This window comes from Paraburkholderia sp. GAS33, from assembly GCF_050436645.1.
GTDB classification, from domain to species: domain Bacteria; phylum Pseudomonadota; class Gammaproteobacteria; order Burkholderiales; family Burkholderiaceae; genus Paraburkholderia; species Paraburkholderia phenazinium_B.
The window spans coordinates 57672-115342 of sequence record NZ_JBNDMP010000004.1 but is presented as its reverse complement, the minus strand read 5'-3'; the positions used below and the strand labels follow the sequence as shown (position 1 = coordinate 115342).

At 62.6% G+C, this 57671-nt stretch carries 49 protein-coding genes (2 of these 49 cut by a window edge); 22 read left to right on the top strand and 27 right to left on the bottom strand.

Annotation, left to right across the window (positions count from 1 at the left end; all coding sequences use genetic code 11):
- Positions 1-581, bottom strand: the 5' portion of a protein-coding gene (gene lexA, locus P3T24_RS14175) for a transcriptional repressor LexA (protein ID WP_074264865.1). It extends 73 nt beyond the left edge of the window; 581 of the gene's 654 nt are visible here — the first part of the coding sequence; it begins with the start codon at positions 579-581; its stop codon lies beyond the left edge, outside the window.
- A gap of 330 nt (positions 582-911) precedes the next feature.
- Here lexA and P3T24_RS14170 point away from each other — a divergent pair, with 330 nt between their 5' ends.
- From P3T24_RS14170 to P3T24_RS14145, 6 genes are all read left to right on the top strand, one after another.
- Positions 912-1952 (top strand): sulfate ABC transporter substrate-binding protein, encoded by a 1041-nt coding sequence (locus tag P3T24_RS14170; RefSeq protein ID WP_429435459.1) that lies wholly within the window; start codon positions 912-914, stop codon positions 1950-1952.
- Positions 1953-2070: 118 nt separating this feature from the next.
- Positions 2071-2979: a sulfate ABC transporter permease subunit CysT gene (gene cysT / locus P3T24_RS14165; protein ID WP_429435457.1), complete on the top strand. Its 909-nt coding sequence runs from the start codon at positions 2071-2073 to the stop codon at positions 2977-2979.
- The gene (gene cysW / locus P3T24_RS14160) at positions 2976-3944 is read left to right on the top strand and encodes a sulfate ABC transporter permease subunit CysW (RefSeq protein ID WP_429435455.1); all 969 of its coding nucleotides are present in this window, start codon (positions 2976-2978) and stop codon (positions 3942-3944) included. Before cysT ends, cysW begins: the two co-directional genes overlap by 4 nt.
- 26 nt (positions 3945-3970) lie before the next feature.
- The gene (locus P3T24_RS14155; RefSeq protein WP_074264861.1) at positions 3971-5029 is read left to right on the top strand and encodes a sulfate/molybdate ABC transporter ATP-binding protein; all 1059 of its coding nucleotides are present in this window, start codon (positions 3971-3973) and stop codon (positions 5027-5029) included.
- A gap of 60 nt (positions 5030-5089) precedes the next feature.
- A complete protein-coding gene (locus P3T24_RS14150; RefSeq protein WP_074264860.1) occupies positions 5090-6016 on the top strand; it encodes a CysB family HTH-type transcriptional regulator in 927 nt (308 codons plus the stop codon).
- Positions 6016-7152, top strand: a complete 1137-nt coding sequence (locus P3T24_RS14145) for an asparaginase (protein WP_429435452.1) — start codon at positions 6016-6018, stop codon at positions 7150-7152. Before P3T24_RS14150 ends, P3T24_RS14145 begins: the two co-directional genes overlap by 1 nt.
- Positions 7153-7589: 437 nt before the next feature.
- On the opposite strand, the gene P3T24_RS14140 is transcribed toward P3T24_RS14145, so the two are convergent.
- The 3 genes from P3T24_RS14140 to gcl form a co-directional block, all read right to left on the bottom strand.
- A complete protein-coding gene (locus P3T24_RS14140; RefSeq protein ID WP_429435449.1) occupies positions 7590-8498 on the bottom strand; it encodes a 2-hydroxy-3-oxopropionate reductase in 909 nt (302 codons plus the stop codon).
- A 56-nt stretch (positions 8499-8554) separates the two neighbouring features.
- Positions 8555-9364: a 2-oxo-tetronate isomerase gene (gene otnI / locus P3T24_RS14135; protein WP_074266095.1), complete on the bottom strand. Its 810-nt coding sequence runs from the start codon at positions 9362-9364 to the stop codon at positions 8555-8557.
- Positions 9365-9468: 104 nt separating this feature from the next.
- Complete coding sequence (gene gcl / locus P3T24_RS14130) at positions 9469-11244, bottom strand: glyoxylate carboligase (protein WP_429407313.1); 1776 nt, start codon at positions 11242-11244, stop codon at positions 9469-9471.
- 166 nt (positions 11245-11410) lie between these two features.
- On the opposite strand from gcl, the gene P3T24_RS14125 reads away from it, so the two are divergent.
- The 8 genes from P3T24_RS14125 (at position 11411) to P3T24_RS14090 (ending at position 17342) form a co-directional block, all read left to right on the top strand.
- Positions 11411-12322: a LysR family transcriptional regulator gene (locus P3T24_RS14125; RefSeq protein ID WP_074264857.1), complete on the top strand. Its 912-nt coding sequence runs from the start codon at positions 11411-11413 to the stop codon at positions 12320-12322.
- 200 nt (positions 12323-12522) lie between these two features.
- The gene (gene rpsF, locus P3T24_RS14120) at positions 12523-12900 is read left to right on the top strand and encodes a 30S ribosomal protein S6 (protein WP_074264856.1); all 378 of its coding nucleotides are present in this window, start codon (positions 12523-12525) and stop codon (positions 12898-12900) included.
- A 52-nt stretch (positions 12901-12952) separates the two neighbouring features.
- Entirely contained in the window at positions 12953-13252 is a 300-nt protein-coding gene (priB, locus tag P3T24_RS14115; RefSeq protein WP_074264855.1) for a primosomal replication protein N, read from the top strand.
- 2 nt (positions 13253-13254) lie between these two features.
- Complete coding sequence (gene rpsR, locus P3T24_RS14110; protein WP_074264854.1) at positions 13255-13530, top strand: 30S ribosomal protein S18; 276 nt, start codon at positions 13255-13257, stop codon at positions 13528-13530.
- A 27-nt stretch (positions 13531-13557) separates the two neighbouring features.
- Positions 13558-14010, top strand: a complete 453-nt coding sequence (gene rplI / locus P3T24_RS14105; RefSeq protein WP_429435446.1) for a 50S ribosomal protein L9 — start codon at positions 13558-13560, stop codon at positions 14008-14010.
- Between the two features lie 193 nt (positions 14011-14203).
- Positions 14204-15589: a replicative DNA helicase gene (locus P3T24_RS14100; RefSeq protein WP_074264852.1), complete on the top strand. Its 1386-nt coding sequence runs from the start codon at positions 14204-14206 to the stop codon at positions 15587-15589.
- A 116-nt stretch (positions 15590-15705) separates the two neighbouring features.
- The gene (locus tag P3T24_RS14095; protein ID WP_074264851.1) at positions 15706-16332 is read left to right on the top strand and encodes a DUF47 domain-containing protein; all 627 of its coding nucleotides are present in this window, start codon (positions 15706-15708) and stop codon (positions 16330-16332) included.
- Positions 16332-17342 carry an inorganic phosphate transporter gene (locus P3T24_RS14090; protein ID WP_074264850.1) on the top strand — a complete coding sequence of 337 codons (1011 nt, stop codon included), beginning with the start codon at positions 16332-16334 and terminating at the stop codon, positions 17340-17342. Before P3T24_RS14095 ends, P3T24_RS14090 begins: the two co-directional genes overlap by 1 nt.
- A 39-nt stretch (positions 17343-17381) precedes the next feature.
- Here P3T24_RS14090 and P3T24_RS14085 read toward each other — a convergent pair whose 3' ends face one another.
- The 13 genes from P3T24_RS14085 to P3T24_RS14025 all read right to left on the bottom strand — a co-directional run bounded on the left by P3T24_RS14085 (position 17382) and on the right by P3T24_RS14025 (position 30487).
- Positions 17382-18188, bottom strand: a complete 807-nt coding sequence (locus tag P3T24_RS14085; protein ID WP_429435443.1) for an SDR family NAD(P)-dependent oxidoreductase — start codon at positions 18186-18188, stop codon at positions 17382-17384.
- Between the two features lie 120 nt (positions 18189-18308).
- Positions 18309-19541, bottom strand: coding sequence for an NlpC/P60 family protein (locus P3T24_RS14080; RefSeq protein WP_429435441.1), 1233 nt, complete (start codon positions 19539-19541; stop codon positions 18309-18311).
- A gap of 250 nt (positions 19542-19791) precedes the next feature.
- Positions 19792-21648 carry a PhoH family protein gene (locus P3T24_RS14075; protein ID WP_429435439.1) on the bottom strand — a complete coding sequence of 619 codons (1857 nt, stop codon included), beginning with the start codon at positions 21646-21648 and terminating at the stop codon, positions 19792-19794.
- 103 nt (positions 21649-21751) lie between these two features.
- Complete coding sequence (locus P3T24_RS14070; protein ID WP_302050851.1) at positions 21752-21883, bottom strand: hypothetical protein; 132 nt, start codon at positions 21881-21883, stop codon at positions 21752-21754.
- Between the two features lie 102 nt (positions 21884-21985).
- Positions 21986-22447, bottom strand: a complete 462-nt coding sequence (locus tag P3T24_RS14065) for a peroxiredoxin (protein ID WP_074264846.1) — start codon at positions 22445-22447, stop codon at positions 21986-21988.
- Between the two features lie 53 nt (positions 22448-22500).
- Positions 22501-23397 (bottom strand): polysaccharide deacetylase family protein, encoded by an 897-nt coding sequence (locus P3T24_RS14060; RefSeq protein ID WP_429435436.1) that lies wholly within the window; start codon positions 23395-23397, stop codon positions 22501-22503.
- A gap of 14 nt (positions 23398-23411) precedes the next feature.
- Positions 23412-24458, bottom strand: a complete 1047-nt coding sequence (locus P3T24_RS14055) for a bifunctional UDP-4-keto-pentose/UDP-xylose synthase (RefSeq protein WP_074264844.1) — start codon at positions 24456-24458, stop codon at positions 23412-23414.
- Positions 24455-25390, bottom strand: coding sequence for a formyltransferase (locus P3T24_RS14050; protein WP_429435434.1), 936 nt, complete (start codon positions 25388-25390; stop codon positions 24455-24457). Before P3T24_RS14050 ends, P3T24_RS14055 begins: the two co-directional genes overlap by 4 nt.
- The gene (locus P3T24_RS14045) at positions 25387-26439 is read right to left on the bottom strand and encodes a glycosyltransferase (RefSeq protein WP_074264842.1); all 1053 of its coding nucleotides are present in this window, start codon (positions 26437-26439) and stop codon (positions 25387-25389) included. The genes P3T24_RS14050 and P3T24_RS14045 overlap by 4 nt, the downstream gene beginning before the upstream one ends.
- Positions 26440-26445: 6 nt before the next feature.
- Positions 26446-27597 carry a DegT/DnrJ/EryC1/StrS family aminotransferase gene (locus P3T24_RS14040; RefSeq protein ID WP_429435431.1) on the bottom strand — a complete coding sequence of 384 codons (1152 nt, stop codon included), beginning with the start codon at positions 27595-27597 and terminating at the stop codon, positions 26446-26448.
- Positions 27598-27816: 219 nt separating this feature from the next.
- Positions 27817-28188: a DMT family transporter gene (locus P3T24_RS14035; RefSeq protein ID WP_074264840.1), complete on the bottom strand. Its 372-nt coding sequence runs from the start codon at positions 28186-28188 to the stop codon at positions 27817-27819.
- A gap of 31 nt (positions 28189-28219) precedes the next feature.
- A complete protein-coding gene (locus P3T24_RS14030) occupies positions 28220-29965 on the bottom strand; it encodes a glycosyltransferase family 39 protein (RefSeq protein WP_429435429.1) in 1746 nt (581 codons plus the stop codon).
- Between the two features lie 147 nt (positions 29966-30112).
- Positions 30113-30487 (bottom strand): Mth938-like domain-containing protein, encoded by a 375-nt coding sequence (locus P3T24_RS14025; RefSeq protein WP_074266094.1) that lies wholly within the window; start codon positions 30485-30487, stop codon positions 30113-30115.
- 450 nt (positions 30488-30937) lie between these two features.
- Here P3T24_RS14025 and P3T24_RS14020 point away from each other — a divergent pair, with 450 nt between their 5' ends.
- The 6 genes from P3T24_RS14020 to moaE all read left to right on the top strand — a co-directional run bounded on the left by P3T24_RS14020 (position 30938) and on the right by moaE (position 37211).
- Positions 30938-32185 (top strand): pyridoxal phosphate-dependent aminotransferase, encoded by a 1248-nt coding sequence (locus P3T24_RS14020; protein WP_074264838.1) that lies wholly within the window; start codon positions 30938-30940, stop codon positions 32183-32185.
- Between the two features lie 82 nt (positions 32186-32267).
- Positions 32268-33599: a homoserine dehydrogenase gene (locus P3T24_RS14015; protein WP_429435427.1), complete on the top strand. Its 1332-nt coding sequence runs from the start codon at positions 32268-32270 to the stop codon at positions 33597-33599.
- Between the two features lie 14 nt (positions 33600-33613).
- Positions 33614-35065 carry a threonine synthase gene (gene thrC / locus P3T24_RS14010; RefSeq protein ID WP_429435424.1) on the top strand — a complete coding sequence of 484 codons (1452 nt, stop codon included), beginning with the start codon at positions 33614-33616 and terminating at the stop codon, positions 35063-35065.
- Positions 35066-35232: 167 nt separating this feature from the next.
- A complete protein-coding gene (locus P3T24_RS14005) occupies positions 35233-36438 on the top strand; it encodes a molybdopterin molybdotransferase MoeA (RefSeq protein WP_429435421.1) in 1206 nt (401 codons plus the stop codon).
- A gap of 28 nt (positions 36439-36466) precedes the next feature.
- On the top strand, positions 36467-36724 hold the full coding sequence (moaD, locus tag P3T24_RS14000; protein WP_074264834.1) for a molybdopterin converting factor subunit 1: 258 nt from the start codon (positions 36467-36469) through the stop codon (positions 36722-36724).
- Positions 36725-36734: 10 nt separating this feature from the next.
- Entirely contained in the window at positions 36735-37211 is a 477-nt protein-coding gene (gene moaE / locus P3T24_RS13995) for a molybdopterin synthase catalytic subunit MoaE (RefSeq protein ID WP_429435418.1), read from the top strand.
- Here the strand turns inward: moaE and P3T24_RS13990 are convergent.
- Positions 37192-37668, bottom strand: a complete 477-nt coding sequence (locus P3T24_RS13990) for a group III truncated hemoglobin (protein ID WP_429288473.1) — start codon at positions 37666-37668, stop codon at positions 37192-37194. The genes moaE and P3T24_RS13990 overlap by 20 nt on opposite strands.
- 246 nt (positions 37669-37914) lie before the next feature.
- Here P3T24_RS13990 and P3T24_RS13985 point away from each other — a divergent pair, with 246 nt between their 5' ends.
- Entirely contained in the window at positions 37915-38415 is a 501-nt protein-coding gene (locus tag P3T24_RS13985; RefSeq protein WP_074264832.1) for an Rrf2 family transcriptional regulator, read from the top strand.
- A 119-nt stretch (positions 38416-38534) separates the two neighbouring features.
- A complete protein-coding gene (gene clpB / locus P3T24_RS13980) occupies positions 38535-41132 on the top strand; it encodes an ATP-dependent chaperone ClpB (RefSeq protein WP_429288472.1) in 2598 nt (865 codons plus the stop codon).
- Positions 41133-41355: 223 nt separating this feature from the next.
- Here the strand turns inward: clpB and P3T24_RS13975 are convergent, their stop codons facing one another.
- The 9 genes from P3T24_RS13975 to P3T24_RS13935 form a co-directional block, all read right to left on the bottom strand.
- Positions 41356-41787, bottom strand: a complete 432-nt coding sequence (locus P3T24_RS13975) for a YidB family protein (RefSeq protein ID WP_429407288.1) — start codon at positions 41785-41787, stop codon at positions 41356-41358.
- Between the two features lie 155 nt (positions 41788-41942).
- The gene (locus P3T24_RS13970; RefSeq protein WP_429435415.1) at positions 41943-42566 is read right to left on the bottom strand and encodes a ComEA family DNA-binding protein; all 624 of its coding nucleotides are present in this window, start codon (positions 42564-42566) and stop codon (positions 41943-41945) included.
- Between the two features lie 174 nt (positions 42567-42740).
- Positions 42741-45152: a penicillin-binding protein 1C gene (gene pbpC / locus P3T24_RS13965; protein ID WP_429435412.1), complete on the bottom strand. Its 2412-nt coding sequence runs from the start codon at positions 45150-45152 to the stop codon at positions 42741-42743.
- Between the two features lie 137 nt (positions 45153-45289).
- Positions 45290-51511 (bottom strand): alpha-2-macroglobulin family protein, encoded by a 6222-nt coding sequence (locus P3T24_RS13960; protein ID WP_429435409.1) that lies wholly within the window; start codon positions 51509-51511, stop codon positions 45290-45292.
- Between the two features lie 178 nt (positions 51512-51689).
- The gene (locus P3T24_RS13955) at positions 51690-53051 is read right to left on the bottom strand and encodes an MATE family efflux transporter (RefSeq protein WP_429435407.1); all 1362 of its coding nucleotides are present in this window, start codon (positions 53049-53051) and stop codon (positions 51690-51692) included.
- A 2-nt stretch (positions 53052-53053) separates the two neighbouring features.
- Positions 53054-54826, bottom strand: a complete 1773-nt coding sequence (locus P3T24_RS13950; RefSeq protein ID WP_074264826.1) for an ArnT family glycosyltransferase — start codon at positions 54824-54826, stop codon at positions 53054-53056.
- Between the two features lie 367 nt (positions 54827-55193).
- Complete coding sequence (locus tag P3T24_RS13945; RefSeq protein WP_074264825.1) at positions 55194-55457, bottom strand: type B 50S ribosomal protein L31; 264 nt, start codon at positions 55455-55457, stop codon at positions 55194-55196.
- Between the two features lie 207 nt (positions 55458-55664).
- The gene (locus P3T24_RS13940) at positions 55665-56501 is read right to left on the bottom strand and encodes a zinc-dependent peptidase (RefSeq protein WP_074264824.1); all 837 of its coding nucleotides are present in this window, start codon (positions 56499-56501) and stop codon (positions 55665-55667) included.
- A 3-nt stretch (positions 56502-56504) separates the two neighbouring features.
- On the bottom strand, positions 56505-57671 hold the 3' portion of the coding sequence (locus P3T24_RS13935) for an MFS transporter (protein WP_429435404.1). 390 nt of this gene lie beyond the right edge of the window; only the last 1167 of its 1557 coding nucleotides appear in the window; its start codon lies beyond the right edge, outside the window — the gene reads right to left on this strand; its stop codon occupies positions 56505-56507.

Genomic DNA, 57671 nt, shown 5'->3' with positions numbered 1-57671 from the left:
AAGATATTTTCGTAATCGGGGTTCTCGGCGATCAGCTCGATGCCATTCGGCCGGCGCTTGAGACGCTTGACCGTCACGTCGTCGCCCAACCGCGCGACGATGATCTGGCCGTCTTTGGCTTCGCTTTTCTTCTGTACCGCGAGCAGGTCGCCGTCGAAAATGCCGGCGTCCCGCATGGACAACCCGCGCACCTTCAGCAGGTAGTCCGGCTTGCTGGAAAAGAGCGCCGGGTCGCAGGCGTAATGCTGCGAGACGTGTTCCTGCGCAAGGATCGGGCTACCCGCGGCCACCCGGCCGACCAGCGGCAGCGACAACTGCATGATGCTGGCGTGCGGCAGCGTGAACTGATGCGGCCCGTCGTCCTGACTGGCCAGCAGTAGCCGGATGCCGCGCGAAGCGCCCGCGGCGAGCTCGATGACCCCCTTGCGAGCAAGCGCCCGCAAGTGCTCTTCCGCCGAGTTAGCCGAGCTGAAGCCCAGCTCGGCGGCGATCTCCGCGCGGGTGGGCGGAAAACCGGTGCGTTCGATGGCCCGGCGGATCAGATCGAAAACTTCTTGCTGTCGTGCGGTGAGTTTGGTCATGGGGTCACTGTATGGATAGACAGGTGACTGTATTTTTATACAGTATCCGGCGCAATTCAAGCTTTACTTTAAGTTCTCGACCCTGGGTGTCAGTGGAACGCCGTCAGACGGCGTCCTAACACCGGATTTCGTGCCGCAACGCCGCGTCCGGCTGTCATTACCACTTTTGAGTATTAAAAAATGAAGAAACATTATTTTTAATGATGAAAGCCCTTCGATAGACTGGGCCTCGAGTCGACGCAGGCAAGACGCGCGCAAGACCTCAAACACCAAACACAACAGACAGGAAGGGGCACGTTGCCTCGCCTCACCACCACGCGGAGAAGCTGGATGATCGATCAGGGCACGGGGCTCGCACGCAGGACCAGGAAGCTCATCACGGTGCTGGCGCTTGGCGCCGCAGCGGCACTTGGGCTGGCCGGACAGACACAGGCGGCGGACACGACGCTGCTGAATGTGTCGTACGACCCCACGCGCGAGTTGTACCAGCAGATCAACGAGGCGTTCGGCAAACAGTGGAAAGCGCAGACGGGCGACACCATCACCTTCAAGCAGTCGCATGGCGGCTCAGGCGCGCAGGCGCGCTCGGTTCTTGACGGGCTGCAGGCGGACGTCGTGACGCTCGCGCTCGCTTATGACATCGATGCGCTTGCCAGCAAGGGCATCGTCGACAAGAACTGGCAGAAGCGTCTGCCGGACAACGCCGCGCCGTACACCTCGACGATCGTATTTCTGGTGCGCAAGGGCAACCCCAAACACATCAAGGATTGGGACGACCTGGTGAAGCCGGGCGTGTCGATCGTCACGCCGAACCCGAAAACCTCGGGCGGCGCACGCTGGAACTATCTGGCGGCGTGGGCGTATGCCGAGCATCAACCGGGCGGCAATGATCAGAAGGCTAAGGAATTCGTTACGAAGCTGTACAAGAACGCGGGCGTGCTCGATTCGGGCGCACGTGGAGCGACGACGAGCTTCGTGCAGCGCGGTATCGGCGATGTGCTGATTGCCTGGGAAAACGAAGCGTTTCTGTCGCTCAAGGAGTTTGGTCCGGACAAGTTCGAGATCGTGGTGCCGTCGGTGAGCATTCTGGCTGAGCCGCCTGTCTCGGTAGTCGACAAGGTGGTGGACAAGCACGGCACGCGCAAGCTGGCTGAGGCGTATCTGAACTTCCTTTACGGCGAGCAGGGGCAGGAGATTGCCGCGGAGAACTTCTACCGTCCGCGTTCGGACAAGGTGCCGGCCGCGCTGACCGCGAAGTTTCCGAAGCTGAAGCTGTACACCGTGGATGACACGTTCGGCGGCTGGACGAATGCGCAGAAAACGCACTTCGCAGACGGTGGCGTGTTCGATTCGATCTACTCGCCGCAGTGAGGCGTAACGAGGTAAGGCAGTCAGGCTGTCGTCCGGCGCGCCTCAAGGGGCGCGCCGTTTGGCCATTCAGCCTGGTCCAGCCGCGCGACCCGGTTTTCACCCTGAAAGAGCATCGAGCATGACAACGTTGACCTTCCGCAAGCCAAGCGCCTTACCGGGCTTCGGCCTGACGCTCGGCATCACAGTGGCGTATCTGAGCCTCGTGGTGCTGATTCCGCTTGCGGCGACCTTTCTCAAGACCGCCTCGCTGGACTGGACGCAGTTCGTGCACGCGGTCGCTTCGCCGCGCGTGCTGGCGTCGTACCGGTTGACCTTTTTTGCGGCGCTCGGCGGCGCGCTCGTCAATGCGGTATTTGGTTTTCTGGTGGCGTGGGTGCTGGTGCGCTATTCATTTCCGTTCAAGCGTCTGGTTGACGCCGTCGTCGATCTGCCGTTTGCGCTGCCGACCTCGGTGGCCGGGATTTCGCTCGCGGCGGTTTACTCCGGTAATGGCTGGATAGGCCAGTTTCTCGAACCGCTCGGGATCAAGGTCGCCTTTACGCCTTTGGGCGTGCTGGTCGCATTGACTTTCATCGGTCTGCCGTTCGTGGTGCGCACCGTGCAACCGGTGCTCGAAGAATTCGAGCGTGAGCAGGAAGAAGCCGCCGCGTGCCTCGGCGCGTCGCGCTGGCTGACGTTTCGCCGCGTCGTGCTGCCTGCGGTGATGCCGGCGTTGTTGACCGGCTTCGCGCTGGCCTTTGCGCGGGCGCTCGGCGAATACGGCTCGGTGATTTTCATTGCCGGTAATGTGCCGATGAAGTCGGAAATCACATCGCTGCTGATCATCACCAAGCTCGAACAATACGACTACGCTGGGGCAACGGCTCTTGCGGTCGTGATGCTGGTCGTGTCGTTCCTGATGCTGCTGCTGATCAATACGCTGCAGTGGTATCTGCAGCGTCGTACACGTCGTGGTTCAGCGGCGCCGGCGCTGCCTGTCCCGGGCGCTGCTATCGGTGCGGCAGGCGTGACAGGAGGTGTCCGATGAGTCACGATTCTGCTGCGTTGCAGCCGGCGTCGAGTACTGGCCTGAACGCTTTGCGCCGTAACGATCCGGTGAGCGAGCCGCGTCTCGTGCGCTGGCTTCTGACGGGCATCGCGTTGCTGTTTCTCACGCTATTTCTGGTGGTCCCGCTCGTCGCGGTCTTTTATCAGGCATTGAGCAAGGGCGTTGGCTTTTACTTCGCAGCGCTCGCCGACCCCGACGCGATCTCTGCAATCAAGCTGACATTGTTGACCGCCGCGATCGCGGTCCCGTTGAATCTGGTGTTCGGATTGGCGGCGTCGTGGTGTATCGCGAAGTTCGAATTCAAGGGCAAGGCGTTGCTGACGACGCTGATCGACCTGCCATTTTCCGTTTCACCGGTTGTCTCAGGGCTCGTCTACGTTTTGCTGTTCGGCGCGCAGGGCTGGTTCGGCCCGTGGCTGCAGGATCACGACGTGCAGATTATCTTCGCGGTGCCAGGCATTGTGCTCGCGACGATCTTCGTCACCTTTCCGTTTGTCGCGCGCGAGCTGATTCCGTTGATGCAGGCGCAAGGCAACGACGAAGAGGAAGCGGCCCACGTGCTGGGCGCATCCGGCTGGCAGACTTTTCGGCGCGTCACCTTGCCGAACGTCAAATGGGGTCTGCTGTACGGCGTGATTCTGTGTAACGCGCGGGCGATGGGCGAGTTCGGCGCCGTCTCGGTGGTGTCGGGCCATATTCGTGGGCAGACCGACACGATTCCTCTGCACGTCGAAATTCTTTACAACGAATACAACTTCTCGGCGGCGTTTGCCGTGGCCTCGTTACTGGCCCTACTGGCGCTCGTCACGCTGGGTCTCAAGCTGCTCGCCGAGCGGCATCTGTCGGCAGAACTGGCGGACTCGCGCGATGTTCCCGCGCACGCCGGTCCAACCGTTTCGCAGTCGTCCGCGGCACTTGCGCCGAAGCAACAGCCGATCCAGTAAGCAATAGAGTTGCATGGGAGTAGTCAATGGGCATCACCGTTCGTAATCTGCAAAAGCGCTTTGGCGATTTCACCGCGCTCGATAACGTCTCGCTCGACTTTCCGCCAGGCGAACTGGTTGCGCTGCTCGGGCCGTCGGGTTGTGGCAAGACCACGTTGCTGCGCGTGATTGCGGGCCTCGAATATGCGGACTCGGGTCAGGTTGTGCTACAAGGACAGGACGTCGCGACGGTGGGCGCCCGTGAGCGCCAGGTCGGCTTCGTGTTCCAGCATTACGCGCTGTTCCGTCACATGACGGTGTTCGAAAACGTCGCCTTTGGTCTGCGCGTGAAACCGCGCAAGGAACGGCCGTCGGAAGCGGTGATCCGCGAGAAAGTGCATGAACTGCTCAAGCTCGTGCAACTGGACTGGCTCGCGCAACGCTATCCGTCGGAACTGTCGGGCGGGCAGCGTCAACGCATCGCACTGGCGCGCGCATTGGCGGTCGAGCCGAAGGTGTTGTTGCTCGACGAACCTTTCGGCGCGCTTGATGCGAAAGTCCGCAAGGAACTGCGTAGCTGGCTGCGGCGTCTGCACGACGATCTGCATATCTCCACGATCTTCGTCACGCACGACCAGGAAGAGGCGCTCGAAGTGGCGGACCGCATCGTCGTGCTGAATCGCGGTCACGTCGAGCAGGTGGGCAGCCCGCAAGACGTGTACGATCATCCGCAGACTTCGTTTGTTTACGAGTTTCTCGGCGCGGCCAACCGTCTGCACGGCAAGGTCGACAGCAACGGTTTTGTGGTGGACGGCGCCGCGTTGCCGGTAGCCGCTGCCGCAGGCTTCGAAGGTCCGGCGTTCGCCTATGTGCGTCCGCATGACCTGCAGCTTTATCCGCAGGCGTTGGGTCATCGCGATGGGATTGTCGTGGATGTGCGTCGCGTCGTGACGCTGGGTGGTTCAGTGCGGGTCGAACTGGCCGGTCGTGAGGGCAGTGTGCTCGAAGCGGAACTGGATCGCGAAGCCTGGCGCGCGCTGCAACTGAATATCGGCGACGGCGTGACGGCGGTGCCGCGCGCGTTGCGCGTGTTTCCAGCGCATTGAACGTGCGCTTGCCTGGCTACTACTCTATAACTTAACTCTGGCTGAACCGGAGACACACAGATGAACTTTCAGCAACTGCGCTTTGTGCGCGAGGCCGTGCGGCAGAACATGAACCTGACGGAAGTCGCGAACGTGCTGTACACGTCGCAGTCGGGCGTGTCGAAACAGATCAAGGACCTCGAGGACGAACTCGGCGTCGATATTTTCATTCGCCGTGGCAAGCGCCTGACGGGCCTCACGGAGCCGGGCAAGGCCGTGCATCAGCTCATCGAACGGATGCTGCTCGACGCGGAAAACCTGCGCCGTGTGGCGCGACAGTATGCGGATCAGGATAGTGGCCACCTTGTCGTCGCTACGACCCACACGCAGGCGCGCTACGCGCTGCCCAAGGTGATTCGCCAGTTCACCGAAGTGTTCCCGAAGGTGCATCTGGCGCTGCGCCAGGGCAGCCCGCAACAGATTGCGCAGATGATCATCAACGGCGAAGCGGACATCGGGATTTCGACCGAAGCGCTTGACCGTTTCCCGGACATCGTGACGTTCCCGTGCTATTCGTGGCATCACGTGGTGGTCGTGCCGAAGGGGCATCCGTTGGTCGGGCGTGAAAATCTGACGCTCGACGAGATTGCCGAGTTTCCGATCGTCACGTACGACCAGGATTTCACGGGCCGCTCGCATATCGACCAGGCGTTCGCGAAGGCAGGTGCGCTGCCCGACGTCGTGCTGACCGCGATCGATGCGGACGTGATCAAGACCTACGTCGAACTCGGTATGGGCATTGGCGTGGTCGCGGCGATGGCATACGACCCGAAGCGCGATACCGAACTGGTCGCGCTCGATACGCAGCATCTGTTCGAGGCGAGCACGACCCGTGTCGGCTTGCGCAAGGGCGCGTTCCTGCGCGCTTATGCGTATCGTCTGCTGGAAATGTTCGCGCCGCAGCTGAAGGAAGCCGAGATCGCTGCGCAGTTGCGCGCAGTGGATTGATGCTGGCGTGCTGTCGCGGCGCATCGCTTACAATCGCCGCCATGAATACTTCGACTCCTTCCTCATCCGGCGCGCAGGGCGCCGGCTCTGCCGCCGCCGCTTCGCCGGCCAGCGGCTCCCAGGCCGCCGCTTCCGAAGCCGCGCACGCGCTGCCGCGCATTGCCGTACTGGCGACGGGCGGCACGATTGCCGGTTCTGCCGCCGATGCCGCCAACACCTCCGGCTATCAGGCCGGCGTGGTCGGCGTCGACCGCCTGCTCGAAGCGGTTCCGGCGCTCTCGGGCGTCGCGCAGATTCAGCCCGAGCAGGTCGCCAGCATAGACAGCAAAGACATGGCGCTTGCGCTGTGGGCGACCCTCGCGCAACGCGTGAATGCGCTGCTGGCAAGCGATGACATCGACGGCGTCGTGATTACGCATGGCACCGATACGTTAGAAGAAACCGCGTACCTGTTGCATCTGACCGTCAAAAGCACCAAACCGGTCGTGCTGACCGCGGCGATGCGGCCTTCTTCGGCGCTCTCCGCCGATGGTCCTCTGAACCTGCTCAACGCCGTCACTGTAGCGGCGAGCCCGGCCGCGCACGGGCAGGGCGTGCTGGTGGCATTCAACAACCGCATTCACAGCGCGCGCGATGTGGTCAAGACCAGCACCTACGCAGTGGACGCGTTCCAGTCTCCGGAAGTGGGCGCGCTTGGCTGGGTGCAGGACGGACGCGTGGAATTCCAGCGCAAGGTCGTGCGTCCGCACACCGTCGATACGGAATTCGTGATCGGCACGAAGTGGCCGAATGTGGAGATTGTCGTGAGTTATGCGGGCGCATCGCGGATCGGCGTCGATGCTCTGGTAGCTGCGGGCGTGCGCGGAATTGTGGTAGCCGGCACCGGCAACGGTTCGATTCACGCGTCGGTGCAACAGGCGCTTGCCGATGCGGTGAGCCAGGGCGTGGTGGTGGTGCGCTCGTCGCGGGTCGGCTCGGGCCATGTGATGCGCAACGGCGCGGCCTCCGACGATGCGCTTGGCTTCGTCACAGCGGGCTCGCTCAATCCGTACAAGGCGCGCGTGCTGCTGATGCTGGCGCTCGCGGCGGGTGGCACCGGACCGGTGGCGCTGCAGAAGATCTTCGACACGTACTGAGGCGGCGACCTGCGAAGCGTGCGCGATACGGGTTGAGTTTCGAGCGCGCTTTGAAACGTCCGTGCAAAAAAGAAAAGGCGGCGATAAGGGCTGATTGCCGGTATCGCCGCGTTGTTTTGCGTTGTATCAGTGTGCACTATCCGACAGCCGGACACCCGACGACGACGTCTGACCGACCAAGGCTTCCCCGCCGTCGACGGGTGCCGCTGCGGACCCCACTTGCCGCTCTCAGCCCAGAGCGGCACGATTTGTCCGGTGCGCTACGCGTGCCGCGCATCGCACCGGACGCCCCACTTGCCGGTTGATGTGAATGTCGTGGAACCCACGCACGTCAACCCATGTTGCTGCCGCTGAGCGCCTCCAAACTGGTGGTCACGCCACAGAGATGAAAAACCAGAGGCGTTTCAGCAGCGTATCCGCGTATCCCGGCAATCGCATCAAGCCGCTTTCGCTTCCTTGCCCGGTGCCTGAGCCACTTCGAAGTTCGCCATGATTTCGAGGGCGCGCACCATCGCCGAGTGATCCCATGCCTTGCCGCCGTTCGCTGCACACACGCTGAACAGTTGCTGTGCGCTGGCGGTATGAGGCAGGGCGATGCCCAGCTTGCGTGCGCCGTCGAGCGCGAGGTTCAGATCCTTCTGATGCAGTTCGATGCGGAAGCCCGGATCGAAGGTACGTTTCGTCATCCGTTCGCCGTGCACTTCGAGAATCCGCGACGACGCGAAGCCACCCATCAGTGCCTTGCGCACGCGCTCCGGATCGGCGCCCGAACGCGCAGCGAACAGCAGCGCTTCTGCAACCGCTTCGATGTTCAGCGCGACGATGATCTGGTTCGCGACCTTGCAGGTCTGACCCGCTCCGTTATCGCCGATCAGCGAGATGTTCTTGCCCATCAGTTCGAACAGCGGCTTGGCGAGTGCAAAGGCCTTTTCCGGACCACCGACCATGATCGTCAGCGACGCTTCACGTGCGCCGACTTCGCCGCCCGAAACCGGCGCGTCGAGATAATCCACGCCGAGCGCGTTGATCTTCTTCGCGAAGGCTTGCGTGTCGAGCGGGGAGATCGAGCTCATGTCGATCACGAGCTTGCCTTTCGTGAGGCCGTTGGCGACGCCGTCGTCGGCGAACAGCACATTGGCGACGTCCGGTGTGTCCGGCACCATGATGATGACGATGTCGGCAGCCTGTGCAACGGCCGTCGAATTAGCCACTACGGTGGTCGTCTTGCTCAGGTCTTCCGGCACCGGATACGCGCCGTTCACGAACAGCGAGTGGCCGCCCTTGAGAAGGTTGCGCGCCATGTGCGCGCCCATGATGCCGAGGCCGATAAATCCAATCTTTGCCATGTGTCTATGTCTCCAGTGGGTTGGGGGCGAAGTGTTGAGGAGGGCGATCTGTTCGATCAGGCAGCGACATGCGCCGCGCCGCGTGCCTGGCCGGCCACGCGCTGCACCCAGTCCAGACCTTCGGTGGTCGTCGTGCGCGGCTTGTATTCGCAGCCGATGTAGCCGTCATAGCCGAGCGAATCGAGCAGATCGAACAGGAACGGGTAGTTGATTTCACCCGTGCCCGGTTCGTTGCGGCCCGGATTGTCGGCGAGCTGGATATGCGCGATCGACGCCAGGTTCTTCTTGATGGTGGCGGCGAGTTCGCCCTCCATCCGTTGCATGTGATAGATGTCGTATTGCAGGAACAGGTTGTCCGAACCGACGGCGCGAATCACGTCGAGTCCTTCGGACGAGCGGTTCAATGCAAAGCCTGGGATATCGTACGAATTGCACGGTTCGACCAGCAGCTTGATGCCTTCTTTCTTCAACGCCGTGGCTGCGAAGCGGAGGTTGTCGACCATCGTCGCGTGAGCGCGGCCGGCATCGACGCCCGGGCCTGGAATGCCGACGAGGCAGTTCAGTTGCGGTACTTTGAGCGCCTTCGCGTATTCAATGGCGCGGCCCACGCCTTCCTGGAACTCGCCAATACGATCCGGCAGGCAGGCAATGCCGCGCTCGCCGGCTTCCCAGTTGCCGGCGGGCAGGTTGTGAAGAACGAGCTTCAGACGGTTCTGCTGCAGACGTTCGGCCAGTTCGGCCACTTTGTACGGATAGGGGAACAGGAACTCGACGGCGTTGAAGCCCGCGTCCGCTGCCGCTACGAAGCGGTCGAGGAACGGGACTTCGTTGAACAGCATGGTGAGATTGGCTGCAAATTTTGGCATGGTGCTGGGGTCTCGCTGGTCGGTCAATGAAGCTGCTTCGATCTGGCGGTCGAGCGCGAATCGCACGCTGAACCGCCGGACCGGGCAGGTGAAACGAGGCAGATTTAATCGAGCATGCTGATGGCGCTCGGCGCATCTTCGCGCTTGATGGCCAGTTCTTCGAACTCGTTGATGGCGTCGATTTCGGTGCCCATCGAGATGTTCGTCACACGCTCGAGAATCACTTCGACGATCACCGGTACGTTGAACTCGGAGAGCATCGATTGTGCTTTTTGCAGGGCAGGCTTCAGCTCTTCGGGCTTGAACACGCGGATCGCCTTGCAACCGAGTCCTTCGGCCACTGCGACGTGATCGACGCCGTAGCCGTTCACTTCCGGCGCGTTGATGTTGTCGAACGCGAGCTGCACGCAGAAATCCATATCGAAGGCGCGCTGTGCCTGGCGGATCAGCCCGAGGTACGAGTTGTTCACCACCACATGCACGTACGGCAGCTTGAATTGCGCGCCAACGGCGAGCTCTTCGATCATGAACTGGAAGTCGTAATCACCGGAGAGCGCGACGATCGGACGTTGCGGGTCCGCGGCGCGTACACCGAGCGCTGCCGGAATCGTCCAGCCGAGCGGGCCGGCCTGGCCGCAGTTGATCCAGTTACGTGCCTTGTAGACATGCAGAAACTGCGCGCCGGCAATCTGCGACAAGCCGATCGTGCTCACGTAGCAGGTATCGCGGCCGAACACCTGGTTCATCTCTTCGTACACGCGTTGCGGCTTGATCGGTACATTGTCGAAGTGCGTCTTGCGTTGCAGCGTGCGCTTGCGTTGCTGGCAGTCTGCAACCCATGCGCTGCGGTCTTTCAGCTTGCCGGCGGCTTTCCATTCCTTCGCCACTTCGACAAACAGTTCGAGCGCGGCTTTCGCGTCCGACACGATGCCGAGGTCCGGCCCGAACACCCGGCCGATCTGCGTCGGCTCGATGTCCACGTGCACGAACTTCCGGCCCTTCGTATAGACCTCGACGCTGCCCGTGTGGCGGTTCGCCCAGCGATTGCCGATGCCGAGCACGAAGTCGGAGGCGAGCATCGTCGCGTTGCCGTAGCGGTGCGAGGTCTGCAGGCCGACCATGCCGGCCATCAGCGGGTGGTCGTCGGGAATCGCGCCCCATGACATCAGCGTCGGAATCACCGGCACGCCCACGGTCTCAGCGAACTCCACGAGCAGGTCTTCCGCAGCGGCATTGAGCACGCCACCACCGGAGACAATCAGCGGCTTTTCGGCGTCGTTGAGCAGCGTGAGGGCCGCTTCGATCTGCTTGCGGCTCGCCTTCGGCTTGTAGACCGGCAGCGGTTCATACGTGTCGATATCGAATTCGATTTCGGCGAGTTGCACGTCGATCGGCAGGTCGATCAGCACCGGACCCGGACGGCCCGAGCGCATCAGATGGAAGGCCTGCTGGAATGCGCGCGGCACCAGCGCCGGCTCGCGCACCGTCACGGCCCATTTGGTGACGGGCTTGGCGATCGATTCGATATCGACGGCCTGGAAATCTTCCTTGTACAGACGCGCGCGGGGCGCCTGACCCGTGATAGCCAGAATAGGAATCGAGTCAGCCTGAGCGGAGTACAAACCGGTGATCATGTCGGTGCCGGCGGGGCCTGACGTGCCGATACACACGCCGATGTTGCCCGGTTGAGCACGCGTATAGCCTTCGGCCATGTGCGATGCACCTTCGACGTGACGCGCCAGCACGTGGCTGATGTTGCCTGCCTTGCGCATGGCCGAGTAGAACGGGTTGATAGCGGCGCCGGGCACACCGAAGGCGGTGTCGATGCCTTCTTTTTCGAGCACCAGTACCGCTGCGTCGACGGCTCTCATCTTGGCCATGAATGTCTCCTGAATGTCTTTGAATGCGGATCGAGGGGGTTGAGACAGACTGTAGGCCTCACCCAAAGGTTTGATAAGATCAGTCCGGGTCGCTTATTTCGAAACAAAAAGTATGGAATGGCGGTGACCGGCGAGAACCGGCAGCCCGGCAGGAAAGGAGACAAAAATGGACCGCTTCAAGCAGATCGAAACCTTCGTGCGGGTGGCCGACGCGGGCAGTCTGGCTGCCGCGGCACTGGAGGAGGGCGTGTCGCCGGTGATTCTCGGACGGCGCATCGACGCGCTGGAAAAGCGCCTCGGTGTGAAGCTGATGTACCGGTCGACGCGGCGTCTCGTGGTCAGCGAAGACGGCGCGGCGTTTCTCGAGCGCTGCCGCGGTCTGCTGGCGGAATGGGATCAGGCGGAAAACGAGCTCGCGGCGGGCCGCCGGGCGGTAAGCGGGCACCTGATCGTATCGGCGCCGGCAGCGTTTGGCCGCAAACATGTCGCGCCGCTCGCGCCGCCGTTTCTTGCGGACAAGCCGGAACTGCAGCTTTCATTCAATCTGACCGACCGGGTGGTGGACCTGGTGCGCGAAGGCTATGACCTGTCGATCCGGATCGGCGGCGCGGTCGATCCCAATTTCGTCGCCGTGAAGCTGGCCTCGAACCGCCGTGTGGTCTGCGGAACGCCCGAATATTTCCGCAAGCACGGCAGGCCGAAGACGCTCGAAGACCTGCCGCAGCACAACTGCCTTGCCTTCAATCTGCAAGGGGGCCAGAACCGCGGCTGGTACTTCCGGCGCAACGGCAAGCTGGCGACAGTGCGGGTGGGCGGCACGCTCGATTGCAATGACGGCGAGTTGCTGCACCGCTGGGTCTCGGAAGGGCTGGGCCTCGGCTGGCGCTCGACGTGGGAAATCCAGCAGCAGCTCGTACGCGGTGAACTGGAAACGGTGCTGGATGAATTCGCGCTGCCCGACTACGACATCCTCGCTGTGTACCCGCAGCAGCGCTACGTGCCGGCCAAGGTGCGCTACTTCATCGACTATCTGAAAGAGGTCTATGCCCGGCCTGGATATTGGAGCGGCGAGGCCTGAGCGGGCGCGCAGCGCATACCGTCAGGCGGCCCCAGAGCCCCGGATGCCCCTAAACCCTTGAAAACACACCCGAATCGCGCGGCAAATTAACGGGATATCTTGCAACCCGTCCCCATTCGGGCTACAATCTTCGGCTTCTCACTTGCCACACCGGTTCAGACGCCCGGGTGGCTCTAATCCACAAGTCCACAGGAGTGTGTATGCGTCATTATGAAATCGTCTTTATTGTGCACCCCGATCAGAGCGAGCAAGTGCCCGCCATGATCGAGCGCTACAAGACCACGATCACCTCGCACGGTGGCCAGGTCCACCGCATCGAAGATTGGGGCCGTCGCCAACTGGCCTACATGATCGAGAAACTCGCGAAGGCTCACTACGTCTGCATGAACATCGAATGCGATCAAGCCACGCTCGACGAGCTGGAACACGCATTCAAGTTCAACGACGCCGTTCTGCGTCACCTGATCGTCAAGATGAAGAAGGCCGAAACCGGCCCGTCGCCGATGATGAAGGAAGTGCAGCGCGAAGAAGCCAAGAAGGCAGCTGCTACTACGCAGCCGTCGGAAGCGCAGGCTTAAGACACACTAATTTAAGCTACCAGGCAAAAGCCTCGCTCTCGCCAAAAGGTATATGAATCGGCTGCAACTTACGGCCAGCGTCGTTGAACGCGAACCGGTGCGGTACACCCCCGCCGGCGTTCCGATCGCAAGCTGCACGTTGCAACACCGCACTGAAGTCGTCGAAGCCGGCATCGCCCGGCAAGTTGAACTGACGATGCCAGCGGTGGCGGCCGGTGAGGCGAGCGGCAAGCTGGAAAGCTGTGCGATGGGCGTCGAAACGCTCTTCACCGGCTTCCTGGCGAAGAAAAGCCGCAACGCCAGAACCCTGGTATTTCACATCACAGCATTGCAGGACATTGGAAAGGACTGAACATGCCCCGCCCGACTGGTAAGAAATTCGACAAGCGTCGTCAGCAACAAAATCCGCTCTTCAAGCGCAAGAAGTTCTGCCGTTTCACGGCAGCTGGTGTCGATCAGATCGACTACAAAGACATCGAAACGCTGAAGGACTTCATCGGCGAAAACGGCAAGATCACGCCGGCGCGTCTCACGGGTACGAAGTCGCACTATCAACGCCAGCTGGATACGGCAATCAAGCGCGCGCGTTTCCTCGCGCTCGTGCCGTACACCGACCAGCACAAGGCCTAACCCGACGACGCGACAAGGAGCATCGGAATGCAAGTTATTCTTCTGGAAAAAGTCGTCAACCTGGGCAACCTGGGCGACATCGTCAAGGTGAAGGACGGTTACGCACGTAACTTCCTGATCCCGAACAAGCACGCACGCCGCGCAACGAAGGATGCAATCGCTGAATTCGAAGTCCGCCGCGCAGAACTGGAAAAGGTTGCGGCTGAAAAGCTGGCAGCTGCTCAAGCTCAAGGCGAAAAGCTGGCAGGCTCGACGGTTCAGATCGCTCAGAAGGCTGGCGTCGACGGCCGCCTGTTCGGTTCCGTGACGAACGCTGACATCGCTGAAGCCTTGGTCAAGCAAGGCTTCGCAGTGGAAAAGGCGCAAGTGCGTCTGCCGGAAGGCCCGCTGAAGCTGGTCGGCGACCACGCAGTGCAAATCTCGCTGCACACCGACGTTCTCATCGATGTGACGGTGTCGGTGCTGGGCGAACACGTCTAAGCCGACCGCGTCTAAGCCGACCGCGTCTAAGCTGACCGCGTAAGCATCGAAGCAATATTTGCCGGGTAGTCTCACCGGTGAAAGGCAGGGGCCGGGTGACCGGCCCCTGCCTTTTTTGTTGGCAGGTTTTGGCCTGGAAAGGCATATGTTTTAGCTTTCCCTTCGCGCTCATTTACCCCGATAATTCCATCCCATGAACGCACCGTCCAAAGATCCCCAGATCGAGTCGCTAAAAGTCCCGCCGCATTCGATTGAGGCCGAGCAATCGGTGCTGGGTGGCCTGCTGCTCGACAACGCCGCATGGGACCGCATCGCCGATTTTCTATCGCAGAGCGACTTCTACCGGTATGACCACCGCATCATCTTCGAACACATCGGCAAGCTGATCGCGGCGACGCGTCCGGCCGACGTGATCACGGTTTATGAAGCGCTGGGCACCTCGGGCAAGGCGGAGGAGGTGGGCGGCCTTGCGTATCTCAATGCGCTGGCGCAGAACACGCCGAGCGCGGCGAATATCCGGCGTTATGCGGAAATCGTGCGCGATCGCGCGGTGCTGCGCCGGCTGGTATCGGTCGCGGACGAAATCTCCGCAGACGCGTTCAATCCGCAGGGCAAAGAAGTCCGCCAACTGCTGGATGAGGCTGAATCGAAGGTGTTTTCGATCGCCGAAGACGGCGCGCGCGGCACGCAGGGCTTCCTGGAAATCGGGCCTCTGCTCACGCAGGTGGTCGAGCGGATCGACACGCTGTATCACACCGCCAATCCGAGCGATGTGACAGGCACGCCGACGGGTTTCGTCGACCTCGACCGGATGACCTCGGGTATGCACGGCGGCGAGTTGATCATCGTCGCGGGGCGGCCATCGATGGGTAAAACAGCGTTCTCGATGAATGTGGGCGAGTACGTGGCAGTGGAGTACGGCTTGCCGGTGGCGGTGTTCTCGATGGAAATGCCGGGCACCCAACTCACCATGCGTATGCTCGGCTCGGTTGGCCGGCTCGATCAGCATCGCATGCGTACGGGCCGTCTCACCGACGAGGATTGGCCGAAGCTGACGCACGCGGTGCAGAAGATGAGCGAAGCGCAAATCTTCATCGACGAAACCGGCGGTCTGAACCCGATGGAACTGCGCTCGCGCGCGCGCCGGCTGTCGCGGCAGTGCGGCAAGCTGGGTCTGATCATCATCGACTATTTGCAGCTGATGAGCGGCTCGTCGTCCGGTGAAAACCGCGCCACCGAAATTTCGGAAATTTCGCGCTCACTGAAGAGCCTGGCCAAAGAGCTCGATGTGCCGGTAATTGCCCTGTCGCAGTTGAACCGGGGCTTGGAACAGCGTCCGAACAAGCGTCCAATCATGTCGGATTTGCGCGAATCGGGCGCTATCGAGCAGGATGCCGACGTCATCTTGTTCATCTACCGCGACGAGGTTTACAACCCGGATAGTCCGGACAAGGGCACGGCGGAAATCATCATCGGCAAACAGCGTAACGGCCCGATCGGTCCTGTTCGCCTCACGTTTCATGGTCAATACACGAAGTTCGATAATTTTGCCGGCGCGCAAAACTTCTACGCGGAGTAAGGAGCAACCTGCCGGGGCGGCTGTAGCGGCATTTTCGAGAGTGCGACCCCATCCCGGGGACGGTACAATATTGCGGTTTTATGTCAGTCGCAATGTGACCAATTCCCGGGATTCCAATGTTCGGTCGATTCATGCCCACCGAGGGCAAGTTCTTTGAAATCTTCAACGCGCACGCAAAGTGCATTGTTTCCGCGAGCCACGAACTCGAGCTGCTGATCGACAATCTGCAAGACGCCGAGGTCCATAAGCAAAACGTGCAAAAGGCCGAAAAGGCTGCAGACAAGCTCACGCACGAAACCATCGATCTGCTGCACAAGACTTTCATCACGCCGCTCGACCGCGACGAAATCCACAAGTTGATCACCACGATGGACGACATCCTCGACCTGATGGAGGACGTTGCCACCGCAATCTCGCTCTATGACGTCCAGATGGTGACCTCTGAGGCTAGCCAGTTGGCGCATATCTGCACCGCGACCGCCGAGCGCGTGCAGTTCGCGGTCAGTCTGCTGTCGGACATGAAGCAGGCAAGCCAGATCCTGAAAGCCTGCGAGGATATCGACCGTCTCGAATCCGAAGCCGACCGCGTGTTGCGCTCGGCCATCTCGAAGCTCTTTCGCGAGGAAGACAACGTCAAGACGCTGATCAAGCTGAAGGCGATCTACGAACTGCTCGAAACCATCACGGACAAATGTGAGGACGTGGCGAATATTCTCGAAGGCATCGTGCTGGAAAACGCTTAATGCAATCGATACAACTCGCCATCTGGGTGGTCGCCACCCTGGTCGCCGTGTCGCTGGTGTTCGACTTCATGAACGGTTTCCACGACGCGGCGAATTCGATCGCCACGGTCGTCTCGACCGGCGTTCTGAAGCCGCAACAAGCAGTTGCCTTCGCCGCGGCTTTCAACGTCATCGCCTATTTCATCTTTCACCTGAAAGTTGCGCAGACAGTCGGCAAGGGCACGATCGATCCGGCCATCGTCGATCATTACGTGATTTTTGGCGCGCTGGTCGGTGCGATCGGCTGGAACATCGTCACGTGGTATTACGGTATTCCGTCGAGCTCGTCGCATGCGCTGATCGGCGGTCTGGTGGGCGCGGCGCTTGCCAAGTCCGGCTGGCATTCGCTCAACCTGGATGGGCTGATGAAGACTGTCGCGTTCATCTTCATCTCGCCGTTGCTGGGTTTTGTGCTCGGCTCGTTCTTCATGCTGGCAGTGTCGTGGATCTACTTCCGCACTCCACCCAGCAAGGTCGACGGACGCTTTCGCCGTTATCAACTGATTTCAGCCGGCATGTACAGCCTGGGGCATGGCGGTAACGACGCGCAGAAAACCATCGGCATCATCTGGATGCTGCTGATCGCGACCGGCTATGCATCGTCGTTCGCCGATGCGCCGCCGCTGTGGGTGATCGGCGGCTGCTATCTTTCGATGGGGTTGGGCACACTGTTCGGTGGCTGGCGTATTGTCCGCACGATGGGGCAGAAGATCACCAAGCTCAAGCCGGTCGGCGGTTTTTGCGCAGAATCGGGCGGTGCGATCACGCTGTTTATTGCCTCATTCCTCGGCATTCCGGTGTCCACGACCCATACGATTACCGGCGCGATTGTCGGCGTCGGCGCGACGCAAAAACTCAGCGCGGTGCGCTGGGGCGTGGCCGGCAATATCGTCTGGGCGTGGATTCTGACCATCCCCGCATCAGCGGTGCTCGCTGGGGCGGGATGGTGGCTCGGTCACCGTTTCCTCTGATTCTGGCCTTTGTTCCGATGCGGGCTGGCGCGCCCGCACTCAGATGAGCGGCGCGCTGCATCCGTCCATCGGGACGATCGCGCCTGTTACGTAGCTTGCGCGGCGGCTCGCCAGGAACAGCGCGACGTCGGCGATCTCCTCCGGCTTCGCGAATCTCCCGAGCGGCACCTTGGCCTCCCCGCGTGCCAGCGCTTCCTTTGTGTCGATCCCTTGCTGGCTGGCTTCCAGTTGCAACGCTTCCTCGACGCGCTCCGTCAGCGTCGCGCCCGGGTTGATCGCGTTGATGCGGATGCCATAGCGCGCGTAGTAATGCGCGAGCCCGACCGTTGCCAGCATCAGCGCGGCGTTGGCGGCGCCGCCGGCGATATGGATATCGCTCGCCATCTTGCCGCCCATGCCGATGATGTTGACGATCGTTCCCGGCTCGGCGCTGGCTCCCGATTTCACCCGTTCCGCCATGCGCTTCAACACTTCCTGCTGCGGATAAATGTACGGAAAGTACTTGGCTTCCATCGTTGCCCGGAAGGCTTCGGCGTTGAGCGTTTCCGGGTCGTAGCGACGGGCCGCGCCGGCGCTATTGATTAACACGTCGATCGGACCGACCGCCGTGGTAACTTCTTCGACGATATCGGCCGCGCCGTGTGGCTCGTGCAGGTCGGCGCGTGTGAGATGCACGTGCAGTCCCTCGCTCGCCAACTGCTCGCGGGCGCGGGCGAGATTCGCGGGATCGCGCGAGACGATTGCAACTTTGGCGCCTTCGGCTGCGAAGGCGCGTGCGCACGCGAGGCCGATTCCTTTGCTGCCGCCCGTGACCAGCACCACTTTGTCTTTCAGTCCAAGTTCCATGGTGAGTACCTTACCTGCCTGTCTTAGGAATATCGGAGACGATAGCAGATAGCTTAATCCTGCGTGTCAGACGGGGGCGAATGGCCTTCAGACCACCAGCTACATTTCCGGCGGTGTCCGTCAGAAATTGCCGTTGGCGAAGTGCGCGATGGGATCGTCGCTGGACTGCGTGGGGGCGGGGATCGCGCGTGACCCAGTCGAGGCTCGCATGATCTGCACACCGCCAGCGGAGCCGGTCACGCCTGCCTGCTGTTCCTGGCGAACGGCGACGGAGGCGGGGGGCGGCGGTTCGAAAGCATCGGCCGCGGCGTCGATCGGGTCTGGTGCGTGGGCGACGCTCGCCGGCACGGGCGAGCGCACAGGTGCTTGAGAATACCCAGTGGAAGAAGTCGCTGCCATGGCGCCCGCGTCCGTCTGCGGCCGTCCAGCCTGAACCGCGGCCGGCGAAACCGCACCTGCTTCACGCGCCTGCATCTGTGCGGCGCTCATTGCCGGAGGCGGCGGTTCGAACGCATCCGCAGACGCTGCGGCGGCGGGCTGGTTCATAGCGCGAGCTGAGGTGTCCGTCACTGGTGCCTGCATCGAGGCTGCAACCCGCTGCTGAGACACTTGCTGCAATGGAACGGCCACAGGCGCAGTTTCCGCATAAGCCGGTTGCTGCGGCTCCGCTACTGGCCGTTGCTGGGCAGGGACCACCGCTGCACCGCCCGCCGTACCCGCATACGAAGACGAAGCCTGCGGCACCGCCGGAGCAACCTTCTCCGGCGGATTCGAAGCCTGATACGTAGGCGTCTCGAACGGCGCTGGCGCGCGAGTCGGCGCGGCGACCCGGCGAATGCCGTCAAACCGTTTGGCCCAATACGGATTGGTCAGATAGTCGATGCGCACCGTGCCGCCCGTCGACGGTGCATTGACGAAGCGCAGTTTGCCGACATAAATACCGACGTGCGAGTGTGGGCGCCCCGTGGTGTTGAAGAAAATCAGATCGCCCGGCGCAACTTCATCGGGCTCGATCGATTCGCCGCTTCCGCTCATATCCGCCGTGGTGCGCGGCAGATTAACCGAGGCTGCGCGCGACACGACATAGCGAACCAGGCCGCTGCAGTCGAAGCCGCTATCCGGCGTATTGCCGCCCCAGCGGTACGGAATTCCGACCAGGCCCATCGCCTCAATAGAAATTTCCTCGCGTCCGACGCTGTGATCGACGAAGTTCGGGAAACCGGGCGGGGGAGTGCGATAAGCGCCGTTGGACGCCGAAGAAGAACCGTTTGAGTTGCGCGAAATCCGCTGCGGCTCGCTGGAACAGGCGGCGAGCAGCAGAAGGACCAGCAGCGAAAACCCAAGTCGGCGCATTGAGACAAGGCGAGCGTAAACACTCGCTTAAAGCGGGCGATGTCGGGATGGTAGCCCGTCCACCATGGCATGAGCAAGAGAAGTTGATAAATTACTTGAAGTTTACGTGCTAAGTGTGGCGCCGCCGGGACGTAACATCTGACCTGCGCAGGCCGACCTTACGAAAAAAGCCGCGCCCGGTGTAACCCGGGCGCGGCTTTGGAACAACTTTTAAGCCGTGAAACGGCAAACGGCCTGCTTCGAGCTCTGCTTACAAAATGTCCGACGCGTAATCGGCCAGACGCGAGCGTTCGCCGCGCGCCAGCGTCACGTGCCCGCTGTGCGCCCAGCCCTTGAAGCGATCCACCACGTAGGTGAGCCCGGAACTGCCTTCCGTCAGATACGGCGTATCGATCTGCGCAATGTTGCCAAGGCAGATGATCTTCGTCCCCGGACCCGCACGCGTGACGAGCGTCTTCATCTGCTTCGGCGTCAGGTTCTGCGCTTCGTCGATGATCAGATACTTGTCGACGAACGTCCGGCCGCGCATGAAGTTCATGCTCTTGATCTTCAGGCGCGAGCGGATCAGCTCCTGAGTCGCGGCGCGGCCCCATTCGCCGGCGGCGTCGTCGGTTTTCTGCAGGACTTCGAGGTTGTCGTCGAATGCACCCATCCACGGTTGCATCTTTTCCTCTTCCGTACCCGGCAGAAAGCCGATGTCTTCACCGACCGGCACGGTAGCCCGCGTCACGATGATCTCGTTGTAGCGCTTGTCGTCGAGCACCTGCGCAAGCCCCGCCGCGAGCGCGACGAGCGTCTTGCCGGTACCGGCCTGACCAAGCAGCGTGACGAAATCGATCTCCGGATTCATCAGCAGATTGAGCGCGAAATTCTGCTCGCGATTGCGCGCCGTAATGCCCCACACGTTGTTCTTGTGGTGGCCGTAGTCGCGCAAGGTCTGCAGCAGGGCGGTCTTGCCGTTCAGTTCACGCACCAGCGCGTGAAACGCCGGTTCGCCGTTTTGCGGCTCCAGATACACGAACTCGTTGACCAGCATCGAGGCGCACAGCGGTCCGGTCACGCGGTAATACGTGGTGCCCGTCTTGGTGTCCTGCCAGCTTTCCATGCCCTTGGCATGCTTGGTCCAGAAGTCCTGCGGCAGCGCGCGAATACCGGAATAGAGCAGATCCTTGTCTTCGAGAACCTGGTCGTTGAAGTAATCCTCGGCAGGCAGACCCAGCGCATGCGCCTTGATCCGCATGTTGATGTCTTTCGACACCAGCACGACCTGGCGGTCCATGCGGTCGCGTTGCAGGGCCCGTACGACACCGAGAATCTGGTTGTCCGCCTTGCCTTGCGGCAGGCCTTCGACCGGTTCGATATCCGTCAGCTTGGTCTGGAAAAACAGACGTCCGGCAGCCTCGCGGCTGCCCAGGCGCGACAGCGAAATGCCGTCCGACATATTGCCGCCGTTGGCGACCAGCGCGTCCAGCGTACGGCTGACCTGACGCGCATTGCGCGCGACTTCCGACATGCCCTTCTTGTGGTTGTCGAGTTCTTCCAACGTCATCATCGGCAGATAGACGTCGTGTTCCTCGAAACGGAACAGGCAAGTCGGATCGTGCATCAGCACGTTCGTGTCGAGCACGAACAGCTTGCGGGTTTCGACCTGTTCGGCTGCGCCGCCGCGCTTCTTGGCGCTGCCGCGGGTCGCTGCCGCCGGCGTGGCCGCCGTATTGGCCGCAGGCTGCTTGCCGGCACGGGCCACCACGGGTTCCGCGGTGGCGGGTTGCTCAGGCTCGGCGTGCGCGGGCTGCTGACGGGCGGCAGGCGCCGGCACTGGTTGCAGCAACGCGGCGGTTTGTTTGCTTTTCCGGCTGCGTGCGGGTGCAGCCTGTCCAGCGGCGCTATCGGCAGAAGAAGACGCAGGAACCGGCCGCAAGGTGGTAGCGGCATTGGCGGCGCGCGCCATCGGCGTCGCGACGTTGGCTTGGCCGAAATCGGCCGACTCTGCTTGCTCCCCGTCAACCGCCTGTTTTTTGGCGGACCGGGCCGGCGTGGCTTTAGCCTTGTATTCGTCAGCCGGTAAGAGATTGCCGAGCTTGCTGGGTGCGGTAGGCAAAGGCATGGTTTCCCTCGAAATAATCGGGTCACATATCGTGCGCCGCCTGTCGCATTCTGCTGGTGTGCCAAAAGGCCCACGCAGTTTGCGCCCGGAGGCGCGCTTCGGTCTAAAAATGCCGGTTCGCCTGGTTTTCGATCGGCTCCTTGACGAGAGCGCGTGGCCGGGTAAAAGAACGGCTTCGCGCAATTAAAAAAGCCGCCGCCCCGGCAAACGGGGCAAGCGGCTCGACTTCGGTCATCGCGTTGCGCCTCACTGCCTCGACTACAGAGGCGTGACATGCGGCGCAGCCGCGGAAAGTATGGGGTGGACAGGCACTCATTGCAGCCCAATATAACGCGCCTCACAGCGCTTGTACAGCCTCCAGAATTTCATCGACATGACCTGGTACTTTCACGCCACGCCACTCGTGGCGCAGGACGCCCTCGCTGTCGATGACAAACGTGGATCGTTCGATTCCCCGTACTTCTTTGCCATACATTTTCTTCATTTTGATGACGTTGAAGAGCGCGCAGAGCGTTTCTTCCGGATCGGAGATCAACGGGAACGGCAGTTCGAGCTTGGCCTTGAAATTGTCATGCGAGCGCAGGCTGTCGCGCGAGACGCCGAGAATCTCGGCACCGGCCTTCTTGAACTTCGGATACAGATCGCGGAACTGCAGACCTTCGGTCGTGCAGCCTGGCGTGTTGTCCTTCGGGTAAAAATACAGCACCACCTTTTTGCCCCGAAGACTGGACAGCGTAATCTCGCCACCGGTTGCGGGGGCGGTAAAGTCGGGGACGGGTTGGTCGACTGCGATGGGCACGAGGTTCTCCGGTTGTTATGGTCAGGCGTCGGGCTACTCTGCCGCGCCCCGGCTCACGACGGCTGCACGATCAGTTCGCCGGAACGGCCAGGAATTTCACCCCAGGTGACAGGGTACGATGGCAGCGTGCTGCGGTCCAGCGCGGCATGATAGTCGCCCATCGTGGCGAACGTGTGGCCTTGAGCGCGCCAGCCGTCCAGCAGTTGTTCGAACACCGGCGCGAGCTTTTGGCCTTCGAGTTCGGCGTGCAGCGTGTACACCTGGTCGTGGGGATTGTTCTCGGTGCGCTTCAACATCCACGCGGCAACGTTGTCCAGATCGATGCCGTCGACGCCCAGCACTTCATCGAGCGTGGGCAGTGTGGTGGGCATCTGCACGTGCGAGAGGGTCTTGCCGTCCACGACGGGGAAGTACGGCGAATGACCGCGCCCATCGGAGGCATACTGCATGCCCCACGCGTCGATCTGCTCGAACGCATGGCCGTTCATCTGCCAGCCGGCGGCCCCGTGCGTGACGGGCGGCGTGCCGAAGATCTCGATGAAACGGGAGTGACTCGCCTGCATCTGCGCGACCGTCCAGTCACGCGCCCGCGAGCGCACGTTGTCTTGCCAGTAGACGTGATCCCACGTGTGAATGCCGCATTCGAAACCGGCCTCGTGGATCGCACGCATCTCCGACGCAGCCCGCGCGCCGATGTCCGGCCCGGGCAGCAACACGCCATACATCAATTGCTTGATGCCGTAATGCTCGACCACGGAAGTGCGCGAAACCTTCTGCAGAAACCCCGGGCGCAGCACGCGGCGCATCGCCCAACCGGTGTGGTCGGGCCCGAGGCTGAACAGGAAGGTGGCGCGCGCCTTGAAACGGTCGAAGATGCGGGCGAGGTTCGGCACGCCTTCGCGGGTGCCGCGCAGCGTGTCGACGTCGATCTTCAGGACGATTCGAGCCAAGGATCAGCCCTTATTTATTGCTGTTCGACCAGAGCACGCGCTTCTGCGACGTGGCCGCGATACGCTTCGAAAATCTTGCGCAGCGCTTCGTCGAAAGTCGACTTCGGTGCCCAGTTGAGTTCCTGCATCGTGTTGTCGATCTTCGGCACGCGGTTCTGCACGTCCTGGTAGCCCGCGCCGTAGTAAGCACCCGACGACGTTTCGACCAGTTGCACCTGCTTGGCCGTTTCCGCGTATTCCGGGAATTCGGCGGCGAGCGCCAGCATCTTGTGCGCGAGCTCACGCACGGAGAAGTTGTTGGTCGGGTTGCCGATGTTATAGATCTTGCCGGTGGCGACGCCGTCCTTGTTCTCGATGATCTTCATCAGTGCGCCGATGCCGTCGTCGATATCCGTGAAGGCACGCTTTTGCGCGCCGCCATCTACGAGGCTGATGTTCTCGCCGCGCACGATGTGGCCAAGGAACTGCGTGACCACGCGCGAGCTGCCTTCCTTCGGCGTATAGATGGAATCGAGGCCCGGGCCGATCCAGTTGAACGGACGGAACAGCGTGAAGTTGAGGCCTTCCATGCCGTAGCCCCAGATTACGCGGTCCATCAACTGCTTCGAGCACGCGTAGATCCAGCGCGGCTTGTTGATCGGGCCATACGACAGTTGCGACTCTTCCGGGTCGAACTGCTCGTCCGTGCACATGCCGTAGACCTCGGAGGTGGACGGAAACACGAGGTGCTTGCCGTACTTCACCGCCGAACGCACGATGGGCAGGTTCGCCTCGAAGTCGAGCTCGAACACGCGCAGCGGCTGCTTCACGTAAGTGGCCGGCGTGGCGATCGCAACGAGCGGCAGGATCACGTCGCACTTCTTTACGTGATACTCGACCCACTCCTTGTTGATCGTGATGTCGCCTTCGAAGAAATGCATCCGCTCGTGGTTGATCAGATCACCCAGGCGTTCGGTCTGCATGTCCATGCCGAACACTTCCCAGTCGGTCGTTTCGAGAATGCGCTTGGACAGGTGATGGCCGATGAAGCCGTTGACACCCAGAATCAGGACTTTTTTCATTGATGACGGGAAGATTGAATGAGCTGGGAGAATTCGGCAGGGGAGACGACGGGCTCTTGGCCTTCGTGCTGGCGCCGCAATTCGTGGATGGCGATGGCGCGGCCATCGCCGCACACCGCAAAAAACGCATTATCGCTTACGTGGAGGCCGGGGGGCAAATCTGAGCGGAGCGCGCCCGGACGGGCAAGACGCGCCCGCGCGACGACGAAGCGCTGACCGTCGATCTCGGTGAACGCGCCTGGATAAGGCGGCGCCACGGCGCGGATCAGGTTGTAGACGTCCTGAGCCGGCTGGTTCCAGTCGATCCGGCCGTCTTCGGGCTTGCGCCCGCCGAAGTAGCTGCCATGCGCCAGATCGTTCGGCAGATGTGGTGCCTCGCCGGCGAGCAGCGCCGGCAGCACGCGCCAGAGCGTCTGCTCGGCGGCCACGGTGACCTTGTCGAACACCTGCGCGGCGGTATCGTCCGGCAGGATCGGCACCGGCGTTTGCGCGATGATCGCGCCTGCGTCAGGTTTGGCGGCCATTTCGTGCAACGTGGCGCCGGTTTCGGTTTCGCCCTTCAACACGGCCCAGTTGGTCGGCACGCGGCCGCGGTACTTGGGCAGCAGCGAGCCGTGCATGTTGTAGGCGCCGCGCGCGGCCAGCGCGAGCAGGTCGACCGGCAGCATGTGGCGGTAGTAGAACGAGAAAATGAAGTCGGGCCGCGCGGCGCTCACCGCGGCGCGCAGTTCGTCGCTCTTCGGATCGGCGGGCGTCACTGTGGGGATGCCATAGCTCGCGGCCACCGAAGCAACGCTGCCGAACCAGATGTTCTCGGTTGCGCTGTCCTCGTGGGTGACCACCAGCGCCACTTCGACGCCGCGCGCCAGCAGCACTTGCAGGCAGCGCACGCCGACGTTGTGATACGCGAATACAACCGCGCGTGGCTTCATGGATTCGGTCCCTGATCGATGAGCGGCGCCGGCTGAACGGCCTGCACCAGCGCCTGACGGGGCGCCTCGGCGACGGTGGTGCCGTCGCGCTGTTCGAGAATCGTTTGCACCAGATAACGGGGACGGGCTCGCACCTGCTGGTAGATCCGGCCAATGTACTCGCCGAGCAAACCAAGCGCGAAGATGATCACGCCGAGCAGGAAGAACGTGATAGCGAACAGCGTGAACACACCTTGCACTTCCGCGCCGATGATGAAGCGGCGAATCAGCAGCAGCACGAACAGGCCTGCGGAGCCCAGCGAGAGGATTACCCCAATGAACGACAGCCATTGCAGCGGCACCACCGAGAAACCGGTGACGAGGTCGAAGTTCAGACGAATCAGCGAGTACAGCGAATATTTCGATTCGCCCGCAAAGCGCTCTTCGTGTGCGACTTCGATTTCCACCGGATTCTGCGCGAAGGTGTAGGCGAGCGCCGGAATGAACGTATTGATTTCACCGCAGCGGTTGATCGTGTCGATGATGTGCCGGCTGTAGGCGCGCAGCATGCAACCCTGATCGGTCATCTTGATGCGGGTAATGCGTTCGCGCAGACGGTTCATTGCCCGCGAGGCCTTGCGGCGCCACAGGCTGTCCTGGCGCTGCAGGCGAATCGTGCCCACGTAGTCGTAGCCCTCACGCATCTTCGTGACCAGCTTGCCGATTTCCTCCGGCGGGTTCTGCAGGTCGGCGTCGAGCGTGATGACGATCTCGCCGCGCGCCTGCTCGAAGCCGGCGAGAATCGCCATATGCTGGCCGTAGTTGCCGTTCAGCAGGATCACGCGGGTCGTGTCCGGCCGGTTGCGGAACTGCTCGGCCAGCAGCGCGGCGGATTTGTCGCGGCTGCCGTCGTTGATGAAGATCACTTCATAGCGGGTGCCGAGCGCGTCGAGCGCCGGGTACAGGCGCGCAAACAACGCGGCCAGACCGGCTTCCTCGTTGTACACCGGAATGATGACCGAGACTTCCGGCGTATCAGACATCGGAGAGCGATGTTCCGTTTGACTCATTTCCGCTTATTTTCCGTATTGTTCGCAAATTTCGTTGACCGCCTGGCAGACCCGCGCCACGTCGCCTTCGTTCATCAGCGTGAACAGCGGCAGCGTGACCGTGGTGGCGCCGAAGCGCTCTGCATGCGGGAACATGCCTTCCTTGAAGCCGCGTGCGCGGTACAGCGTGAACAGGTGGATGGCCGGATAGTGCACACCCGAACCGATGCCGCGCTCCTTCAGCTGACCCATGAAGCCGGCGCGGTCGATGGAGAGCTTCTCGAGCGGCAGCGTGATCTGGAACATGTGCCAGTTGCTGTTATCGAAGTCAGCAAACGGCAGACCCATGCCGAGCGTAACCGCTGCACCGCCTTCAAAACCCGCAAAGTAGGCCCGCACGAGCTTCTTGCGCTGCGCGAGGAAACGCTCCAGATGCGGCAGCTGGCCGAGGCCGACTCGCGCCGCCACGTCTGTCAGATTGTATTTGCCGCCGAGCACGTCGCAGTCCATGCCGTCGAAGCCCGTGCGGGTGACGCCTTGCAGCCGGTACTTCTGGGCGAGGATGGCTTCTTCCTCGTTGTTCAGCACCAGCGCGCCGCCTTCGATTGAAGTCAGATTCTTGTTGGCGTGGAAGCTGAACGACACCATGTCGCCGAGCTTGCCGATGCGCTCGCCCTTCCACGTCGAACCGAACGCCTGCGCCGCGTCTTCGACCACGCGCAGCTTGTGGGCGCGGGCGATCTCATAGAGACGGTCCATGTCGACCGGCAGGCCCGACAGATACACCGGGATGATCGCCTTGGTGCGCGGCGTAATGGCCTTCTCGAGCAGATCCAGATCGATGTTGCGGGTCTTCGGATCGATGTCGGCGAATACCGGCGTCGCCCCGGTTTCGTAGATCACGTTGCTGGTGGAGACCCACGAGGCGGGCGTCGTGATGACTTCGTCGCCTTCGCCCACACCGGCAATGCGCAGGCCGATCTCGAGCGTGGCCGTGCCGGAGTTGAAGGTGCGCACGGGACGGCCGCCGCAGAATTCCGACAGCGCGGCTTCGAATGCCTGGTTCTGCGGGCCGGTCGTGATCCAGCCGGAGCGCAGCACTTCGGCTACGCCCTGGATGGTCTCTTCGTCGATTTCCGGACGGACAAACGGCAAAAACGGGACTGATGACTGGCTCATGAATGCTTCGCTCGATAGAAATAGGGCGGCAACCAACAACAACGACGTCCGGCAAGGATACTTCGGCAATCCGGGGCGCGGTCAGCGGGTATAACGCTGCCTGCGCGGGGTGCTTACCACCTCTTACAGCCCGGCATGCCATGCCGGCCCTCAACGGTAACAAACTGCTTGCGGTAACCGGCAAAAACCGGTTCACACCGGTTCAGAGCCTGACGGCGCCTAGCTGCGCGCCAGTACGACGACGCCAATCAGAATGATGCCGATACCGACGAGCCGCTGAACCGACAGCACCTCGCCGAACAGATACCAGGCGGCGAAGGCGTTGACGACATACCCGAGCGAGAGCATCGGATAGGCGATCGACACATCCACACGCGAGAGCCCGATCACCCACACCGCGACGCTGATCACATAGCAACCGAGGCCGCCAATGATCGGCAACTGGGTCGCCAGCTTGAAGCCAATGGGCAGGATGTTCGCACGGGTGAATTCGAAGTGTCCAACGGCATTCGTACCGGCCTTCAGCAGAAGCTGGGCGCAGGCGTTCAGCGTGACGCCGGCAAGAATGCAAAAGAGCGAAATCGGGTTCATCAAGGGTTCAGGTCCTGATATGGGGTCATTGCTACGGATTTGCTATAGCGGGGCTTGCTGCGCCTGGCGCTGCGGCGCCGGCATTGCCTGCGTCGCCAGCCAGGGGCTTTTCGACGATCACCCGGCGCGGGTCGCGGGCGATGACCTGCATCGGCACATGCTCGGCCAGCAGCTTCTTGTACCGGTCCGGCGGAATCAGCGCGAGGGCGTAGCGGTCCGCGTCCCAGCGTTTGATCCACTCGTCGAACGTCGGGACCCACTTTTGCGGTTCGACGGACACGCCGAAGGCCAGTTCATCTGGATGTTCGACCATGATCATCGTGTGGTCGACATAGAACGGCAAGGTGTGATCGAGCACGCCGACCGAGTAGAACGGCGTATCGGGCGGCAGCTTGGCCATGGCAGCCTTGATGGCGGGGGCGAGCGGAGCGCCGGAACTCAGACGCCCGAACACGTCGTGACCCGTGCCGGCAATGGTGCCCATCAGCAGCCAGGCCGCGCCGAACGTGGCCGTGGCGCCAAGAATGCCGGCGCGGCTATGGCGGTTCAGCCACAGCGCGGCGAGCGTCAGCGCAAAGGCGACGCCGAGGGCGGCCAGCACCCAGACGCGATAGGCAATGTACAGCTCGGTGGGATTGCGATCGTCGCCGAGGTGGCTCATGAACAGCGCGCCCACCGCGGCGATCACCAGAAACACTGCGTAACCCGTCAGATGACGGCGCAGCATGGCCGGACTCACCAGCGGCAGGTACATGCCGATCAGCAGCGCGAGCGCCGGGGCGATCGGCAACGTGTAGGACAGCAGCTTCGAATGCGACGCGCTGAAAAACAGGAAGATGAACGCTGCCCACACCAGCAGCATGGCGACCGGCGAGAAGCCGTTCGGCTGGCGCGGCAGGCGCAGCGCGTGGCGGATGCTTTGCACGCTGATGGAGAGCCAGGGCAGGAAGCCCACCAGGATCACCGGCACGAAGTAATAGAACGCGCCGGGGCGGTTCTGCTCGGGCGTCAGATAGCGTTTGAACTGCTGGACGATAAAGAAGAAATTCAGGAATTCCGGATTGCGTTGCTGTACCAGCACGAACCACGGCGTGGCGATCGCGAAGAACAGGATCAGGCCGCCGATCAGATGCAGGCGCTTCCAGAGCGCCCAGTCGCGGGCCACCAGCGTGTACAGCACCAGCACCGCGCCGGGCAGGATCAGGCCGACGAGGCCTTTGGAGAGCACCGCGAGCGCCATCGACGCCCAGCAGATCCACATCCACAGCCGCACCTGGCCGGTAGGCAGGTTAGGGCGCTGGGCGAGCAGCAGCGCGCAGAGCGTCAACTCCATCCAGAACGACAGGCCCATATCCAGCGTGTTGAAATGGCCCATCAGGTTCCAGTACGGCGAGGTCGCCAGCACGATGGCCGCGAACACGCCGGTGGCGGCATTGAAGACTCGCGCGCCGGTGAAGCCGAGCAGCAGGACGCCAGCGAAGCCGGTCAAGGCCGTGTAAAGCCGCGCCTGCCATTCGCCGATGCCGAACCATGCAAACGTCAGCGCATTGGCCCAGGTTTGCAGCGGCGGCTTCTCGAAGTATTTGTAGCCGTTGTAACGCGGCGTGATCCAGTCGCCGGTCAGGAACATCTCGCGCGCCATTTCGGCGTAGCGGCCTTCGTCGCTCGGCAGCAGGTGGCGCCAGCCGAGCGGCACGAACCAGACAAGGGCAAGTGCCAGCACCAGCAGCAGGATGGTGGTGCGGTTGAGCGGTAGCCGGGACGGCATATCGTTCATGGATGATCAGCCTGTTCTTTTACGATGCCGCATGGGCGGCATTTCGGTGTTGTTAGGGGTGCACGCCGGGTTGCGCAGGGCCGGCCGCCGAGAGCCGTCGCGCGGTTGGCGCTCAAAACGGCCATGGCCCAGGGTGCGCCGCGCCGGTCAGGCTTCGATCAGCAAGGCGGCCGCGACCTTGCGGCCCTCGGCCATCAGAATGTTGTAGGTGCGGCAGGCGGCCTTGAAGTCCATCGTCTCGACGCCGATCCGGTGTGCCGCGAGCGCAGCGGTCAGCCGCGGATGGGGAAAACGCAGCCGATCGCCGCTGCCGAAGATCACTACTTCCGGCGCCGGCTCGACCAGCATGGCGAAATGCTCCGGGCTGAGGGCCTCGAAAGAAGCCACCGGCCAGGCAATGACAGGGCTTTCCGGCATCACGAGGATGCTGCCCACATGGCGCTCGAGATTGATTTCGACATAGCCGGCGCCGTAACCGGTCACGGTGTTCAGGGCGCCGCTCGAATCCTGGTGTAATTTCAAATTGGTTTTCCGAAGTCGTTCGTTCCGCGGCAGAAAAGCGTCGCGCAATGGACACGAAGCGGCCGAAAGGGCTTCTGCATGCACTTGGTGCATTGCGGAAGTCGGCCAAAATCCGCTAAATTATAACTTTTTAGCCGCCCAGCGGCGCCCCCCGCTTCGCGTGCCGCCATAAGCCGCGCCCGAAGCAGCTGCTGGGCCCCGGTCGACGCGCCGGGCCAAGCGTGGTCAATCAGCTTATCAGACGCTCTCTTAAGGTTCGCTGAGTGATCCTTCGAGGGTGTCGATGGTTCCCTAAGCACCCGGCGCAACCCGCCGCAGGCGCCAATCAGACAAGTCCGCGGGAGCGCGTAAGAATTCGCCGCTTCGCATTCGGATGCCCGATAGCCCACAGCCCGTGTAGTGCGGGCCAGCCCGACAGGCCCGAGCGGCCTGTTAATTACCCAGGATGAAGTGCCCGCCGTGAAACCGATTCTTAAATCCAACAAGCTGTTGAACGTCTGCTACGACATCCGCGGGCCCGTCCTCGAACATGCAAAGCGGCTCGAAGAAGAGGGCCACCGCATCATCAAGCTGAACATCGGCAATCTCGCGCCTTTCGGTTTCGATGCGCCTGACGAAATCATCCAGGACATGATCCTGAATCTGCCGGGCTCGTCAGGCTATTCCGACTCGAAAGGTGTGTTCGCCGCACGCAAGGCGATCATGCATTACACGCAGCAAAAGGGCGTGCACGGCGTCGAACTGGACGACATCTACATCGGCAACGGTGCGTCGGAGCTGATCGTGATGGCGCTGCAGGGGCTGCTCAACGACGGCGACGAAGTATTGCTGCCGGCGCCCGACTATCCGCTGTGGACCGCGGGCGTCAGCCTCGCGGGCGGTACGCCGGTGCATTACATCTGCGACGAATCGAACGGCTGGATGCCGGATCTCGACGATATCCGCGCGCGGATCACGCCGAATACGCGCGCGCTCGTGGTCATCAACCCGAACAACCCCACCGGCGCGCTGTACTCGGACGAACTGCTGCTCGGCCTGATCGAGATTGCGCGCACGCACGGACTCGTGATCTTCGCCGACGAGGTCTACGACAAGATCGTCTACGACGGCAAGCAGCACACCGCCATTGCGGCGCTGTCCGAAGACGTGCTGACGGTGACCTTCAACAGCCTCTCGAAGAGTTACCGGTCGTGCGGCTACCGCGCGGGCTGGATGTTTATTTCGGGGCTGACCGGCGAAAACCGTCGTCACGGGAAAGACTATTTCGAGGGACTTGGCATTCTCGCCTCGATGCGGCTGTGCCCGAACGTGCCCGGCCAGTATGCGATCCAGACGGCGCTCGGCGGCTACCAGAGCATCAACGACCTGATCGTGCCGAGCGGCCGCCTGTACAAACAGCGCCAACTCGCGTATGACATGCTGACGGCGATTCCCGGCGTGAGCTGCGTAAAGCCGGATGCGGCGCTGTATATGTTCCCGCGCCTCGACCCGAAGATGTATCCGATCGAAGACGACCAGCAGTTCATCCTGGAGCTGCTGCTGGCCGAACGGGTGCTGCTCGTGCAGGGCACGGGTTTCAACTGGAAGACGCCGGACCACTTCCGTGTCGTGTTTTTGCCGAATGTCGACGACCTGGCGGATTCGATCAACCGGATCGCCCGCTTCCTCGACGGCTACCGAAAACGTCACGCGGTCTGAAAAACGCCCGCCGTTCCCGATTGACGGCGCAACAGACCCGGACAACCGTTTCCCTTAATCCTTACTCGAAAACACACGCTGCATGGAACCGATCAAAGTTGGACTGCTGGGCTTCGGCACGGTAGGCAGCGGCACCTTCACGGTACTGCGCCGCAACCAGGAAGAAATCAAACGACGCGCCGGCCGCGGCATCGAGATTGCGCGCATTGCCGTGCGCAATCCGGCCAAGGCCACGGCGGCGCTCGGCGCCGAAGCCGGTACGGTTGAGATCACCGATAGCTTCGCCGCGGTGGTCGACGATCCGTCCATCGACATCGTCGCGGAAATGATCGGCGGCACGGGCATCGCGCGCGAGCTGGTGCTGCGCGCCATCGCCAATCGCAAGCATGTGGTGACGGCCAACAAGGCGCTGCTCGCCGTTCACGGCACGGAGATATTCGAAGCGGCCCACGCCAACGGCGTGATGGTGGCGTTCGAAGCGGCGGTGGCCGGTGGTATTCCGATCATCAAGGCGCTGCGCGAAGGGCTGACTGCGAACCGGATCCAGTACATCGCGGGCATCATCAACGGCACGACGAATTACATCCTGTCGGAGATGCGTGACCGCGGGCTCGACTTCGCGACCGCCTTGAAGGCCGCGCAGGAGCTGGGCTACGCCGAAGCCGATCCGACCTTCGATATCGAAGGCGTCGACGCCGCGCACAAGGCGACCATCATGAGCGCGATCGCGTTCGGTGTGCCGGTGCAGTTCGACAAGGCTTACGTCGAAGGTATCAGCAAGCTGGCGGCGATCGATATCAAGTACGCCGAAGAGCTCGGCTACCGTATCAAGCTGCTGGGCATCGCGCGCCGCACCGACAAGGGCATCGAACTGCGCGTACATCCGACGCTGATTCCCGAGAAACGCCTGCTGGCGAACGTGGAAGGCGCGATGAATGCGGTGGTCGTGCATGGCGACGCGGTCGGCACCACGCTGTACTACGGCAAGGGCGCGGGCGCCGAGCCGACGGCATCGGCGGTCGTGGCGGATCTGGTGGACGTGACCCGTCTGCATACCGCGGACCCGGAGCATCGCGTGCCGCATCTGGCGTTCCAGCCGGACAGCCTGTCGAACACGCCGATCCTGCCGATCGACGAAGTGACGAGCGGCTACTACCTGCGTCTGCGGGTGGCAGACGTGACCGGCGTGCTCGCCGATATCACGCGCATCCTCGCTGACACGGGTATCTCGATCGACGCGCTGCTGCAGAAGGAATCGGAGCAGGTCGACGCCAACGGCAAGGGCGAGACCGACATCATCCTGATCACGCACGAAACGGTTGAAAAACACGTCAACGCGGCGATCAGGAACATCGAGGCGCTGAAGACCGTTGTGTCGCAGGTGACCAAGCTGCGAATGGAAGCGCTGAACTAGGCCAGAGACTTGATATGAACTACCTTTCCACGCGCGGCGCCGGAGCCGGCGAGCGCCATACGTTTTCCGACATCCTGCTGGGCGGTCTCGCGAGAGACGGCGGCCTGTACCTGCCCGCGGAATATCCGCGGGTGTCGGCCGATGAACTTGCACGCTGGCGCACGCTGCCTTACGCGGATCTCGCCTTCGAGATTCTGTCGAAGTTCAGCGACGATATTCCCGCCGAAGATCTACGCACGCTCACGCGCCGCACCTACACGGCGGCGACGTACTGCAATGTCCGCGACGACGAAGGCGCTGCACAGATCACGCCGCTGAAAACGCTGGGTGTCGAGAACGGCGCGCCGCTGTCGTTGCTGGAGCTCTCGAACGGTCCGACGCTGGCGTTCAAGGACATGGCGATGCAGTTGATCGGCAACCTGTTCGAATACGCGCTGGAGAAGAACGGCGAGACGCTGAACATCCTCGGCGCGACTTCGGGGGACACCGGCAGCGCAGCCGAATACGCGATGCGCGGCAAGAAGGGAATCCGCGTGTTCATGTTGTCGCCGCACCAGAAGATGAGCGCATTCCAGACAGCGCAGATGTACAGCCTGCAGGATCCGAACATTTTCAACCTTGCCGTGGAAGGCAATTTCGACGACTGTCAGGATATCGTCAAGGCCGTTTCGAACGATCACACATTCAAGGCGAAGTACAAGATCGGCACGGTCAATTCGATCAACTGGGCGCGTGTGGTGGCTCAGGTCGTCTACTACTTCAAGGGCTATTTCGCCGCGACCAGGTCGAACGACGAGCGGGTCTCGTTCACGGTGCCGTCCGGCAATTTCGGCAACGTCTGTGCGGGCCACATTGCGCGGATGATGGGGCTGCCCATCGAAAAGCTGGTGGTCGCGACTAACGAGAACGACGTGCTCGACGAGTTCTTCCGCACCGGCATCTACCGCGTGCGCAAGGCGGCCGAGACGTATCACACCAGCAGCCCGAGCATGGACATCTCGAAGGCGTCGAATTTCGAGCGCTTCGTGTTCGACCTGCTAGGCCGCGATCCGGCTCGCGTGTTGCAGCTGTTCCGCGATGTCGAAGAGAAGGGCGGTTTCGATCTGGCGGCGAGCGGCGATTTCGCGCGGGTGCAGGAGTTCGGCTTCGTGTCGGGCCGCAGCAGCCATGCTGACCGCGTGGATGCGATTCGCGACGTGTTCGAACGCTACGACACGATGATCGACACCCATACGGCCGATGGCCTGAAGGTGGCGCGCGAACATCTGCAGCCGGGCATCCCGATGATCGTGCTGGAGACGGCGCAGCCGATCAAGTTCGGCGAGACGATCCGCGAAGCGCTGCTGCGCGAACCGGAGCGCCCGGCGGCGTTTTCGGGGCTCGAGTCGTTGCCGCAGCGCTTTGAAGTGCTGCCTGCGGATGTGCAGCGCGTGAAGGACTTTGTGGTCGCACATACGGGCGCCTGAAGAGCGCCTGAGGGACCATGCGCCCGGTCTACAGTGCGCCATGTTATGGCGCACTGTTGTCTCCCCGTCGGTTCCCGCAGACCGCTACAATATTCCTTTCGGTTCTGCGGGCCTTCCCCTCGATGTCCACGCCCACCTCTCCCACGTCCTCTGCGCCGCGTGCCCCGATGCTGTCCACTTCCGACGCCCTCGCGACGCTGCTGGGCGCCGCTAGCGCCGTTGCCGGTGCGGAAACGCTGCCGACGTTCGATGCGCTAAACCGCGTGCTGGCCGCCGACGTGGTTTCGCCACTCGACGTGCCGCCGATGAACACCAGCGCGATGGACGGTTACGCGGTGCGGATCGCCGATCTGATCCAGGGCGAGCGCCGTCTGCCGGTCTCGCAGCGCATTCCGGCAGGCCACGCGCCGCAGCCACTTGCAGCCGGCACGGCGGCGCGCATTTTCACCGGCGCGACGGTGCCGCCGGGCGCCGATGCGATCGTCATCCAGGAGCAGACGGAATTGGCGGGCGACACGGTGACGATCCTCCATCTGCCGAAGGCGGGCGAGTGGATCACGGCGCAGGGGGCGGACATCCGCAGCGGTTCGGTGATCCTGCCGGCCGGCACGCGTCTGACTCCGCAGGCCTTGGGGCTGGCCGCGTCGGTTGGCTGCGCGGAGCTGTCCGTGATGCGGCGCGTCAAGGTCGCGGTGTTCTTCACCGGCGATGAACTGACGATGCCCGGCGAGCCGCTCAAACCTGGCGCCATCTATAACTCGAATCGCTACACGTTGCGCGGACTGCTCGAAAAGCTCGGCTGCGAAGTGACTGACTACGGCATCGTGCCGGACCAGCTCGATGCGACCCGAGCAACCCTGCGCGAAGCGGCCCAGGGGCACGACCTGATTCTGACCAGCGGCGGGGTTTCGGTGGGGGAGGAAGACCACGTGAAGCCTGCCGTCGAGGCGGAAGGGCGGCTTTCCATGTGGCAGATCGCCATGAAGCCCGGCAAGCCGCTCGCGTTTGGCGCGGTACGGCGCGCGGAGGGCGAGACGTTCTTCATTGGCTTGCCCGGCAATCCGGTGTCGACTTTCGTCACCTTCCTGCTGTTCGTGCGACCGTTCGTCCTGCGCCTGTCCGGCGTGCGCGTCGTGACGCCACGAGCGCTTTCGCTGCGAGCCGACTTCACGCAGTCCAAAGCCGACCGGCGCAACGAATTCCTGCGTGCGCGGATCAATCCCGCTGGCGGCCTCGATCTGTTTCCGAACCAGAGTTCGGCCGTGCTGACTTCCACGGTATGGGGCGACGGGCTGATCGACAATCCGCCCAATCACGTTATCAGCGCCGGCGAGACCGTGCACTTCATTCCCTTTTCCGAACTGTTGAACTGACGCCGGCAGCAGACGGCGGCGACCCCCGATGAAGATCGATCTGAAATATTTTGCCAGCGTGCGCGAAGCGCTCGGTACCGCCGACGAGACGGTGGATGTGCCCGACAGCATTGCCACGGTGGGCGACGTGCGGGCGTGGCTGCGCGTGCGCGGCGGCATCTGGGCGGACACGCTCGCCGAGGGCCGCGCGCTGCGCATGGCCTGCAACCACGTGATGACCGACCCCGGCACCCGGCTTACCGAGGGCTGCGAGGTAGCGTTCTTTCCGCCCGTGACGGGCGGCTGAGGAAAAGGCGATGACGGTTCGCGTCCAGACAGAAGACTTCGACCTCAGCACCGAGGTAGCCGCCTTGCGTGCGCAAAATCCGAAGATCGGCGCAGTGGCCTGCTTCGTCGGGACGGTGCGCGATCTGAACGACGGCAGCGCGGTCGAAACGATGGAGCTCGAACACTATCCGGGCATGACGGAGAAGTCGCTGGCGGCGATCGTCGAGGCGGCGCGCGGGCGCTGGCCGGGTATCGAGGTGCTGATCATCCACCGCGTGGGCAAGCTGGTCCCGCTCGACCAGATCGTGCTGGTGGCAACCACCGCGGCGCATCGTGGCGACGCATTCGCGTCTTGCGAATTCGTGATGGATTATCTGAAGACCGAAGCGCCGTTCTGGAAGAAGGAAAAGACCGAGCAGGGCGAACGCTGGGTCGACGCCCGCGTGACCGACGACGCTGCACTCGCGCGCTGGGGCCACGTCCCGGTTAATACGAAGTCCGAATGACGCGCTGGCGCGGGGCAACCCGCTCGAGCAACGCCTGTTGCTCGGCAGGGATCTTGTAGTCCCACCCGAAACGGCTCAACTGCAGGCTTTGCGCGATCCGCAATGCCGGTTCCATGAAGCGGATCGCCGCAGCGGGTTCGTAGCGCGTCTCCACGGTATCGAGGAACAGATAGAGCCAGTGGCTGAAATGCCGGGGCTCGATGCCGGGCAGCGGCTGGTGCGCCTGCTGCACATTGCCGCGATACTGCTTCGCCCCGAGCACGAGGCTTGCCCAGAAGGTGCACATCTTCGGCAAATGCTCATCCCAGCGTCCTGCGAGTTTCTGCTCGAAAACCGGGCCGAGCAACGCATCGGCGCGCACCCTGTCATAAAACGCGTAGACGAGTTCGCGGATATTGGCGTCAGTGGGTTCCGCGTGTCGCGGCGCGGCGGACGCCGCGTCTAAAGTTGGGTTCATGCTGTGACCACGGAAAAGCGACGATGCAATGAGTAAGGCGAGAAATCCTCCCGCGTCATTGCATTAATCAGAAAAACAACGCTAGCCGCAAACGATACCATTCAGAATGACACAGTTTTACCGGCCACCGGCGCAATAACATGCGCAGCTCCCGCATGTTATTGCGATGCGTCGGGACCGGCAACCCTTGCGTCGACACGGTTTTTCCAGAGGATCGCGCTCGTCGCTCATCGTGACTTTGCCCTTATGAGACTGACCGACTATACGGACTACTCGCTACGCGTCCTGCTGTATCTCGCGGTGCGCAGCGAAGGATTGTCGACGATCCAGGATATCTCGGATGCGTACGGCATTTCGAAAAACCATTTGATGAAGGTCGTCCAGCGGCTCGGCGAGCTCGGTTGGGTCGAGACGGTGCGTGGCCGTAACGGCGGCTTGCGGTTGTTCGAGCACTCGGGCTCGGTGACGGTCGGTGAAGTGGTGCGGGCGACCGAGAGCGATTTTGCGCTGGTCGGCTGCTTCCCCGACGAGAAGGGTAGCCACCGGCATTGCGTGATCGAGTCTCAGTGCCGGCTTAAAGGTGTGCTCGAGGTGGCGCGGCACGCCTTTCTATCTGCGCTGGATAGCCATACGATTGGTGAACTGGCCGAGCCCGCGGGACCGATGGCGGCGTTGCTCGGCATGCGGCCCATCATCCCCATTGCGCTGGCAGCGCCTGGCGACAACAAGGCTGGTCCGGCCGATTGAGCAGACCGGAGCGCTTGTGCGTCTCAATTGTTAAATAGTTGCCGCCGAGTGCAAAAAAGCGCTTGAAACCCGCAGAAAACGCCTCATTTTGGTGATATTCGAAAATTGGAGGTCTCTTGATGAGAGTCGACAAGCTCACCACTAAATTCCAGGAAGCGTTGGCGGATGCGCAGAGTCTGGCCGTCGGCCGTGACAATCAGTACATCGAGCCCGTCCACCTGCTCGCGGCACTCGTCGCGCAACAGGACGGCTCGGCGCGTTCGCTGCTATCGCGCGCTGGAGTGCATGTTCAGGCGCTGCAAACGGCCCTGAACGAGGCCATCACGCGTCTGCCGCAAGTGCAGGGCACCGATGGCAACGTCCAGATCGGCCGTGATCTGACCGGCCTGCTGAACCAGGCCGATAAAGAAGCACAGAAGCTCAACGACACGTTTATTGCGAGCGAAATGTTCCTGCTCGCGGTTGCCGACGACAAGGGCGAGGCTGGGCGTCTCGCGCGCCAGCACGGTTTGTCGCGCAAATCGCTCGAAGCGGCGATTGCCGCCGTGCGCGGCGGCTCGCAAGTGCATAGCCAGGACGCCGAAAGCCAGCGCGAAGCGCTGAAGAAATACACCGTCGATCTGACCGAGCGTGCGCGCGCGGGCAAGCTTGACCCCGTGATTGGCCGTGACGACGAAATTCGCCGCTCGATCCAGATCCTGCAACGCCGCACCAAGAACAACCCAGTGCTGATCGGCGAGCCGGGCGTCGGCAAAACGGCCATCGTCGAAGGGCTCGCGCAACGCATCGTCAACGGCGAAGTGCCGGAGACGCTCAAGGGCAAGCGCGTGCTCTCGCTCGATATGGCGGCACTGCTGGCCGGCGCCAAGTATCGCGGCGAGTTCGAAGAGCGCCTGAAAGCCGTGCTGAACGATATCGCGAAGGACGAAGGGCAGACCATCGTCTTTATCGACGAAATCCACACTATGGTTGGCGCGGGCAAGGCCGAAGGTGCGATGGATGCGGGCAATATGCTCAAGCCGGCTTTGTCGCGCGGCGAGCTGCATTGCGTCGGCGCCACGACGCTCGACGAGTATCGCAAGTACATCGAAAAGGACGCGGCGCTCGAACGCCGGTTCCAGAAGGTGCTGGTCGACGAGCCTTCGGTCGAGGCGACCATCGCCATCCTGCGCGGTTTGCAGGAGAAGTACGAACTGCACCACGGCGTGGATATCACCGACCCGGCGATCGTCGCGGCGGCGGAACTGTCGCATCGCTACATCACGGACCGTTTCCTGCCGGACAAGGCCATCGATCTGATCGACGAGGCTGCCTCGAAGATCAAGATGGAAATCGATTCGAAGCCCGAAGAAATGGACCGGCTCGACCGCCGCCTGATCCAGTTGAAGATCGAACGCGAAGCCGTCAAGAAGGAAAAGGACGAAGCCTCGCAGAAGCGCCTGCAGTTGATCGAGGAAGAAATCGAGCGGCTGAACCGCGAATATTCGGACCTCGAAGAAATCTGGACCGCTGAGAAAGCGGCGGTGCAGGGTAGTGCGCAGCTGAAGGAAGAGATCGAGAAGACTCGTGCGGAAATCGTCCGGCTGCAACGCGAAGGCAAGCTTGAGAAGGTCGCCGAGCTGCAGTACGGCAAGCTGCCGGGGCTCGAAGCGCAACTGAAGGAAGTCACGAAGGCTGAAGCGAAGGAGCAGAACAATCCGACGCGGCCGCGTCTGTTGCGCACGCAAGTGGGTGCTGAGGAAATCGCCGAAGTGGTGTCCCGTGCGACTGGCATTCCAGTTTCGCGGATGATGCAGGGCGAGCGCGAAAAGCTGTTGCAGATCGAAGAAAAACTGCACGACCGTGTGGTCGGGCAAGACGAAGCGATCTCGGCCGTCGCGGATGCGATCCGTCGTTCGCGTGCGGGCTTGTCCGATCCGAATCGCCCGTACGGCTCGTTCCTGTTCCTCGGCCCGACGGGCGTGGGCAAGACCGAACTGTGCAAGGCGCTGGCGTCGTTCCTGTTCGATTCGGAAGATCATCTGATCCGTATCGACATGAGCGAGTTCATGGAGAAGCACAGCGTCGCGCGGTTGATCGGCGCGCCGCCGGGTTACGTCGGCTATGAGGAAGGCGGTTACCTGACCGAAGCGGTGCGTCGCAAGCCGTACAGCGTGATCCTGCTCGACGAGATCGAGAAGGCTCACCCGGACGTGTTCAACGTGCTACTGCAGGTGCTCGACGACGGTCGGATGACGGACGGTCAAGGGCGTACCGTGGACTTCAAGAACACGGTGATCGTGATGACGTCGAACCTCGGCTCGCAGGTGATCCAGTCGATGGTCGGCGAACCGCAGGAAGCGATCAAGGATGCGGTGTGGGAAGAAGTGAAGCTGCATTTCCGCCCGGAATTCCTGAACCGGATCGACGATGTCGTCGTGTTCCATGCGCTCGACCGCTCGAATATCCAGTCGATCGCGAAGATCCAGTTGCAGCGGCTGCATGACCGGCTCGCGAAGCTCGATATGCAACTGGTGGTGTCGGACGAGGCGCTGGAATTGATCGGCAAGGTCGGCTACGACCCGCTGTTCGGTGCGCGGCCGTTGAAGCGCGCGATCCAGCAGGAGATCGAGAACCCGGTCGCGAAGCTGATTCTGGCCGGCAAGTTCGGCCCGAAGGATGTGATTCCGGTCGAGGTGGAGAACGGCAAGCTGGCGTTCGACCGCGTCGTGCATTAAGTGGCTTCGAGTCACACGCGTTGCGTCTGCGGCGCGTGTGAAGCCGGTGGCACATCTGATATGCGTGATGCGTTCGCAGGTCAGTCACAATTGAACTGACGCTTACGGGCGAAGCAAAAAGGGCAACGAATTTCGATTCGTTGCCCTTTTTATTTTCCGCACCGCGTTTCGATCAGCGGGTGGAGGCTGATGTGCGATGCGCCCAGATGCAGCGCGTTAGACGTTACGCGTTGCCCTTGCCGAACAGCGACTCCAGACCGCCGAGTGCGCCGAGCACGCTGGTTGCGTTCAGTTGGCCTTCCGCGGGAACTTCACCGGTGGGCGTCGCTGCATTGACGACGTGCGGCAGAACCTGCGACAGCAGTCCCGCGATCTGGTCGGGTTGCACGCCGGCCTTGGCTGCAAGGTTGGTGACGGTATCCGAGCCGAGGACGCTATGCAGCGCGTCTGCCGAGATCGGCTGATTTTCGCCGTTGCTGATCCACGAGCTAATGATGTCGCCGGCACCTTTGTCCTTGAACTGCTGGATCAGGCCGTTCAGGCCGCCCGGCTGGTTGTTGACGAATTCAAGCGCGGTGCTGATCAGGGCTTGCTGGCTGCCGCCGCCTTGCGGCGACTGGCCGAACACGGAACCGAGGGTATCGAGTAGGCTCATGACGGTCTCTCTTGAATGCCGGCGTTCTTTCGAGACGCCGACGGGTGAAAACGCCGCGCGGTTGCGCGGCACCAGGTGTAGATGAGACGGGCTTTCGTGACGAGGCTAGAAGTGTTCAGGCGCATTGCACAGTACGCCTGACCATCTGGCGACGATCACGTGCCCGATGCTGCGGCGGCCGATGCGGCCTTGCTCTTCTTGGCCTTCTTCTTCGACGCTTTGCTGCCCGATGCGTCTGCCGGCGCGCTTGCAGCGGCTGCGGCGGGAGCGGAGGCGGCGGCTGCGTCAGATGCTGCGGTCTTGCTCTTTTTCTTCTTCGATGCCTTGCCGCCGGATGCTGCTGCGGGGGCGTTCGCTGTTGCGGCGGCGGGTGCTGCTGTGGTCGTAGCGGCCGTGGTGGCCGGGGCGGTTGCGGGTGGCGCCTTTGTTGCCGGTGTGCTCGTGTTCGTGTTCGCGGTGTTCGCGCTGCCCGCTTTTGCGGAGGCCTTCGCGCCGGTCGGCGGCGTCGCGGAGCCGTTAATCGTCAGGCCAGCTGTTTCGAGGTTGGTCACCGACTTGGTGCCAAGACCTTTGACGCGAGAGGCGAGATCGTCCGCATCCTTGAACGGGCCGTTCTTGGTGCGTTCGTCGATGATCGCTTTTGCATGGACGGGACCGATGCCCTTTACCGTTTCAAGCGTGGCCTGATCGGCGGAATTGACTTCGACCGCGGCGGCGGCGAAACCGGCTGACAGCGACAGGGCCAGGACGACGCACAGCATGAGCAGCTTCTTCAGCATGGCAGGCACTCCATTGAGGGCAAAAAAGTTAGCCGGGAACGGACGGCGCATTCAGTCAGCAGGCGCTGCGCTTAAGCATAGGATAAACCGTGCACCCTTTTTACTAAAAGCCGACGATTTATACCGATCGATTCGTGACAAGTAAATCACTCGGACAATATTTAAACTATTCGCCTATTGCGTAGGCGGATGTGATGGTATCGATGTGTGAGCGGCGGCCGTGGCGGTGTCGGCGCGTTGGGCGGCGTTGGCGCCGTTTCCCGTTCCAGTGCCAGTGGCATTGCCCGTGTGTTTGCTGGCGCGTGTGCCTGTGCTTTCGCCCGGGACCGCCCCGCGAACCACAGCTCCGCGCACTTCGAAGCGCACCGAATCGGCGACGCTGCCGTCGACATTGAGCAGTTCCAGCAGATGACGCCCAGGCCAGGGCAGCCACGGCACACGCGGGGCGTGTCCGAGCGTCTTGCCGTCGAGCCGCCAGGTGCTGAGCGTCGCGGCGCCGCTGGCACGCTCGAAGGCGATCCGCTGGCGCGCCGCAGGAATGTCGGGGTCGAGCGCGAAGATCGTGTCGTCGGCGGGCGAGCCGATCCGCACTGCACCGCGCGTCGACACGCGTAGTGCGGCTGCATTCGCGTCGGCGGCGAGTCCGACCGTCGGGGTTTCGGTGCCGCGGACAAACCAGTCGTCGCGCGCAGGTTCTACGTTGTTTTCAAACGTGACGTGCGTCTCGATCACGCCTGCTGGCAGGGCAGGCGGCGTGCTCGGCAAACGCCGGTGCAGATAGCCGACAATCGCGGCCCACACGGGCGCCGCGCCCGTCACACCGGAGACATCCCACATCGGTGTGCCGTCTGCATTGCCGACCCACACGCCCACCGTATAGCGTGAGGTAAAGCCTACCGTCCAGTTATCGCGCATATCTTTGCTGGTGCCGGTTTTCACGGCAGAGAAAAAGCGCGTGGCGAGCGGGCTGTCGAAACCGAAAGTGCGGGTGCGTGCGTTGTTATCCGACAGCACGGTAGTGACGATAAAACTCGCGTCGGCGCTAAATACGCGCTGTGTGGGCTCTATTCCGCCATCGCGTGGCGTGGACGGACGGTGCGGGAGATCGGCCGTAGGCCCGGCAACGCCGCCGTTCGCCAACGCCCGGTAGGCGTTGGTCAGCGCCAGCAGGGTGACGTCGGCGCTGCCGAGAGCGAGGCTGTAACCGTAGTAGTCGCCGCTTTGCGTGAGCGGCAGACCGAGCGCAGTAAGCGTCTTCGCAAAACGATGCGGCGTCACCATCACCAGCGTGCGCACGGCCGGCACGTTTAGCGAGGAGCCAAGGGCCGTGCGCACGCTGACCCAACCCTTGAAATCCTTGTCGTAATTCTGCGGGATATACAGGCCGCCGCCGGCGGCGAGATCGAGCGGTGCGTCATCGAGCAGGGAGGCCGTGGTGAGCCGCCGTTCGTCGATGGCCTGCGCATACAGGAACGGCTTGAGCGTCGAACCGGCCTGGCGCAGCGCGAGCACGGCATCCACGTCGCGAGCGCCGGACAGTGCACCCGACGAGCCGACCCACGCCAGCACCTCGCCCGTGGCGTTGTCGAGCACGACCACGGCGCCGTCCTGCACGTTGCGCGGATGCGCGCGGGCGTTCAGTTCGATCAGCGTTCGCGTCAGCGTGTCGCGGGCAAAGCGTTGCAGGTTCGCGTCGAGCGTGGACGTGACGCGCGTGCCAGCGACCGGATGCGCCTCGGCTGCTACGCGGCGCGCAAAGTGCGGTGCAAGCGTATCGCTATCGGGCGTGATGGAGAGGGTCGCGGGAGCAGGGCGTGCAAATGCCAGTTGCACAAAACTGCCGAGATTCGCGCATTGGCTGGCCGCTTGCATGTCGCGCAGGATCCGGCAGGCGCGTTCGCTGACCTTCGCGTAGGGGGCATTCGGCGCGCGGATCAGCGCGGCGGCCACGGCCGCTTCGCGCTCGTTGAGCCCGGAGGGCGCCTTGCCGAATAGCGTCATCGAAATGGCCGACAAGCCAATCGTCTCGCCACGAAACGGCACCAGATTCAGATAGGCCTCGAGGATCTGGTCCTTGCGCCAGGTGCGCTCGAGCCATAGCGCGTTGACGGCTTGCCCGGCTTTCTGGGTGATGGAACGTTGTCCTGAACGTTGTGGGTCGTCGTCGAGCAGGCCGGTCAATTGCATCGTCACGGTCGAGGCGCCGCGCGTGCGGGTGTTCCACAGGTTAGCCCAAGCTGCGCCAGCCGCGCCGCGCCAGTCGACGCCGCTGTGCTCGTAGAAGCGTTTGTCTTCGGAGACGACGATCGCCTCGCGCAGCGCGGGCGAGACATCGGCGAGCGCGACCCAGTCGCCGCGGCGTTCCGTGTTGTCGATGCGCGTGCGCTCCAGCGGCTGGCCGTCGCGCGCGAGCAGCACCCAGTCCGAGCTGTGCCAGCGGGTGTGGACTTCGTTGAACGAAGGGAGGGCGAAGGCTGTGAGCGAGGCGGTGGACAGACTGATGCAAAGCGTGATGCGGGCGAGCGGCAGCGACGCACGTGAAACGCGATTGCGAGCGTGGGTGCACCACGCGGCGAGTGTACGCATCGTTGCGCCTGCCGCGCCAACTACATCGCGTATGCCATGCCGCCGCCGGCGCACGCTTTGCGCGTGGCGGCGGGTGCTGGACAGTGTGTAGTGGCAGTAGCTCATTGCTTCGGTTCACGCCGCGATCTCAGCGTACCTCACCTGGACGCCGCAGCGGCGGTGCCGGTGCCGGCTGCGGGCACCACCACGAACGGCGCATTCGGCAACGCACCGAACGTCGACGGTGCGTACAGCGCTTCGACCCGCGTCGGCGGCAGACCGAACGTGCCGACGTTGTTGAGCCGCACCGTGTACTCCACTGAGAGTTTGCCCTTCGGCAAGTAATCGTAGTACGCCCGGTAACCGTCGAAGCCACGTTCGATAAACGCGGGCCACGTCTGTTGATCGGCGTTGGCTGCGCTGTTTTCTCCCTGGGTTGCTGCCTCCGAATCGCGTCCGAGGCCCGAGCCGAGGATCGTTGCGCCAGCCGGCACCGGATCGTTGACGACCACCCAGGTCATGTCGGTCTGCGCGTCGATGTCGAGATGCACGCGCACCACGTCGCCTCGTGTGTAGACGCCTTTGACCGCAGGGTCGATCGGTGTGATCGTCTTTGTGATGCGATAGCCGGCCGCGAAGGGAGCTTTTAGCAGCACTGCGGCGAGGCTTTCGATAGTCGCCCACGGTTTGCCGGTGCCGTCGTGCGTCAGCGTCAAGGGCGATGCTGTGCCCTGGTTCGCGGGCGGCCATGGCAGAAGCTGGCTGTGGGTGTCCTTCGTTTGCGTGATAGGTGTGGCGTGTATAGCGGGCGTCGCAGATGTCGCGGACGTAGTCGATCCTGCTGACGTCACGGCATTTGTCGCACTCGCTGGTGTGACTGCCGTGGCCGGGAGCGCGCTCGCGACCGCACCCGCACTCCACGAAACCGACTTGTCGAGCGCGCCGAGTTGCACCCGCGTCTGTCCAGTCACCGGTGTGCTCTCGAACACCTGCGAGAACCGTTCGACCGCGAGTGACCCCCACACGTTGGACGTCGTCGTCTCCCACGCACCGTTGCGTTGCAGCGCGAGCAAACCGGCGACGAGGCGCGGCATCTCGTCTTTCCACGCAGGCGAATCGACAAACGTCAGCGCGGTGCGGGCCGCGTTGTCTTCGGTGCTGGTCATGAGCCACCACAGGTCGTCGTTCGCCTCGGTCGAGAACGTGAGGCGTGTGCCTTGATACGTCAGTCGTGCGCGCAGGATCTGTTCGAGTTGCGCGAGCTTGTCGTCGCGTTGAGGAATGCCCGGGACACGCGACAGGATCGCGTAGTAATCGAGCACCGCCGAGGTCGGCCACTGGTTCGGCGCAATCTCGATCGACTCGAGCATGCCCGGCTGTGCCATCCCGAACCGCGACAGAGCTTCGAGTGCTTCGAGCTTGCGTAGGTCGAGATCCTTGCGCGGCGCCCAGATATCGCGCTGGATCTTGCCTTCCACAAAACTCACGAGGCCCGCTTCGAGTTTGCTGCGCAGATCGTCGGGCAGTGTGAAGCGCGGATCGAGCTTCGCCGTTTCGTCGCTGACGGCGAGCAGATACGCAGACAGCGTCGTACTGCCGTGGTTGCCGCTGTCGTCGCTCGGCGGGAAGTAGTTGGCGAGGCCGTCGCGGTCGAGATAGACCGGCATTTTCGCGATCACTGCCTGCCATTGAGCCGGATCACGCAGACCGATGGCGCGCGAAGTCTGCTGCTCGAGGCAGTTGTACGGATAGCGCTCGAAAAAGCGCCGCACGCCGGGCAGGCCATCGGAGAGCTTCGACTGCAGCGATACTTCGATGCCGCCGCGAATTGCGCCGGCCTGGGTCGTGCTCGCATCGGGCGGCGCGGCCACCGGTAACGACAACGTGCCGTCGACTTGCGCAAGCGTCGCCTGCTGGACTGTCACAGGCACGGGCGCGGTGACATGCTGCGCGATCTTCAGCGCATCGCTGGCATGCGGGCCGCCTTGCTCGGCCGCCGCCACGTTCCACGTGAGCGCGCCGGACGGGGTATCGGCGAGGCCATAGGGCGTCGTGACTGTCCATGCGATCTCTTGCGCCGAATCCGCGGCGAGATCCACCGTTTGCGCGGCGAGCGTCAGGCCCGGCACGTTCGGCGTGACGACCACTTTCATCGCGCGGGCCGTCGTATTGCGAACGGTGAACTGCGCGCGGAACTGATCGCCTTCGCGTACGAGCGGTGGCAGACCCGAGATCAGTTGCAGATCCTGAGTGCTGCGAATCGATGTGCTGCCGGTGCCGAACGTGCCCGGACCGACCGCCGCGATCGCGACGATCCGGAAGCTCGTCAGCGAATCGTTGAGCGGCACATCGAGCGACGCATCGCCGTTCGCGTCGAGCGTGACGCGCGGGTTCCACAGCAGCAGCGTATCGAACAGTTCGCGGGTCGAGCTATGGCCACCACCGCCGCCCGCTGGCACCGCCTTACGCCCGAAGTGACGGCGCCCGACGATTTCCATCTGCGCGGTCGACGTCTCCACGCCGTAGGCGCGCCGCTCAAGCATTGCATCGAGCACGTCCCAGCTCTGGTTTGGCATCAGTTCGAGCAGGGCTTCGTCGACAGCGGCCACGGCGATTTGCGTTCCCGCGGGCGCAGGCTTGCCGCCCGGCATTTGCACATGCAGCTTGATATGCGCCTTGCCACGCACGGTGTAGGATTTCGCATCCGGGGTAACCGTCACGGCGAGCTTGTGCGCCGCCGTGCCCACCTTGATTTCGGCCATACCGTAGCGGAAGGCCGGCTTGGACAGATCGACGAGTGGCGTCGGCGCTTCGTATTGACGTCCCTCGTACCAGAACGCGCGCGCCCATTCGAGCGGCGCCTTCCAGCCCCACGTGAAGAACGAATACCACGGTACTTCGTGAATCCGTCCACGCAATGCGAGCACCGACACATAGACGTTCGGCCCCCACGCGTCGTTCACCTTGAGCTCGACGGTCGGATCCTTGCCGTCCAGTTGAACCACATGCGTCTCGAGGATGCCTTCGCGTTCCACCGCGACCAGCGCGGTAGCGAAGCGGAACGGCATGCGCACCTGGAAGCGCGCGGTGTCGCCCGGTTCATAGGAGTTCTTCTCAGGCAGCACGTCGATGCGATCGGTGTTCTCGCCGCCGAACCACAACTCGTCTTCGCGCGTGACCCACACCGAACTGCTTGCCGTCGATACGTTGCCGTCGCCGTCTTTGGCCGTGACGACGAGGTCGATGTTGCCTGCATCGCGCAGTTTCGCGTCGCAGGTCAGCAGGCCGTGGTCGTCGCTCTTGCCGCTGCATAGCGAACCGAGATCCTTCGCCTCGGTATGGTTGTCGTAGGCGTAGAAGCCGCCGACCATGCGCTTTCTCGACGTGGTCGTGATGCGCGCGTAGCCGTGCACGTCGAGCGCCACGCCGGCGCGCGGCTTGCCTTGCAGGTCAACGGCAAGCGCCTTGACCGGTACGGTGTTGCCAACCGAAACCCATTGCCCTGACTTGATGCCGGCAACCACTGCGGCGGGCCACAGTGTCGCGCCGCCGGAAAGCGTCTGCACTTCGCCGTTCGGATCGGCAAACGTCGCTTCGAGTGCGAGGCGTTTGGGCGCGTCGACGTGCGGCAGATTCTTCAGCGTCAGGCCACCGGAGCCGTTGCGATCGAGCGTGAGCGCTTCCTTGTCGGCGATCAGCTTGGCGCCGTCGTCGGCGGGTTGCTGTGTGTCACTGTTTTCGTCGTTGGCGTCCGAGGTGTCGTCGCCGGTTTGCGGTGTGTAGGGCGTGAAGCTGAAGTCAGGGAAATTGTCAGTGAAGTCGGGTGTCGTGTTCTTGAGCAAGGCTGACACCTGCACCGGCAGATTCGATGCAGCGCCACCCGAAACGTAGTCGATCTGCACGGCAAGCGGGGCCTGTTTCGCGGCAACCAGCGGATGCGTTTTTTCGTCACGCACGGCAACCGTGCCTTTGAATACCGGCAAGCGGAATTCCTCGACACGGAAGCTGCCGGACTCGTAGCTCATCTGCGGTGCGGCGCCGCTGTCGTCGCTATTGTCTGCGTTATCGCCGGCGTCGCTATCGTCACTTGCGTCATTGCTTCCGCTACCGCTGTTACCGCTCGCGGCTCCAGTGGAAGCCTTCGCGTTCGGATCGCCGTCGTCGAGCGTGACACTGTATTCGCCCAGTTTCGCTGCCACCGGGATCGTGAAGGTCGAATCCGCGCTGTGGTCGGCCGCCCATTTGAGCGGCAGATGATAGGTCTGGCCGCTGCCGAGATGGCGAATCGTCACCCGCGTCGGATACTTCTGCGGATAAGCGAAACCATGCAACGTCTCGACGCGGATCAGATGCTTCATCGACACTGTCTCACCAGCGCGCAACAGCGTCCGATCGAAGACCGTATGCGCACGGACGGTCTGCTCGATGCTGGTGTCGGTCGGCACGTTGAAGCGCCAGGACTCGATGCCGCGATTCCAGTCCGAGCGCACGAACGCCATATCGGGGCCGGTCTTCGGGTCGTCGACGCGCGCCGAGACGAAGAAGCCTTCGAAGCTCTTTTCGCCGCATTCCTTGAGCGCAGCAAGCGGTTTGTCGATGGTCAGCACGCCGTGCGCGTCGGTCTTGCCATCGGCGAGCGGGGCGCCGTTGCAGTCGCTCACCTGGATGGTGGCATTCGGCACCGGTTGACCCTTGTCGAGCGAGGTCACCCACACCACGCTGTTCTCACGCCCCTGCTTGAAGTGCACGCCGAGGTTGGTGACGAGCACGGCAGTGCGCACGTACATCGGCGCTTTTCTGCTCAACAGCGAAGCGCCGAGCGCAGGCGAGGCCAGTTCGATCACGTAGAAGCCTGGCTCCGTCACCGGCACGCCGACGACTTCGAATGGCCTCAGCGCCTTCGGGTCTTCCTTGGGCAGCGCGAGCGTCTCCACGCCGCGCTGTCCCGCGAGCAGCGACAGCGAACGGATGTCGATCTGGGGGTCTTTCTTGTCGTCGTCGCTGGACTCATCCGGCGAGCGCGGCACGTACACCGGGTTCTTCACGTGCTGCAGCAGTCCGGGCATCAGCGAGTCGATGTTCGAACGGTTCATCGAGTAGCCGTCGAACTGGTCGACAAGGCGCATCCAGTGTCGGATATCGGTGTCCGCGTCGACGCGCAGTTTGGTGAATTGCGCGTTGCCGGCATTGAGACCTGCCACGTGCAGATCCGCTTCGACGTTGCGCAGCGTCACGGGCACGAGCGCGGGCATGTCCGGTTCAGCGAAGCGTTCGATGATGCCGAAGGTCCCCGACGAGAACTTGGCGAGCGGCGGCATCGGCGCCGTGGTGGTCTTGAGCGGGAACATGTCCGCGTTGGTGAGCACGCGGCCGCTGACGTCTTTCAGGTTTGCCGGGACGTCGATCGTGAGTTCTGCGTGCTCGGGTAGCGGCGCCGCAAAGTCGACAGTCGTCGTTTCGGAATCCTTGTCGTCAGGTTTGAAGGTCGGCGAGATCGTACCGCCGGGTCCCTTGAGCGTGAGCTTTTCGGCGTCGGCGCGGCTGATCGGCGCGTTGAAGCGCACTTCCACCGGACGCAGCGGTGTACACGGCGCCTTGGCGTTTTCACGCTCACACGAAAAGCTGGCGGCGAACGGGTCGCGTACGGTGTAGTCGAAACGACGCTCGACGTCATTGGCGATCCCGCTCGGGCTCGCCACGCCGGCTCCATACACCAGTTGCATCTTGGCGGAGGAGGGCAGCGTCTGCTGACACTGAAGCGTCAAGATGCGTGCCGCATCTTTCTTCAGGTGAAAGTGTTTGAGCAGAGCGGCACGTGCCGCGTCGTCGAGGTTCTTGACGGGGATACGGTTACCGAGGCCGCTCGATTCGCACCACACGTGGTCGTGCACCGACGCAGCCGTAGCCGGCCCGTTGAGCGTCAGGACGAACGCCTGATCTTCTTCGATCTCGCCGGAGTCCGGACGCATGTCCTGCACGAATGGACCGCCGGTTTCAAACGCGTAGCGATGCGGGCCGGTGATGGCGTGGCCGGCAACGGACTTCAGTCCGTCGTTGAGATCGACCTTGCAGCTCACACCCGGTGGCAGGTCGGCGGCGAAGTCCCATGCCCAGGTTTTTTCGTCGATCCAGCGGGCCTGGCCGTTGCTCGCGGCGGCGTCGTTACAATGCACCTGCGCGGGAGCGGGGGCCGTGGCCGAACCGAACGCGATCATTGCTTCGTCGAACTTGACGACGATCTGTCTGACCTGCGTCACCTTGCCTTGCGGTGAGACGCTGGTGATGCGCGCTGCATCGGCTCGCCATGTGGATGCGCTTAGCAGGCCGAGCGCTGCTACCGTTGCCCACATCCACTTCCGTCTGAGGGTGCCGCTTCGCATCGACCATGCTCCTGTCGCTTACAGAATGCTGGCGATTCTACCGGACGATTATCAGTATCCCCAACCTTGTTAAGTGTCAGAAGTTTCCGATGAGGATCGTGGAGGTGGAAGGTGATTCGGAGAGCTTGATGCACCTTGGGAAGCGGTGCACGTGGACCATCTACGCGGCGTTATCCGGCTATGCCTCGACGCCGGTACGAAGATGCCGCCGGCTTACCGTGCGCAGGTAAATCAAAAGACCGGACCCGGCGATACCCAGGCTCGCCATGTTGGCGAACCAGAACCCGCGTGCGCCCGTGAGCCAGACAGGTATTGAGCCGCCAATGTCGAAGCCGAGCAGATACCCGCCGCCCAGCCCGACGCCCCACAGCGCGACCGCATAGATCACAGTCGGGATGACCGCCACCTTGTAGGCGCGCAGTACGAAGGCGGTGGTCACCTGCAGCGAATCGAACACGTGATAGAACACCACGATCAAGACGAGCGGCATGGCGGCCGCCGCGACCTGTGCATTGGGCGTATAGCCTTCGATGATGAGCGGCCGCAGCGCCAGAACGATCGCCCCATAGCTGCACGCGATCATCACAGCCATCAAGATGCCGTGGCGTGACAGCGTGCGCGCCGCTTCTGGCCGATGCGCGCCGAGCGCCTGGGCCACGAGTGTGGAGGTAGCGATACCGATCGACAGTGGCGTCATGTACAACACCGCGCCGACGTTACCGGCGATCTGATGTCCCGCGAGCGTCGTCGTGCCGAAGCGCGCGATAAACAGCGCCATGAACGTGTACGAGGTGACTTCGATCAGGTACGAGAGTCCCATCGGAATGCCGAGCTTGAGTTGCGCGACCTGACGGTGCCACTCCGGCCAGCAGAAGCGCGAAAAGATCCCAAAAGGCTTGAACACATCGATCCTGCTCATCAGCAGCATGCCGACGATCGCGAGCGTCCAGTTAATGCCGGTACTGGCGAGCGCGCATCCCGGACCGCCGAGCGCCGGCACGCCCAGGCCACCGAAGATGAACCACAGGTTGAGCGGAACCTTCAGCAGCAAGGCGCCAATCTGCAGGATCATCACGAGCCGCGGTTTGCCAACTGCGTTGGCGAGCGAGCCGTAGACGCGAAACACGAGACCAGCCGGTAAACCGAACGCGAGGATCTGCAGATAGGCGAGCGTGCGTTCATACAGCGCGGCCGGCACCCGCGCGAGATGCAGCAGCGGGCCGGGGAAATACAGGATCAGGAAGCCGATGATCATCAGCGCGAAGGCGAGCCATAGCGACTGGCGTACCTGCTCGCCGATCTCAGGGTACTGGCGCGCGCCATAGAGTTGGCCCGCAATCGGCTGCAGCGCGGTGAGGATGCCGGTCAGGCCGATATAGACCGAGATGTAGATCGACGAGCCAAGGCCGAGCGCCGCGAGATCGACCGCCGAATAGCGGCCGACCATCGCCGTATCCATGACGCCGAAGGCGATGATGGCCAACTGGCCGATCAGCACAGGCCACGCAAGCCCAGCGATTTTGCGCACATCGGCGAACATCGTCAGTCCGCGGAGGCCGCGGCGCCACGCTTCGGGCGCCAGGCGCGGTGTGTGACGGGCGGTTTCGGGCGGTCGATACGCACATACAGGCGGAAGCGTTCGTCGCGGTCGGCGACCCGGCGGCCTTCCCACACCAGCTTCCAGACGAAGTTCGACATCGAACTGGGCTCGCCATAGTCCTGGGTGTCCTGGCGCAGGATTACATCGCAGTCTTGATCGAACGCGAAATGCATGTGACCGAAGTAGGCAAACGTCGCGATCTGCGCGTTGCCGAGGCGCACCGGCGAGATGCAGCTATAGTCGTCAGGCAGGTGGCTCGCAATCTGCTCGGCCACGTCCTTATAGGTCCGGCTGTAGTTGATGATGGGCAGCCACAGCGTCATCACCAGCACCCACATCAGCGTCGTGCCAGCGCTCGAGAGCACCACGCTGCGCCACAGCACTTTCGGATGGCGTGCGAGGCGCCAGCGAACCAGCACGAACCAGCATACCGTCACGGCCACTGCGCAGACGAACGAGATCATCTTGAACTGTGGAACGAACCCGGGCGCATAACGCGCCATATTTCGAGCGAGTGGCGCCGGGAAGCCGGTGAGACCCGCAATCCAGAAGAGCCAGACGGTGCTGCCGAGGATCGTGAAGCTGAGGAGCGCAAACCAGTCGATCGCATTGATGGTGCCGCGATTGAGCGTAGGCAGCGCGAAGGTCGCGAGCACTGCGAGGGCGGGCAGTAACAGCATGAACAGCAGGTTGGTCTGATGGCTCTGCAGCACGACGAGGATCAACAGCGGCGTGATCACCGAGACCGGAATGGCGACGTGTGGCGCACGCCGCAGACCGGACCAGCTGAACCACGACCAGATCGCCAGCGGCCAGGCGGGCCAGGTAAAAAGCGGCAGGTTTTTCAGCGCGTAGCGGGCCACGGAGCCGGGCGGGCCGGCGAAGGCGTTGAGACTCGTGCTCACCCATTGATTGAGATACCAGACGGCGTCGTCCGGGTAGGCGGAGAGGGCCGCTACCGGCCACGACAGCGACACTACGAGGGCAACCGGCAAGCCCGCAAGCATGAGCCAGCGCGTGCGTGTCTCGGGCACGATGATGGTCATGGCGAGCGTGCCCACCAGCAACGCGGCCACCAGCACGGGGTTGCTCGCCAGCGCGACGAGACCGAGTGCAAGACCCCATACCAGCGCGCCCTGGATCGGCTTGTCGATCATCCGGACGAGGCCGTAGACGAGCATCGCGATGCAGACGAACTGCGCCAGTTGCGGCGTGGTTTCGTGGCCACGCTCAGCAAGGCCGAAGCAGGCGAGCAGGATCAGCAGCGCGCCGTCGGCGAGCGTGCGGCCGTAGTCACGCGGTTCCGGCTCGCCGCCGAATGCGTATTTGAACGGCTGAACCTCGGGGCGGCGGCCGAGCAGATAGGCCGCGTACCAGACGAACGCGCAGGCGCCGCAAAACAGCAGGCCGGTAAAGACGCGCGAAGCATTGCTCGCATCGACCCATGGCGCCAGCGCGCGGATCGAACTGGCGCCGAGCCAGTAGCCGAGCGGTCCGTTATCGGTGAGGTATTTGCCGACCAGGTTGGGAAACAGCCAGTCGTGGGCGTTGCCTTTGGCCATCGTCCACATGACGCCGAAACCGGCCGCATCCTCGTTCTTCCACGGATCGCGGCCGAACAGGCCGAATGCGGCGTAGATGATACTGAGGGTCAGCAACAGCCAGCGCGGCAGGGCGCTCGTGGCGGATGCAGTGAGGCGAACGACTGATCTCATGCGGATTTGTTGATCTCGGATAGGGGCGCCGGCCGGCGCGGGGCAGGGTGCCCGGCAGCATGGCCGATTCGCAGCATCCGGCATTGTAGACGTGGCGCAGCGCGCGCGTCACGACCAGTAACAGGGCGCAACGTTGTGCGAAGTGCTGTAACCATGCAGTGAACGTCCGGATGGAGCCATGGGTGGACGCGCGTGATGTCGTGTGGTTGTTGCGTAGTGGCAGCGTGGTGGCGGCCCGCTTGCCATACGTCGGGTGACAAAGCCATTGACATTAGCAACGCCGGTGACAAAAAAGGGCAGCTTACGCTGCCCTTCTGTGCTGGTGCCTGAGCACCCGTCCGGCCTATGGCCAGCGACGACGCGGGTATTACTTCGCTGCCTTGCCGGTAGCGCGCGTGCCGAACTTCTTGTTGAACTTCTCGACGCGGCCTGCCGTGTCCATGATCTTTTGCTGACCCGTGTAGAACGGATGCGATTCCGACGACACTTCGATCTTGGCGAGCGGGTAGGTCTTGCCTTCGAATTCGCCGGTTTCGCGCGTCTGGATGGTCGAGCGGGTCACAAACTTGAAGTCGATCGACATGTCGACGAACAGGACTTCGCGGTAATCGGGGTGAATGCCTTCTTTCATGGTAAATCCTCTAGTCTGGCGGTAGCCAACCCGCGTGCAGTCGCCAATCTCTACTGGATTCGCGAAAGCATTTTGGCGCGAGCCACTTGCCTAAGGTCGAAAAACGGCGATTATGCCAGAAAATCAGTCGGTTGACGACTTTTCCGGAGGTTTTTCGCCAGCTGGCGGGCGGTTTCGCTGTGTGGCGTGCCCGTGCCCGCGCCCCTGCTAGCCGGCTTGCGCTTGCAGAGCGCCTACGCGGGCCGGGTCCTGCCGGTAATAGCGGGCCAGCAGTCGGTATAGCTCGGGATACTCGGCCTCGAAGGCGTGGGGCTGGACAAATAGCGCTTCGCTGCAAACGGCAAAAAATTCCGATGGATGGTCCGCCGCGTACGGGTCGATCAGCGATTCCCGCTCGAAGCGCGCCCAGCGGCGTTCGGGGACCGCGTCGACGCGGTTGCAGAAGTGATCGTAGGCGTGGTCGAACACATCGGCCCAGGCGGCGGCATCGAGAGGGGCGTGCCAGCGCCGGAACAGCGGCGGGTGGCCGTCGGCTTCGCCCGTCAGCATGTCGATCTTGTGGGCGAATTCGTGGATGACGACGTTGTACGCGTCCGATCCGTCCGTCATCTGTGCGTCCTCCCAGGAGAGGACTACCGGGCCGCCTTCCCAGGCTTCGCCGCTGGCGTCGTGCTCGACCTCATGCACGACGCCGTCTTCGTCCTCGACCGTCTTGCGGATCACGAATTCGCCTGGATAGACGATCACGCCCACCCATCCGCGATACAGGTCCAGCCCGAGGTTCAATACTGGCAGGCACGCCTGGGCAGCGATCGCGGCGGTCATTGGGTCAGTCAGTTCAAGTCCGTGCGCGGTGGAGAATTCCTTCTGCGCGAGGAACAGGCTGCTCAGTTCGCGCAGCCGCACGAGGTCATCCGCGTCCAGATGGGCGAGGAAAGGCAATCCAGCAAGCGTGGCCTGCCAGAGCGGATCGTCGATCGCATGATCGCGCAGCGCGCGCTCGCGGCGGCGCGAGTCAAACCAGTTAGTGAGTTTCGATAACATCGCTCAGTCGATCTGTTTTTGCCACGCGGCGAAAATTCCACCGCAGACCGCTACGCCAATCAGGTAATAGAAACCATCAAGCGAAGTCAGAAAGCTTGCCTGCTGCGCAACCGTCCGGGCGATCTGTCCCATCGCCAGTGCGTGCGCGTCGGCGAGCGAGCGACCGCTCGCTGCGAAGCCGTTGGTCAGCACAGCGAGCGTGTTCTGGAACACCGGATTGAACGGATTGACGAACTCGGCGAGGCGCGCCTGATGCAACGCTTCACGGTGCTGTTCGATGATGATCATCGACGCCGTGGCAAACGAGATCGTCAATTGCCGCACGATGTTTTTGAGCCGGTAGCCGTGCGTGAATTCCTCGATAGCGAAGATTCTAAACGTCAGATTGGCAACCGGCAGCACGATAAACAGTAACAGCAGACCGCGCAGCAGCAGCGGCACGAGCAGGGCGCTCTCACCGACGCCGGGCTCCATGCGCGTCATCCACGCCGCGGCGAAGGCGGCGAGCGCGAAGCCGGGCACGATGATCCACTTCTTGCGCGGCAACAGCTTCGAGTAGCGCAGATAGACGAACAACGCGCTGGCTGAAATCAGCGAGGTCACGCCGACGAGGCGCCCGGTGTTCTCCACGGGATAGCCGAGGCCGCTTTCGAGGAAACGCGAGATCAGATAGCTGAAAGCGGTCGATTGGTAGTAATAGAACATGTAGAGCACGATGCCGGCCTGAAAGGTCTTCTCGCGCAAAGCATGCAGCCGTACCAGCGGGTTTGGCTCGTGCCATTGGTGATAAGCAAACCAGACGAGGGCGCCGACGCCGAGGATAGTCAGCAGGATCAATCCGGGCGAGCTGGTGAACAGCTGGAAGCGCAGTTGCTGCATGACGATTTGCAGTGCGCCTTGCGCGAACGCGAAGATCATATATGGCCAGAAGTGCGCGGAGCCGCGCTCTTCCGGCTGGCGATCGCCCGAGTCCGGCAGCGCGAGCAACGCGAGGATGGCGAACAGAACGCCCACCGGTGCAGTGCAGGCGAATAGCGCGCGCCAGTCAAAATGCGCAACCAGTTGGCCGCCGACAAGCGGTGCGAGCGCGCTGCTCAGCACGATCAAAAGCAGAAAGGCTCGCGTGGCAACCGGGCGTTGTTGCGTCGTGAAACTGATCTGGATCAGGAT

What these genes read in the sequence shown, in the direction of transcription:
- P3T24_RS14170 (WP_429435459.1), top strand. Translation starts at nt 912, where the DNA reads ATGATCGATCAGGGCACGGGGCTCGCACGCAGGACCAGGAAGCTCATC.
- cysT (WP_429435457.1), top strand. Translation starts at nt 2,071, where the DNA reads ATGACAACGTTGACCTTCCGCAAGCCAAGCGCCTTACCGGGCTTCGGC.
- cysW (WP_429435455.1), top strand. Translation starts at nt 2,976, where the DNA reads ATGAGTCACGATTCTGCTGCGTTGCAGCCGGCGTCGAGTACTGGCCTG.
- P3T24_RS14155 (WP_074264861.1), top strand. Translation starts at nt 3,971, where the DNA reads ATGGGCATCACCGTTCGTAATCTGCAAAAGCGCTTTGGCGATTTCACC.
- P3T24_RS14150 (WP_074264860.1), top strand. Translation starts at nt 5,090, where the DNA reads ATGAACTTTCAGCAACTGCGCTTTGTGCGCGAGGCCGTGCGGCAGAAC.
- P3T24_RS14145 (WP_429435452.1), top strand. Translation starts at nt 6,016, where the DNA reads ATGCTGGCGTGCTGTCGCGGCGCATCGCTTACAATCGCCGCCATGAAT.
- P3T24_RS14140 (WP_429435449.1), bottom strand. Translation starts at nt 8,498, where the DNA reads ATGGCAAAGATTGGATTTATCGGCCTCGGCATCATGGGCGCGCACATG.
- otnI (WP_074266095.1), bottom strand. Translation starts at nt 9,364, where the DNA reads ATGCCAAAATTTGCAGCCAATCTCACCATGCTGTTCAACGAAGTCCCG.
- gcl (WP_429407313.1), bottom strand. Translation starts at nt 11,244, where the DNA reads ATGGCCAAGATGAGAGCCGTCGACGCAGCGGTACTGGTGCTCGAAAAA.
- P3T24_RS14125 (WP_074264857.1), top strand. Translation starts at nt 11,411, where the DNA reads ATGGACCGCTTCAAGCAGATCGAAACCTTCGTGCGGGTGGCCGACGCG.
- rpsF (WP_074264856.1), top strand. Translation starts at nt 12,523, where the DNA reads ATGCGTCATTATGAAATCGTCTTTATTGTGCACCCCGATCAGAGCGAG.
- priB (WP_074264855.1), top strand. Translation starts at nt 12,953, where the DNA reads ATGAATCGGCTGCAACTTACGGCCAGCGTCGTTGAACGCGAACCGGTG.
- rpsR (WP_074264854.1), top strand. Translation starts at nt 13,255, where the DNA reads ATGCCCCGCCCGACTGGTAAGAAATTCGACAAGCGTCGTCAGCAACAA.
- rplI (WP_429435446.1), top strand. Translation starts at nt 13,558, where the DNA reads ATGCAAGTTATTCTTCTGGAAAAAGTCGTCAACCTGGGCAACCTGGGC.
- P3T24_RS14100 (WP_074264852.1), top strand. Translation starts at nt 14,204, where the DNA reads ATGAACGCACCGTCCAAAGATCCCCAGATCGAGTCGCTAAAAGTCCCG.
- P3T24_RS14095 (WP_074264851.1), top strand. Translation starts at nt 15,706, where the DNA reads ATGTTCGGTCGATTCATGCCCACCGAGGGCAAGTTCTTTGAAATCTTC.
- P3T24_RS14090 (WP_074264850.1), top strand. Translation starts at nt 16,332, where the DNA reads ATGCAATCGATACAACTCGCCATCTGGGTGGTCGCCACCCTGGTCGCC.
- P3T24_RS14085 (WP_429435443.1), bottom strand. Translation starts at nt 18,188, where the DNA reads ATGGAACTTGGACTGAAAGACAAAGTGGTGCTGGTCACGGGCGGCAGC.
- P3T24_RS14080 (WP_429435441.1), bottom strand. Translation starts at nt 19,541, where the DNA reads ATGCGCCGACTTGGGTTTTCGCTGCTGGTCCTTCTGCTGCTCGCCGCC.
- P3T24_RS14075 (WP_429435439.1), bottom strand. Translation starts at nt 21,648, where the DNA reads ATGCCTTTGCCTACCGCACCCAGCAAGCTCGGCAATCTCTTACCGGCT.
- P3T24_RS14070 (WP_302050851.1), bottom strand. Translation starts at nt 21,883, where the DNA reads ATGACCGAAGTCGAGCCGCTTGCCCCGTTTGCCGGGGCGGCGGCTTTT.
- P3T24_RS14055 (WP_074264844.1), bottom strand. Translation starts at nt 24,458, where the DNA reads ATGAAAAAAGTCCTGATTCTGGGTGTCAACGGCTTCATCGGCCATCAC.
- P3T24_RS14050 (WP_429435434.1), bottom strand. Translation starts at nt 25,390, where the DNA reads ATGAAGCCACGCGCGGTTGTATTCGCGTATCACAACGTCGGCGTGCGC.
- P3T24_RS14045 (WP_074264842.1), bottom strand. Translation starts at nt 26,439, where the DNA reads ATGAGTCAAACGGAACATCGCTCTCCGATGTCTGATACGCCGGAAGTC.
- P3T24_RS14040 (WP_429435431.1), bottom strand. Translation starts at nt 27,597, where the DNA reads ATGAGCCAGTCATCAGTCCCGTTTTTGCCGTTTGTCCGTCCGGAAATC.
- P3T24_RS14035 (WP_074264840.1), bottom strand. Translation starts at nt 28,188, where the DNA reads ATGAACCCGATTTCGCTCTTTTGCATTCTTGCCGGCGTCACGCTGAAC.
- P3T24_RS14030 (WP_429435429.1), bottom strand. Translation starts at nt 29,965, where the DNA reads ATGAACGATATGCCGTCCCGGCTACCGCTCAACCGCACCACCATCCTG.
- P3T24_RS14015 (WP_429435427.1), top strand. Translation starts at nt 32,268, where the DNA reads ATGGAACCGATCAAAGTTGGACTGCTGGGCTTCGGCACGGTAGGCAGC.
- thrC (WP_429435424.1), top strand. Translation starts at nt 33,614, where the DNA reads ATGAACTACCTTTCCACGCGCGGCGCCGGAGCCGGCGAGCGCCATACG.
- P3T24_RS14005 (WP_429435421.1), top strand. Translation starts at nt 35,233, where the DNA reads ATGCTGTCCACTTCCGACGCCCTCGCGACGCTGCTGGGCGCCGCTAGC.
- moaD (WP_074264834.1), top strand. Translation starts at nt 36,467, where the DNA reads ATGAAGATCGATCTGAAATATTTTGCCAGCGTGCGCGAAGCGCTCGGT.
- moaE (WP_429435418.1), top strand. Translation starts at nt 36,735, where the DNA reads ATGACGGTTCGCGTCCAGACAGAAGACTTCGACCTCAGCACCGAGGTA.
- P3T24_RS13990 (WP_429288473.1), bottom strand. Translation starts at nt 37,668, where the DNA reads ATGAACCCAACTTTAGACGCGGCGTCCGCCGCGCCGCGACACGCGGAA.
- P3T24_RS13985 (WP_074264832.1), top strand. Translation starts at nt 37,915, where the DNA reads ATGAGACTGACCGACTATACGGACTACTCGCTACGCGTCCTGCTGTAT.
- clpB (WP_429288472.1), top strand. Translation starts at nt 38,535, where the DNA reads ATGAGAGTCGACAAGCTCACCACTAAATTCCAGGAAGCGTTGGCGGAT.
- P3T24_RS13975 (WP_429407288.1), bottom strand. Translation starts at nt 41,787, where the DNA reads ATGAGCCTACTCGATACCCTCGGTTCCGTGTTCGGCCAGTCGCCGCAA.
- P3T24_RS13970 (WP_429435415.1), bottom strand. Translation starts at nt 42,566, where the DNA reads ATGCTGAAGAAGCTGCTCATGCTGTGCGTCGTCCTGGCCCTGTCGCTG.
- pbpC (WP_429435412.1), bottom strand. Translation starts at nt 45,152, where the DNA reads ATGCGTACACTCGCCGCGTGGTGCACCCACGCTCGCAATCGCGTTTCA.
- P3T24_RS13960 (WP_429435409.1), bottom strand. Translation starts at nt 51,511, where the DNA reads ATGCGAAGCGGCACCCTCAGACGGAAGTGGATGTGGGCAACGGTAGCA.
- P3T24_RS13955 (WP_429435407.1), bottom strand. Translation starts at nt 53,051, where the DNA reads ATGTTCGCCGATGTGCGCAAAATCGCTGGGCTTGCGTGGCCTGTGCTG.
- P3T24_RS13950 (WP_074264826.1), bottom strand. Translation starts at nt 54,826, where the DNA reads ATGAGATCAGTCGTTCGCCTCACTGCATCCGCCACGAGCGCCCTGCCG.
- P3T24_RS13945 (WP_074264825.1), bottom strand. Translation starts at nt 55,457, where the DNA reads ATGAAAGAAGGCATTCACCCCGATTACCGCGAAGTCCTGTTCGTCGAC.
- P3T24_RS13940 (WP_074264824.1), bottom strand. Translation starts at nt 56,501, where the DNA reads ATGTTATCGAAACTCACTAACTGGTTTGACTCGCGCCGCCGCGAGCGC.